Source organism: Streptococcus sp. 2018110, from assembly GCF_019754115.1.
GTDB classification, from domain to species: domain Bacteria; phylum Bacillota; class Bacilli; order Lactobacillales; family Streptococcaceae; genus Streptococcus; species Streptococcus hashimotonensis.
Map to the genome: position 1 here is coordinate 1 of NZ_JAIJZO010000017.1, position 49,580 is coordinate 49,580.

43 protein-coding genes, 1 tRNA gene and 1 pseudogene are annotated in these 49,580 nt (G+C 42.8%); 41 read left to right on the plus strand and 4 right to left on the minus strand.

Annotation, left to right across the window (positions count from 1 at the left end):
• From K5Q34_RS09310 to K5Q34_RS09375, 14 genes and pseudogenes are all read left to right on the plus strand, one after another.
• The coding region (locus K5Q34_RS09310) for a MucBP domain-containing protein (RefSeq protein ID WP_221864886.1) at positions 1-2,301 on the plus strand (2,301 nt) is incomplete at its 5' end.
• Between the two features lie 498 nt (positions 2,302-2,799).
• Positions 2,800-3,015 (plus strand): annotated as a pseudogene (locus K5Q34_RS09315) (IS110 family transposase); the annotation flags it as partial.
• A gap of 107 nt (positions 3,016-3,122) precedes the next feature.
• Positions 3,123-3,380 carry an AraC family transcriptional regulator gene (locus K5Q34_RS09320; protein ID WP_253214112.1) on the plus strand — a complete coding sequence of 86 codons (258 nt, stop codon included), beginning with the start codon at positions 3,123-3,125 and terminating at the stop codon, positions 3,378-3,380.
• A 90-nt stretch (positions 3,381-3,470) separates the two neighbouring features.
• The gene (locus K5Q34_RS09325) at positions 3,471-3,737 is read left to right on the plus strand and encodes an ACT domain-containing protein (RefSeq protein WP_024384707.1); all 267 of its coding nucleotides are present in this window, start codon (positions 3,471-3,473) and stop codon (positions 3,735-3,737) included.
• A gap of 11 nt (positions 3,738-3,748) precedes the next feature.
• Positions 3,749-5,086, plus strand: a complete 1,338-nt coding sequence (locus tag K5Q34_RS09330) for a PFL family protein (RefSeq protein WP_024384706.1) — start codon at positions 3,749-3,751, stop codon at positions 5,084-5,086.
• A gap of 72 nt (positions 5,087-5,158) precedes the next feature.
• Positions 5,159-5,854 (plus strand): histidine phosphatase family protein, encoded by a 696-nt coding sequence (locus K5Q34_RS09335; RefSeq protein WP_221864887.1) that lies wholly within the window; start codon positions 5,159-5,161, stop codon positions 5,852-5,854.
• 220 nt (positions 5,855-6,074) lie between these two features.
• Complete coding sequence (gene hrcA / locus K5Q34_RS09340) at positions 6,075-7,109, plus strand: heat-inducible transcriptional repressor HrcA (protein ID WP_044761805.1); 1,035 nt, start codon at positions 6,075-6,077, stop codon at positions 7,107-7,109.
• Positions 7,110-7,121: 12 nt separating this feature from the next.
• Entirely contained in the window at positions 7,122-7,634 is a 513-nt protein-coding gene (grpE, locus tag K5Q34_RS09345; RefSeq protein WP_221864888.1) for a nucleotide exchange factor GrpE, read from the plus strand.
• A 250-nt stretch (positions 7,635-7,884) separates the two neighbouring features.
• The gene (gene dnaK, locus K5Q34_RS09350) at positions 7,885-9,708 is read left to right on the plus strand and encodes a molecular chaperone DnaK (protein WP_002943084.1); all 1,824 of its coding nucleotides are present in this window, start codon (positions 7,885-7,887) and stop codon (positions 9,706-9,708) included.
• 1,187 nt (positions 9,709-10,895) lie between these two features.
• Complete coding sequence (dnaJ, locus tag K5Q34_RS09355) at positions 10,896-12,032, plus strand: molecular chaperone DnaJ (protein WP_208547185.1); 1,137 nt, start codon at positions 10,896-10,898, stop codon at positions 12,030-12,032.
• A 126-nt stretch (positions 12,033-12,158) separates the two neighbouring features.
• Positions 12,159-12,986, plus strand: a complete 828-nt coding sequence (locus K5Q34_RS09360) for a lipoate--protein ligase family protein (RefSeq protein ID WP_172115899.1) — start codon at positions 12,159-12,161, stop codon at positions 12,984-12,986.
• Between the two features lie 10 nt (positions 12,987-12,996).
• Positions 12,997-14,445: an amidase gene (locus K5Q34_RS09365; RefSeq protein ID WP_221864889.1), complete on the plus strand. Its 1,449-nt coding sequence runs from the start codon at positions 12,997-12,999 to the stop codon at positions 14,443-14,445.
• 123 nt (positions 14,446-14,568) lie between these two features.
• Complete coding sequence (locus tag K5Q34_RS09370; protein ID WP_172115897.1) at positions 14,569-15,444, plus strand: transporter substrate-binding domain-containing protein; 876 nt, start codon at positions 14,569-14,571, stop codon at positions 15,442-15,444.
• Between the two features lie 356 nt (positions 15,445-15,800).
• Entirely contained in the window at positions 15,801-16,472 is a 672-nt protein-coding gene (locus K5Q34_RS09375; protein WP_221864890.1) for an amino acid ABC transporter permease, read from the plus strand.
• Positions 16,473-16,602: 130 nt separating this feature from the next.
• Here the strand turns inward: K5Q34_RS09375 and K5Q34_RS09380 are convergent, their stop codons facing one another.
• The 4 genes from K5Q34_RS09380 to K5Q34_RS09395 form a co-directional block, all read right to left on the minus strand.
• Positions 16,603-16,815, minus strand: a complete 213-nt coding sequence (locus K5Q34_RS09380) for a helix-turn-helix transcriptional regulator (protein ID WP_024414391.1) — start codon at positions 16,813-16,815, stop codon at positions 16,603-16,605.
• A gap of 1 nt (position 16,816) precedes the next feature.
• A complete protein-coding gene (locus tag K5Q34_RS09385) occupies positions 16,817-17,341 on the minus strand; it encodes a hypothetical protein (RefSeq protein WP_221864891.1) in 525 nt (174 codons plus the stop codon).
• 133 nt (positions 17,342-17,474) lie between these two features.
• Positions 17,475-19,343, minus strand: a complete 1,869-nt coding sequence (locus tag K5Q34_RS09390; RefSeq protein WP_221864892.1) for a heavy metal translocating P-type ATPase — start codon at positions 19,341-19,343, stop codon at positions 17,475-17,477.
• A gap of 162 nt (positions 19,344-19,505) precedes the next feature.
• Positions 19,506-19,961: a Fur family transcriptional regulator gene (locus K5Q34_RS09395; protein ID WP_014636557.1), complete on the minus strand. Its 456-nt coding sequence runs from the start codon at positions 19,959-19,961 to the stop codon at positions 19,506-19,508.
• A 166-nt stretch (positions 19,962-20,127) separates the two neighbouring features.
• Between K5Q34_RS09395 and truA the strand changes: the two genes are divergently transcribed.
• From truA to rpmB, 27 genes are all read left to right on the plus strand, one after another.
• Positions 20,128-20,877 (plus strand): tRNA pseudouridine(38-40) synthase TruA, encoded by a 750-nt coding sequence (gene truA, locus K5Q34_RS09400; RefSeq protein WP_221864893.1) that lies wholly within the window; start codon positions 20,128-20,130, stop codon positions 20,875-20,877.
• Positions 20,867-21,628 (plus strand): bifunctional hydroxymethylpyrimidine kinase/phosphomethylpyrimidine kinase, encoded by a 762-nt coding sequence (locus K5Q34_RS09405; protein ID WP_221864894.1) that lies wholly within the window; start codon positions 20,867-20,869, stop codon positions 21,626-21,628. Before truA ends, K5Q34_RS09405 begins: the two co-directional genes overlap by 11 nt.
• Entirely contained in the window at positions 21,618-22,103 is a 486-nt protein-coding gene (locus tag K5Q34_RS09410) for an ECF transporter S component (RefSeq protein WP_105119338.1), read from the plus strand. The genes K5Q34_RS09405 and K5Q34_RS09410 overlap by 11 nt, the downstream gene beginning before the upstream one ends.
• Positions 22,084-22,647, plus strand: coding sequence for a TIGR01440 family protein (locus K5Q34_RS09415; protein WP_221864895.1), 564 nt, complete (start codon positions 22,084-22,086; stop codon positions 22,645-22,647). Before K5Q34_RS09410 ends, K5Q34_RS09415 begins: the two co-directional genes overlap by 20 nt.
• Before the next feature lie 106 nt (positions 22,648-22,753).
• Positions 22,754-23,182, plus strand: coding sequence for an Rrf2 family transcriptional regulator (locus K5Q34_RS09420; RefSeq protein ID WP_105135853.1), 429 nt, complete (start codon positions 22,754-22,756; stop codon positions 23,180-23,182).
• Between the two features lie 77 nt (positions 23,183-23,259).
• Positions 23,260-24,261, plus strand: a complete 1,002-nt coding sequence (locus K5Q34_RS09425) for an NADP-dependent oxidoreductase (protein WP_172115892.1) — start codon at positions 23,260-23,262, stop codon at positions 24,259-24,261.
• Between the two features lie 11 nt (positions 24,262-24,272).
• Positions 24,273-25,109, plus strand: a complete 837-nt coding sequence (locus tag K5Q34_RS09430) for an alpha/beta fold hydrolase (RefSeq protein ID WP_172115891.1) — start codon at positions 24,273-24,275, stop codon at positions 25,107-25,109.
• 135 nt (positions 25,110-25,244) lie between these two features.
• Positions 25,245-25,844, plus strand: coding sequence for a DUF1349 domain-containing protein (locus K5Q34_RS09435; protein WP_253214113.1), 600 nt, complete (start codon positions 25,245-25,247; stop codon positions 25,842-25,844).
• Positions 25,845-25,958: 114 nt separating this feature from the next.
• Positions 25,959-27,242 (plus strand): trigger factor, encoded by a 1,284-nt coding sequence (gene tig / locus K5Q34_RS09440; protein WP_024406467.1) that lies wholly within the window; start codon positions 25,959-25,961, stop codon positions 27,240-27,242.
• A 177-nt stretch (positions 27,243-27,419) separates the two neighbouring features.
• A complete protein-coding gene (locus tag K5Q34_RS09445) occupies positions 27,420-28,196 on the plus strand; it encodes a gamma-glutamyl-gamma-aminobutyrate hydrolase family protein (RefSeq protein ID WP_205014447.1) in 777 nt (258 codons plus the stop codon).
• An 18-nt stretch (positions 28,197-28,214) separates the two neighbouring features.
• Positions 28,215-29,612: an APC family permease gene (locus tag K5Q34_RS09450; protein WP_105115771.1), complete on the plus strand. Its 1,398-nt coding sequence runs from the start codon at positions 28,215-28,217 to the stop codon at positions 29,610-29,612.
• Positions 29,613-29,639: 27 nt separating this feature from the next.
• A complete protein-coding gene (locus K5Q34_RS09455) occupies positions 29,640-30,020 on the plus strand; it encodes a Rid family detoxifying hydrolase (RefSeq protein WP_221864897.1) in 381 nt (126 codons plus the stop codon).
• A 3-nt stretch (positions 30,021-30,023) separates the two neighbouring features.
• Positions 30,024-31,160: a PLP-dependent aspartate aminotransferase family protein gene (locus K5Q34_RS09460; RefSeq protein WP_221864898.1), complete on the plus strand. Its 1,137-nt coding sequence runs from the start codon at positions 30,024-30,026 to the stop codon at positions 31,158-31,160.
• Positions 31,161-31,224: 64 nt separating this feature from the next.
• Positions 31,225-32,622, plus strand: coding sequence for a dipeptidase PepV (pepV, locus tag K5Q34_RS09465; RefSeq protein ID WP_221864899.1), 1,398 nt, complete (start codon positions 31,225-31,227; stop codon positions 32,620-32,622).
• Between the two features lie 54 nt (positions 32,623-32,676).
• Positions 32,677-33,369 (plus strand): transcriptional regulator, encoded by a 693-nt coding sequence (locus tag K5Q34_RS09470; protein ID WP_253214909.1) that lies wholly within the window; start codon positions 32,677-32,679, stop codon positions 33,367-33,369.
• A gap of 285 nt (positions 33,370-33,654) precedes the next feature.
• Entirely contained in the window at positions 33,655-34,350 is a 696-nt protein-coding gene (locus K5Q34_RS09475) for a polyphosphate polymerase domain-containing protein (RefSeq protein WP_221864903.1), read from the plus strand.
• Between the two features lie 12 nt (positions 34,351-34,362).
• Positions 34,363-35,040 (plus strand): DUF4956 domain-containing protein, encoded by a 678-nt coding sequence (locus tag K5Q34_RS09480; protein WP_024384678.1) that lies wholly within the window; start codon positions 34,363-34,365, stop codon positions 35,038-35,040.
• Between the two features lie 5 nt (positions 35,041-35,045).
• Positions 35,046-36,488: a CotH kinase family protein gene (locus tag K5Q34_RS09485; protein WP_105183669.1), complete on the plus strand. Its 1,443-nt coding sequence runs from the start codon at positions 35,046-35,048 to the stop codon at positions 36,486-36,488.
• A gap of 8 nt (positions 36,489-36,496) precedes the next feature.
• Positions 36,497-38,641 (plus strand): hypothetical protein, encoded by a 2,145-nt coding sequence (locus K5Q34_RS09490; protein WP_221864900.1) that lies wholly within the window; start codon positions 36,497-36,499, stop codon positions 38,639-38,641.
• Positions 38,642-38,779: 138 nt separating this feature from the next.
• Positions 38,780-40,177, plus strand: coding sequence for a glycosyltransferase (locus K5Q34_RS09495; protein ID WP_253214114.1), 1,398 nt, complete (start codon positions 38,780-38,782; stop codon positions 40,175-40,177).
• Between the two features lie 109 nt (positions 40,178-40,286).
• Complete coding sequence (locus tag K5Q34_RS09500) at positions 40,287-41,207, plus strand: metal ABC transporter solute-binding protein, Zn/Mn family (protein WP_014637473.1); 921 nt, start codon at positions 40,287-40,289, stop codon at positions 41,205-41,207.
• Positions 41,208-41,240: 33 nt separating this feature from the next.
• Positions 41,241-44,396: a pneumococcal-type histidine triad protein gene (locus K5Q34_RS09505; RefSeq protein ID WP_221864901.1), complete on the plus strand. Its 3,156-nt coding sequence runs from the start codon at positions 41,241-41,243 to the stop codon at positions 44,394-44,396.
• Positions 44,397-44,522: 126 nt separating this feature from the next.
• Positions 44,523-45,104: a DNA-directed RNA polymerase subunit delta gene (gene rpoE / locus K5Q34_RS09510; protein ID WP_014637475.1), complete on the plus strand. Its 582-nt coding sequence runs from the start codon at positions 44,523-44,525 to the stop codon at positions 45,102-45,104.
• Positions 45,105-45,296: 192 nt separating this feature from the next.
• The gene (locus K5Q34_RS09515; RefSeq protein ID WP_136671017.1) at positions 45,297-46,901 is read left to right on the plus strand and encodes a CTP synthase; all 1,605 of its coding nucleotides are present in this window, start codon (positions 45,297-45,299) and stop codon (positions 46,899-46,901) included.
• A 281-nt stretch (positions 46,902-47,182) separates the two neighbouring features.
• A tRNA-Leu gene (locus tag K5Q34_RS09520) sits at positions 47,183-47,268 on the plus strand.
• Positions 47,269-47,502: 234 nt separating this feature from the next.
• Positions 47,503-48,384, plus strand: a complete 882-nt coding sequence (locus K5Q34_RS09525) for a class II fructose-bisphosphate aldolase (RefSeq protein ID WP_004195761.1) — start codon at positions 47,503-47,505, stop codon at positions 48,382-48,384.
• Between the two features lie 392 nt (positions 48,385-48,776).
• The gene (gene rpmB / locus K5Q34_RS09530; RefSeq protein WP_001140948.1) at positions 48,777-48,965 is read left to right on the plus strand and encodes a 50S ribosomal protein L28; all 189 of its coding nucleotides are present in this window, start codon (positions 48,777-48,779) and stop codon (positions 48,963-48,965) included.
• Positions 48,966-49,580 lie beyond the last annotated feature (615 nt).

A 49,580-nucleotide genomic window follows, 5' to 3' on the forward strand; every position in this document is an offset into this window, starting at 1 on the left:
GAACAAACTATCACATACGAGTACAAAGAAAAAGTTGAAACGCCAGTCGTTAAGACAGGTTCAGTCGTAGCTCGTTACGTTATCGAAGGTACAGAAACTGAAATCGCAGACGATAAGACAGTCAAGCCAACCGATACACCAGTCGATGAGCCATACGGTGATACTCCACCAGCTACTATCACAAAAGATGGTAAGACTTACGAACTTGTTCGTACACGTACAAATGAAGGTGATGCCCCAAGCAACGGTACAGTTGTAGAAGGTGAACAAACTATCACATACGAGTACAAAGAGAAAGTCGAAACACCAGTTGTTAAGACAGGTTCAGTCGTAGCTCGTTACGTTATCGAAGGTACAGAAACTGAAATCGCAGACGATAAGACAGTTAAACCAACCGATACCCCAGTCGATGAAGTCTATGGTGACACCCCACCAGCTACTATCACAAAAGATGGTAAGACTTACGAGCTTGTTCGTACACGTACAAACGAAGGTGACGCCCCAGAAAACGGTGTTGTTAAAGAAGGCGAACAAACCATCACATACGAGTACAAAGAAAAAGTTGAAACACCAGTTGTTAAGACAGGTTCAGTCGTAGCTCGTTACGTTATCGAAGGCACAGAAACTGAAATCGCAGACGATAAGACAGTTAAACCAACCGATACCCCAGTCGATGAAGTTTATGGTGACACACCTCCAACTACAATCGAAAAAGATGGTAAGACCTATGAACTTGTTCGTACACGTACAAATGAAGGTGACGCCCCAAGCAACGGTACAGTTGTAGAAGGCGAACAAACCATCACATACGAGTACAAAGAAAAAGAAGAAACACCAGTCGTTAAGACAGGTTCAGTAGTAGCTCGTTATGTTATCGAAGGTACAGAAACTGAAATCGCAGATGATAAGACAGTTAAACCAACCGATACCCCAGTCGATGAAGTTTATGGTGACACACCTCCAACTACAATTTCATTTGGTGGTAAGACTTATACACTTGTACGCACTCGTACAAATGAAGGTGATGCCCCAAGCAACGGTACAGTTGTAGAAGGTGAACAAACTATCACTTACGAGTACAAAGAAGTTGTTGATACACCAGATCCAGTTGAGAAGAAAACAGGTAGCGTCCTTGTTCGTCACATCACTGATAAAGGTGAGGTTCTTGCAGATACAACTGATGTCGTTCGTGACGGTGAGGTAGGTTCAACCTATGAAACAACAGTTGGTAACTTCGAAGGCTATACATTTGTTAAAGTTGATGAAACAGGTGCTACACCAACAGGTGAAGTTGAAGAAGGTGAGAAGACTGTAGTTTACATCTACACTAAAGTTGAAACACCAGTTGCTAAGACAGGTAGCGTCCTTGTTCGCCACATCACTGATAAAGGTGAGGTTCTTGCGGATACAACTGATGTCGTTCGTGACGGTGAAGTAGGTTCAACCTATGAAACAACAGTTGGTAACTTCGAAGGCTACACATTTGTTAAAGTTGATGAAACAGGCGCAACACCAACAGGTGAAGTTGAAGAAGGTGAGAAGACTGTAGTTTACATCTACACTAAAGTTGAAACGCCAGTCGTTAAGACAGGTTCAGTCGTAGCTCGTTACGTTATCGAAGGTACAGAGACTGAAATCGCAGACGATAAGACAGTTAAACCAACCGATACACCGATCGATGAAGTCTATGGTGACACCCCACCAGCTACTATCACAAAAGATGGTAAGACTTACGAACTTGTTCGTACACGTACAAACGAAGATGACGCCCCAGAAAACGGTGTTGTTAAAGAAGGCGAACAAACCATCACATACGAGTACAAAGAAAAAGTTGAAACACCAGTTGTTCCACCAGTTGTTGAAAAACAAGGTAAAGTAATTGTTCATTATGTTGATGAAAATGGTAATGTTATCAAGACACCAGTAGTTGATACTGAGAACGGTACAGTGGGCGGAGACTACGATACTTCAGACAATCGTCCAAAAGTGATTGTATTCAATGGAAAACGTTACATTCTTGTAGAATCTCGTATTCCAAATAATGCAAAAGGTAAAGTAGTTGAAGGTGAAACTCATGTAACTTACGTTTATAAGCAAGAAAATGAGGAGCCAACAACGCCTACAACACCGAACCAACCAACAACTCCGTCAACTACACCGGTGACTGAGACAACAAAAGTAACACCTAAGACAAGTGCAATCTTGCCAGAAACAGGTGAAAGCACATCTGCACTTGCATTGGTAGGTTTAGCTTTGTTGGGTACAGTTGCAGTGGCGTCCCGTCGTCGCAAAGAAAAATAATAGGCTTTAGTTAGTAGCCTAAAGAGAAAAATCAGAAGTTCAGTTGAACAGTTTCCTGTCAAGTGAATAATGAAATAGCAAAAGATTAGGCGACGGCCTTGTTCCTCATTTCAAGAGGGGCAAGGCCGTTGTTTCTATTTTTAAACCGTTGAAGAGTGAATAAATGGATGTTAGGTATCAATATCTGAAAATAGTTCCTTGAGGTTTTATGTTTTGTCAAATTATAGTACTTCAGTTTAAAGTGAGTGGGAAAGACTTCCATGATGCCCTGCCCTCACCCGCAGAATAATGAAAATGAACATAGAGTCCTCGCTAGGTATATAATCTTAGTGAGGACTTTGTGGTTGACGAGTTAATGATGTTATTCATCGAAAGAAAAAAGTGCCCCACTCTACTGACGAGCACCCCAAAATATTGTGATAGGCATGAGTATAAAAATAGGATTAGAACAGAACTCGGTAGATAAGCTCTCATATTTTTTAGATGGAGGGAATTGTCATGGATGTTCTCTATCAATCTTGTGCAGGTATTATCCACCAAGCCAATATTATCGTCTGTATGCTACACAGACCACTCACCTCAACTTGTCCAAAGTGTGAGATTGCTACATTTGACACAACAACTAAAGCTCTACGTGCTGGCCATGATTTTCTCAGTCAATTTCATGTGGAAGCTGTTGGTATGGAAAGCATAGCTGCCTATTGGCGACCTGTCTGACCTGCTCTATGTGATAATACTTGCTCAATCAATAGCTGGCCAACAGGAGCTTTGCAGGCTATGTCCAGCAGGAACTCTACTCGGCCATCCCAAGCGGCTTCTTCTTGGTAGAAGACATTGCCCACCGACTTGGTGTCAGCGTGCGGACCCTGCAACGCAACCTATCGGCTGAAAATACCAGCTTCAAACAGGAACTGCAAGCCGTTCAAAAGGCCATGACCTTCTCCTATCTCAAGATGAAATTACCAGCAGAGGAGATTTCCAGTCTGATTGGCTACAGCGAGGTCAACGCCTTCAGCCGTGCCTTCAAAAAATGGACAGGCATGACTGTGACCGACTGCAAGAAGCAACAAGGACTATAAACACGTATGTTGGAGGTAGAAACTAGATGATTTCTACCTTTTTCTGCATATTTATGATAAAATAAATGAAAATTTAGAAGAGGTGTTCAGATGAAAGCTATTGTTACAGTTGTCGGTAAGGACAAGTCAGGAATCGTGGCGGGTGTTGCGACTAAGATTGCGGAATTGGGTTTGAATATTGATGATATTTCTCAGACAGTTTTGGATGAGTATTTTACCATGATGGCGGTGGTGTCATCAGATGAGAAGCAAGATTTCACGCAACTTCGTTCAGAATTGGATGCCTTTGGTCAATCCTTGAACGTGAAAATCAACATTCAAAGTGCGGCGATTTTTGATGCTATGCACAACTTGTAAGGAGAGCAATCATGGACATTAGACAGGTTAGAGAAACCATTGAGATGATTGAGGAGCAGCACTTCGACATTCGGACCATTACCATGGGGATTTCCCTCTTGGACTGTATCGACTCGGACATTGATAAGGCTGCGGAGAAAGTTTATACTAAAATCGTGACCAAGGCCAAGAACTTGGTAGCGGTCGGTGATGAGATTGCGGCGGAGCTGGGAATTCCCATTGTCAACAAGCGGGTGTCGGTAACGCCTATTGCTTTGATTGGTGCGGCGACGGATGCCACGGATTATCTTCCCCTGGCTCATGCCTTGGACAAGGCGGCTCATGAGATCGGCATCGATTTTATCGGAGGTTTTTCAGCTCTGGTTCAAAAGGGCTACCAAAAAGGGGATGAAATCCTCATCAACTCTATACCGCAGGCATTGGCCCAAACGACAAAAGTCTGCTCGTCGGTCAACATCGGCTCGACCAAGACGGGTATCAACATGACGGCTGTGCGGGATATGGGGCGGATCATCAAGGAGACGGCGGAGGCTTCTGATATGGGGGCGGCCAAGCTGGTGGTCTTTGCCAATGCGGTTGAGGACAATCCTTTCATGGCGGGTGCCTTCCATGGTGTCGGCGAGGCGGATGTGGTTATCAATGTCGGCGTGTCTGGGCCTGGTGTGGTCAAGCGTGCTCTTGAAAAAGTGCGTGGCGAGAGCTTTGATGTGGTGGCAGAAACCGTCAAAAAGACGGCCTTCAAGATTACCCGTATCGGTCAGTTGGTCGGCAATATGGCCAGCGAACGCCTGGGTGTTAAGTTCGGTATCGTGGACCTGTCCCTTGCTCCGACGCCAGCTGTTGGGGACTCAGTGGCTCGGGTGTTGGAGGAAATGGGCTTAGAAACCGTAGGTACGCACGGAACGACTGCTGCCCTAGCTTTGCTCAATGACGCAGTCAAAAAGGGTGGGGTCATGGCCTGCAACCAAGTAGGTGGTTTGTCAGGTGCCTTTATCCCTGTGTCTGAAGACGAGGGCATGATTGCGGCGGTACAAAATGGCTCGCTTAACCTTGAAAAATTGGAAGCTATGACGGCTATCTGTTCAGTTGGTTTGGACATGATTGCCATTCCAGAAACAACGCCAGCTGAAACCATTGCAGCTATGATTGCGGATGAGGCGGCTATTGGAGTTATCAACCAGAAAACCACTGCGGTCCGTATTATTCCACTTGGAAAAGAAGGAGACATGATTGAATTTGGCGGCCTTCTGGGAACAGCCCCTGTTATGAAGGTCAATCAAGCTTCGTCTGTGGACTTTATCAACCGTGGTGGACAAATTCCAGCACCGATTCATAGTTTTAAGAACTAAAAACGTAAACCGATTGCGACAAGCAGTCGGTTTTTTGCTATACTAATAGTAAGAAAATACAAGGAGAATGCTATGGCAGACGTAAGATTATATATTTCTCGACATGGGAAAACCATGTTTAATACCATCGGGCGCGTGCAGGGTTGGTGTGATACACCGCTGACCAAGGCTGGTGAGGAAGGGATCCGTGAATTGGGCTTGGGGCTCAAGGATGCGGGTCTTGATTTTAAACTAGCCGTATCCAGTGACCTGGGGCGGACCGTTCAGACCATGACCATTGCCCAGTGTGAGTTGGGAATTTTAGGAAAAATCCCATATTACCAAGACAAGCGTATCCGTGAATGGTGCTTTGGTAGTTTCGAAGGTATGTATGATGCCGAGCTTTTCCAAGGTGTTCTGCCTCGTTTGAAAGGGACAGTTGATGCGACAGGCATGTCCTTTGCGGAAATCGCAGCAGGTATCCAAGAAGCAGATACAGCTGGCTGGGCGGAATCTTGGGAAGTCTTGAGCAATCGTATTTTGACAGGCTTTGAGGCTATCGCCCAAGACTTGGAAAAGCAGGGCGGCGGCAATGCTCTTGTGGTCAGCCACGGCATGACCATCGCAACCCTGGCCCATCTATTGGAGCCAGAGCGTGGTGCCAATGTCTTCCTGGACAACGGCTCAATCACCGTCCTCAAATACGAAAAAGGCAAGCTTTTAATTGAAGCAGTTGGGGATTTGTCCTACCGCAAACGTGGGGCAGAATTGATTGCTCAAGGGGAATAAGATATAAAATCAGGGATTTTTCTCTGATTTTTTTCTTGACATCCACCATTCTAGGTCTTCAGACTGATTTTTAGCACTCTAGGTAAAAGAGTGCTAATTTTTTGTTTTTTTCTCTTGACAATCCATTTTTTCAGCGTATAATGGGAGTATAAAGTTTAGCACTCGTCGTTATAGAGTGCTAAAAATATAAAAATCAACACTGTTCATGAAAGGAGCGGAGATGATTACCCAACGTCAAAATGATATTTTGAATCTGATTGTTGAATTGTTTACGCGCCATCATGAGCCGGTTGGTTCTAAGGCCTTGCAGGAGATGATTGCTTCTAGTTCGGCTACCATTCGCAATGATATGGCTAAGCTAGAGCAACTGGGCTTGCTAGAAAAAGCTCATACTTCAAGCGGTCGGATGCCCAGTCGGGCTGGTTTTCAATACTTTGTCAACCACTCGCTCAACTTGGAACACATCAATGAAGAAGATGTTTATCAGGTAGTCAAGGCCTTCGATTTTGAAGCCTTCAAGCTGGAAGACATCTTGGAGCGAGCCAGTACAGTCCTAGCGGATTTGACAGGCTACACTTCGGTCATCTTAGATGTGGAGCCGACCAGTCAGCAGTTGACTTCCTTTGACATTGTGCAGCTCAGTAGCCACGATGCCTTGGCAGTCTTGACCTTGGATCAGTCCAAACCTGTTACCGTCCAGTTTGCCATTCCCAAGAACTTTTTGACCAGGGACTTGGAAGTGCTCAAACGCCTGGTGGATGAACGCTTCGTTGACCAGACGGTCTTGGCAATCCACTACAAGTTGCGGACGGAGATTCCCCAGGTGGTGCAGCGTTACTTTACCACGACGGACAATGTCTTGGATCTGATGGACTATATTTTTTCCAATCTCTTCCAAGAATCAGTCTTTATCAGTGGAAAGGTTGCTTCGCTGACCTATGGCAATCTCGCCACCTATCAGCTCTTGGATAGCCCACAGCTATTAGCCCCAGAGTTGCGGCAAGGCTTGGCGCCGAACCAGCAGACCAGCATTTCTGTGGCGGAACATAGGGATCCTGCCCTAGCGGATGTGACAGTCATTCATCATCGCTTTCCAATCCCCTATCGGGGCATGGCCCAGATGAGTTTGCTTGGTCCTGTTGACATGGACTATCGTAGGCAGATGAGCTTAATCAACATCATCAGTCGCGTCCTATTTATGAAATTAACCGATTACTACCGATACTTAAGTAGCAATCACTATGAAGTCAATTAGAAGGAGAATGCTTTGTCAGAAGAAATCAAAAACGAAGAAATCGTAGAAGAGGTTGAGACAACAGAAGAAGTTGTCGAAGCTCCTGAAAAATCAGAATTGGATTTGGCAAATGAGCGTGCCGAGGAATTTGAAAACAAGTACCTCCGTGCCCATGCTGAAATGCAAAATATCCAACGCCGTGCCAATGAGGAACGCCAGACCATTCAGCGTTACCGTTCGCAAGACTTGGCCAAGAAAATCTTGCCGAGCTTGGATGACTTGGAACGTGCCCTTCAAGTCGAAGGCCTGACAGAAGATGTCAAAAAAGGCTTGGAAATGGTACAGGAAAGTTTGATTCAAGCCCTCAAAGAAGAAGGGGTGGAAGAAGTCGCAACAGATGTCTTTGACCCAAATCTTCACATGGCTATTCAAACTGTTCCAGCCACAGACGACTGCCCAGCAGAACACATCGCACAAGTCTTCCAAAAAGGCTACAAGTTGCATGAACGCTTGCTGAGACCGGCTATGGTAGTCGTATCAGAATAACTTAGTCTTCCAGTTTATCTTTTATTACTTCGTTAACCCGCCTTGCCGTACTCCAGTACTGTCTTCGGCAGTAGTACGAATTTCATTCGTTTATTCCCCACCTTTAACAGTCTATTCAAAGACTGTTAAAGCTAATAATAAAAGTAAACTGAAATACTAAGGTCGCTCTGCTATTTTCCAAAAAAGAAAACCTGACCGAAATGTCGTTAAACTACTTGAAAAGAAAGTAAATTAAAAAGAGGTAAAACATATGTCTAAAATTATCGGTATTGACTTAGGTACAACAAACTCAGCAGTTGCAGTTCTTGAAGGAACTGAATCAAAAATCATCGCAAACCCAGAAGGAAACCGCACAACTCCGTCTGTTGTGTCTTTCAAAAATGGTGAAATCATCGTTGGTGATGCGGCAAAACGCCAAGCAGTAACCAACCCAGATACTATCATCTCTATCAAATCAAAAATGGGAACTTCTGAAAAAGTTTCAGCAAACGGCAAAGAATACACTCCACAAGAAATCTCAGCAATGATTCTTCAATACTTGAAAGGCTACGCTGAAGAATACCTTGGTGAAAAAGTAACCAAAGCGGTTATCACTGTTCCAGCTTACTTCAACGATGCCCAACGTCAAGCAACAAAAGATGCTGGTAAAATCGCAGGTCTGGAAGTAGAACGTATCGTCAACGAGCCAACTGCAGCAGCCCTTGCTTACGGTTTGGATAAGACTGACAAAGACGAGAAAATATTGGTATTCGACCTTGGTGGTGGTACTTTCGACGTATCTATCCTTGAACTCGGTGACGGTGTCTTTGACGTACTTGCAACAGCAGGTGACAATAAGCTCGGTGGTGACGATTTTGACCAAAAGATTATCGACCACATGGTAGCTGAATTTAAGAAAGAAAACGGCATCGACTTGTCAGCTGACAAAATGGCTCTTCAACGTTTGAAAGATGCGGCTGAAAAAGCGAAAAAAGACCTTTCAGGTGTAACATCAACTCAAATCAGCTTGCCGTTCATCACTGCAGGTGCAGCAGGTCCGCTTCACTTGGAAATGACATTGACACGTGCAAAATTTGACGAATTGACTTACGACCTTGTAGAACGTACAAAAGTTCCTGTTCGTCAAGCTCTTTCAGATGCAGGTCTCAGCTTGTCAGAAATTGACGAAGTCATCCTTGTCGGTGGATCAACTCGTATCCCAGCCGTTGTGGAAGCTGTAAAAGCTGAAACTGGTAAAGAGCCAAACAAATCTGTAAACCCTGACGAAGTTGTTGCTATGGGTGCGGCTATCCAAGGTGGTGTTATTACTGGTGATGTGAAAGACGTTGTTCTCCTCGACGTAACACCATTGTCACTTGGTATTGAAACAATGGGTGGTGTATTTACAAAACTCATCGACCGCAACACAACCATCCCAACTTCTAAGTCACAAGTCTTCTCAACTGCGGCAGACAACCAGCCAGCTGTTGATATCCACGTGCTTCAAGGTGAGCGTCCAATGGCAGCAGACAACAAGACTCTTGGTCGTTTCCAATTGACAGATATCCCTGCGGCACCTCGTGGTATCCCACAAATCGAAGTAACATTTGACATCGACAAGAACGGTATCGTTTCTGTAAAAGCTAAAGACCTTGGTACGCAAAAAGAGCAAACTATCGTTATCCAGTCTAACTCAGGTTTGACAGATGAAGAAATCGACCGCATGATGAAAGATGCAGAAGCAAACGCGGAAGCAGATAAGAAACGTAAGGAAGAAGTGGACCTCCGTAACGATGTTGACCAAGCAATCTTTGCGACTGAGAAAACCCTTAAAGAAACAGAAGGCAAAGGCTTCGACGCAGAACGTGACCAAGCTCAAGCAGCTCTTGATGAGTTGAAAGCAGCTCAAGAAGCTAACAACTTGGACGACATGAAAGCGAAACTTGAAAACCTCAACGAAAAAGCTCAAGCCCTTGCAGTGAAACTCTACGAGCAAGCCGCAGCAGCACAACAAGCAGCCGCAGGCCAAGAAGGTGCCCAAACAGCTAACAACGCAGGCGATGATGTGGTAGACGGCGAGTTTACTGAAAAGTAACACACCAAAACTGATGGCTACTAAAAGTAGCTCATCAGTTAACGGTTACCGCTATTGCGGCTAACCTAGGTGTCTTACTAGCTCGAAAACAAAGTATTATCGACTTTGTTTTCTCACGTCGTAAATGGTTCAGGAGACCTTTTTATCCCGAGCCACGAAATTCTTCACTAGGTTTTGTTAACTCTCCTCGATGAACTCTAGTTCAATCTTCGTCCAGTTGCCTAGCCTAGTCTTGAATTTCTTTGAGTATCTAGGGTTTGGAAAATCATTTTTTCCGAAGTTCTTAGCTCGAACTCAATTCTCATCTTCTCGAGAATAGAAATTCGGAAGCGAGGACACCAAAACTGATGGCTACTAAAAGTAGCTCATCAGTTAACGGTTACCGCTATTGCGGCTAACCTAGGTGTCTTACTAGCTCGAAAACAAAGTATTATCGACTTTGTTTTCTCACGTCGTAAATGGTTCAGGAGACCTTTTTATCCCGAGCCACGAAATTTTTCACTAGGCTTTGTTAACTCTCCTCGATGAACTCTAGTTCAATCTTCGTTCAGTTGCCTAGCCTAGTCTTGAATTTCTTTGAGTATCTAGGGTTTGGAAAATCATTTTTTCCGAAGTTCTTAGCTCGAACTCAATTCTCATCTTCTCGAGAATAGAAATCATTCGTTAATAAAATTTCCAATCACAGAGGTTGCACCCCAGCCTCTGTTTTTGGGTAAATACCCTTCTAACTTTTACAGAATTGAATACGCCTACGACTCTGTGAAAAAGTCAAAAAGTCTGGGGATAGACTTTTTGAGGAATACCTGTCGCTCGTTATTTTTGTGCGACAGGGCTGAAAGTGTTCCACCGGACACTTTCACTCCCTATTTTTCTTTGAGTCGCTTAACGGCTTAATATCTTCATAGAAAGGAAAGTGTTCGTAATCGAACACGGGCTACTTTCAACATTTCAAAGAAAGGAATACAAGTTCGGTAATTCGAACACGGGCTTCTTTCTGAGTTTCGTCTATTTTTTAACGAAAGGAATTGAACCCGCCCTAAAAGCTGTGTGAAAAGTCAAAAAGTCTGGGGATAGACTTTTTGAGAAACACCTGTCGCTTATTGTTTTTGTACGACAGGGCTGAAAGTGTCCACTGGACACTTTCACTCCCTATTTTCACTTTGTTTTTAACGGGCTTGGTATCTTATATGAACAATACTGAATTTTACGATCGTCTGGGCGTTTCTAAGAGCGCTTCTCAGGACGAGATTAAGAAGGCTTATCGGAAGCTTTCAAAGAAATACCATCCAGATATTAACAAGGATCCGGGTGCGGAGGATAAATACAAGGAGGTCCAAGAGGCTTATGAAACCTTGAGCGATCCGCAAAAACGGTCTGTCTATGACCAGTATGGTCCTGCTGGAGCAAACGGTGGCTTCGGCGGAGGAGCAGGAGGCTTTGGTGGTTTCGACGGAGCAGGTTTCGGTGGCTTTGAAGACATTTTCTCTAGCTTCTTTGGTGGAGGTGGTGCGACGCGCAATCCTAATGCACCTCGTCAAGGGGATGACTTGCAGTATGCGGTCAACTTGAAGTTTGAAGAAGCGATTTTTGGTGTGGAACGTGAAGTTTCCTATAACCGTGAGGCAACTTGTCGAACCTGTACAGGTTCAGGTGCCAAACCTGGAACAAGTCCAGTAACCTGTGGGCGTTGTCATGGTTCTGGAGTGATCAATGTGGACACCCAAACTCCACTTGGAACCATGCGCCGTCAAATGACCTGTGATGTCTGTCATGGTCGCGGAAAACAAATCAAAGACCCATGTACAACCTGTCATGGAACTGGTCATGAAAAACAAGCCCATACTGTGACGGTTAAGGTGCCAGCTGGTGTGGAAACTGGTCAACGTATTCGCTTGGCAGGTCAAGGTGAAGCTGGTTTCAATGGAGGTCCTTACGGAGATCTCTACGTTGTTATTCAGGTCCAACCTTCAGACAAGTTTGAACGTGAAGGGACCACTATTCACTATAAACTGAACCTCAACTTTGTCCAAGCAGCACTTGGAGATACAGTTCATGTGCCAACGGTTCACGGTGATGTGGATATGGTCATTCCTGAAGGTACCCAGACTGGTAAGACCTTCCGACTCAAAGGAAAAGGTGCCCCAAGTGTTCGTGGTGGAGCTATTGGTGATCAATATGTCACAGTAAATATCGTCACTCCGACAGGTTTGAATGACCGCCAAAAAGCAGCTCTTAAAGAATTCGCGGCAGCAGGAAATATTGATGTCAAACCCCATAAAAAAGGATTTTTTGACAAGGTAAAAGATGCCTTTGAGGATTTATAATTCTAAGATGAGACTGGAAACTCCAGTCTCCTTTCTTTTTCAGAAAAAACTCTGGGCATTTTCTCCGACGCATCACAGGCTCTGTGTTAAAATAAGATATAGTAATTTGAAAGAGAACGCTTACGAATGAAATCTTGGGTTGAGAATAAGACCATAAAAAAATACGAAGATCGGTCTGGCTTGACGGGTTTGAAACAGGGGCCACTGGTGTGGACCGAGGTCTTTTTGCGCGAGGTCAATCGTCAGTCCAATACAGGGATTTTACATTTTTGGCCCATGGACCAAACGGTCATTCTGGGGATGATGGACAGTCAGGTGGCCCAGTTGGACAAGGGCTTAGCCAGTATTGGTCAGGCAGGCTACAGTCCGATTATTCGGAGTTTGGGCGGTTTGGCCGTCGTTGCGGATGAAGGGATTTTGAATGTCACTCTGATTTTGCCCAATCCTTCTGGTCACAAGGTTGATTTGCGGGAGTCTTATCAGGTCATGGTGGATTTGATTGCTCAGGCGCTTTCGGATTTTCCCTTCGAGGTGGTCAGTGGTGAGGTGGCAACTTCCTACTGTCCTGGGACCTACGACCTTAGCATCAAGGGGCGGAAGTTTGCTGGATTGGCCCAGCGGATTTACCAAGAGGCCATTGCTATTTCTGCCTATATCAGTGTGTCAGGCAATCAAGTCAAACGAGGGCAAGTGGTGGCTGATTTTTATGCAGCAAGTTTTGCTCCGCAAGAAGTATCGGACAGATTTCCGCAAGTAAATCCGGATTCGATGGCCAATTTGTCAGACTTGGTCGGTCAGGATGTGACGGTGGAGGATATGAAAACACGAATTGTGCGTGTCTTGATTGAAAACGGAGCTTTTCTGACCACCTTTTATCCCTCGTCGGACAACATGGCTGATTTTATGGGGCTCGGAAAGACCATCAAGCAGTCTATGGAAAAATATGGAATCTAGGAGAAAATCTATGAAATGGAAAGATGCGACAGCTATGGCCCAGGCTGTCAATCAAAAACAGGTTTCTGTCAAGGAGTTGGTGCAAGAATCCATTGACAGGATTGAAAAGCTCAATCCCGCCCTCAATGCGGTTGTCAGCAAGCAATATGAAGAAGCCCTGAAAGAAGCGGAAAAAGAAGACTACCTGGGCAAGCCATTTGCTGGAGTTCCTTTCTTGCTGAAGGATTTGGGGCAAAATGAAAAGGGGCAGCCATCTTCTGCAGGTTCTCGCCTGCTTGCTGGTCGACCAGCAGGCCATACCGATACCTATGTCCAACGCTTGAAGGACTTGGGCTTCATCATTGTCGGTCGGACCAACACGCCAGAATTCGGCTTCAAAAATATCTCAGATGCCAGCCTGCATGGTCCTGTCAATCTTCCCTTGGACCCCAGTCGCAATGCTGGTGGATCGAGCGGTGGTGCAGCCGCAGCACTGGCTTCAGGCATGGTCTCTATTGCTGCTGCATCAGATGGCGGTGGCTCAATTCGCATCCCAGCCTCCTTCAATGGCTTGATCGGGCTCAAAACCAGTCGTGGTCGGATTCCAGTTGGACCTAAGTCTTATCGTGGCTGGCAGGGGGCATCTGTCAATTTTGCCCTGACCAAGTCTGTTCGCGATACCCAACGCCTCCTCTATCACTTACAGACCTATCAAGTCGAGGCTCCCTTTCCTCTGGCTCTTCTGCCTGAGCAGGCTCTTTTTTCATTCAGGAACAAGCCCCTGAAAATTGCCTACAGTCTAGACTCTCCGATTGGTAGTTCGGTTTCCACGGATGCCCAACAGGCTGTCTTGTCCCTCCTGCCTCAGCTGGAAGCACTGGGGCACCAGATTACTGAGCTATCAAGTCCTATTCTGGACGGTATCGAAGTCATGCAGGCCTATTATCTGATGAACAGCGTCGAGACGGCCCAGATGTTTGAAGAGATGGAGGCAGGGTTGGGTCGGTCCATGACACCTGATGACATGGAAGTCATGACCTGGGCCATTTACCAGAGTGGACAGACCGTTCCAGCCAAACTCTACTCCAAGGTCTTGCAGGATTGGGACCGCTACAGTGCCAGCATGGCGGACTTCCACCAGCATTACGACCTCCTTCTGACGCCGACCGTGGCAGATGTGGCTCCCAAGCTAGACCAGTTCACTCACTCGCAAGAGATGCTGGACCGCTTGTTGCATATTCAGGAGTTGACAATGGCAGAGCAGCAGAGTTTGATTTGGGAGATGTTTGCAGAAAGCCTAGCCCTAACTCCCTTTACGCAGCAGGCCAATATTTGTGGTCAGCCAGCCATTTCTCTGCCGACTTATGTACGGGCTGACGGCTTGCCAATCGGCATCCAATTGACAGCAGCCAAGGGACGAGAGGATTTACTCTTGCAGTTGGCAGACCAAATGGAGGCAGCAGGTTTACTCAACTTGTAAGGGAATTCATTTTTTCAGTTCAATTATTTGCCAAAACGTTTTCAAAATGTTAACCTATAAAAGCTGGTGGGTTAACACCTAAAAAGTAAAAAGGAAGCTATGGCTTCCAAAGGAGATTGTTTTATGTTGAAAAAAGTTTTGGCCTCAGCTCTCTTGGTTTCTACTTTGACCTTGGCAGCATGTTCTAGCTCAAGTTCTAATACTAGCAGTTCTTCTGCTGAACAGACTCAATGGGAAAAAGTACAAGAAGCAGGTGTCTTGAAGGTTGCAACACCAGGGACCCTTTTCCCAACTTCTTACTACAACGATGCTAAAGAATTGGTCGGTTATGAAATTGACATGATCAATGAAATTGGTAAACGTTTGAAATTGGAAATCGAATACCAAGAAATCGGTGTGGCAGAAGCCTTTACAGCTGTGGACAGTGGAAAAGTCGATATTTCTGTTAACAACTTTGACATGACGGAAGCACGTAAGGAAAAGTATAACTTCTCTATCCCTTACAAGTATTCAGTTGGCGGCTACATCGTTCGTGAAGATGGTTCATCAGGAATCGAAGCAGCTGACTTGAGCGACTGGACTGGTAAAAAAGCTGGTGGTGGTGCTGGTACTCAGTACATGAAGTTGGCTGAGAAGCAAGGTGCAGAGCCAGTTATCTATGATAACGTAACCAACGATGTCTATTTGCGTGATGTATCAACAGGTCGTACAGACTTCATTCCAAACGACTACTTCACACAGGTTATGGCTATCAAATGGGCTAAGGCTAATTTCCCAGATATCAAAGTGAAGATGGGTGCGGCTCAATATAACCCAACTGAACAAGGGATTGTTATGAGCAAGGCTGATACAAGCTTGAAAGAAAAAATTGACGAAGCGCTTGAAGCAATGAAAGCAGATGGTACCTTGAAAGCTATTTCTGAGAAATACTATGCTGGACAAGACCTATCAGTACCAGTTGAAAATGCTGATAAATTGCCAGTTATCGAAGTTGAATAAGAATTAGTAACAAATTATAGTCTTTTAGTTTACTTTTAGTACTCGCTCCAAAGGTTCGGGGAACCTTTGAAGGCTGGAGATTGGGCGAAGCAATTTCGCCTCAATAGCCGCAGACATAACTCAATGCTTTCTTGTTTCTTGGCATTGACTTGAAACAGTCCCCCAGACTGTTTCAATCAGGCAAGGCGAGTTCAAACAGTCCAGTGGAGTGTTTGAAGTTGGAAATAAGGAAACGGAGTTTCCTCTTACGTCGAAGTAATAAAAGAAAAACTAAATGACGATAAATGCATCTTGTATAGACTTTGTCAGTCCCAGGCTGGCAAGGTCTATCTGGTTTTTAGGAAAGAGGAGAAGATATGGAAATCAACTGGCAGGCAGTTTTTAATGCAGAGATTGCGAGGGAAGCCGTTCCGCAGATTTTGGAAGGCTTGCCCTATACTCTTTCTCTGTCTTTAATTGGTTTTGCCTTGGGGACTTTTTGTGGTTTCTTTGTTGCCTTACTTAGGATGTCCAAATTAGCGCCCTTTCGTTGGCTGGCTATGGCCCATATTTCTCTCATGCGTGGTATTCCCCTCATGGTTCTTCTTTTCTTTATCTATTTTGGTCTGCCCTTTATGGGCTTGCAGTTAGATGCCATAACAGCCTCTATCATCGCCTTTACCTCCATGTCCAGTGCCTACATTTCTGAAATTATTCGTGCATCTCTTTCAGCCATTGATAAGGGACAATGGGAGGCGGCGCGTTCCCTGGGTTTGCGGACCAATGTGATTTACCGAAAGATCATCATTCCCCAAGCCTTTCGCATTGCCCTTCCACCCCTTAGCAACGTCCTCTTAGACATGGTCAAAAGTACCTCTCTGACAGCCATGATTACTGTACCAGAGATTTTCAATAAGGCAAAAATAGTCGGCGGAGCCAAGTCGGACTACATGACCGTTTACATCTGTGTAGCCCTTATTTATTGGGTTATCTGTACCCTTTATGCATTTGGTCAATTACAACTAGAAAAACACTTAGCGACTTATTAAAAAGAGGTTGGATTAGCCTTTTGATTAAAATTTTAACAATCAAAAATAGCTTAGAATTAACGTCTCGAATGGCGTGGTTCTAAGCTATTTTTTATATTAAAGCCTTTTTGCTTCATCTCTTTTTATGTATCTACCCCTCACTCACATATTCTAAAATATCTCCTGGTTGGCAGTCTAGGATTCGGCAGATGCTCATCAGGGTATTAAATCGAATGCCTTTTGCCTTGCCTGTCTTGAGAATGGACAGGTTGGCTTCGGTAATGCCGACTTGCTCCGCCAAGTCCTTGGAAGTCATTTGTCGATCTTTGAGGACCTTGTCTAGGTTTACGCGAATCATTTCCATATCAGATAAACTCGCTGTTCTCGGTTTCAAGTTGTTGCCCCTTTTGTACTAAGGTCCAGACAAAATAAGTTGCGAAGAGGAAGAGGGCATTGAGGATAAAGTCTGACCAGCGAAGATTGAGGAAGGTGTTTGGATTAGTAGCATGTGTCAGGAAAAACAAAGTGGTTAGGCAAAATTGACCAGCAGTCAAAATTAGTAAACTGACCAAGAGTTTCTGATACAGTTCCAAACTAGCTGAAGCGAAATAATCTTCTTCCAAAAGCAATTTACATAACTTTTGAAGCAAGTGGGCAATGTGACTGAGTGCCGCCAAGACAATTAAGATCAATCCAGTCGTTAATAGAATGAGCCAGATGTTAATCTGGTCAATGGGTTTGTTAAAGGTGTATTCCCAAGAGTCTATCACAAAGGAGTGGCCTCCAAGACCTACCAAGGTAATGAAGGCATAGAGAGCAATCATGAAATAGAAGAAATAGCGAACACAAGCAGCCACAATGCCAGTTATTTTGAGTAGATTGGTTTTCATAGCAAACCTCCGATTATTATTGTTTTATGATAATATTATCTTTGAAATTATTATAAAACAATAATTTTTGGAATGCAAGCGTTTTTTTAAAAAAGAATAATAAGAAAACCGCCAAGCAACTGGCGGTCTGATGCTATTTAAAATACAAGAGTCTCAACCCATTCAAAATCACCAAAATCGTTGATCCTTCGTGACCCACCACACCGAGCGGTAGGTTGATAGACTGGAAGAGGTTAGAGATGATGAGAAGGGCGATGACAGACAGGGCAAAGATGATGTTCTGCTTGATGATGCTTCGCATTTTCTTAGAGAGACGAATGGAGTAAGGAATCCGTGTCAGGTCCTCCATGAGCACGATGTCGGCTGACTCCATAGCGATGTCCGTCCCACTTCCCATGGCATAGCTGACATTGGCTTGAGCAAGAGCAGGAGCATCGTTGATACCGTCGCCTACCATTCCGACAGACGCAAACTCGGTTTGCAGTTTTTGGATAACAGCAGCCTTGTCCGTAGGCAGGCAGTTGGCAATCACACGGTCAATACCGACCTGACTCGCCACATAACGAGCAGTCTTTTCTTGGTCGCCCGTTAAGAGAATTGGCGTCACGCCCATCTCTTTCAACTGGGCAATCAGCTGCTTGCTCTCAGGTTTCAGGCTATCTTCCACCATGAAGATCGCCGCCAGCACATCATTTTGGCTGACATAGACCAGGGTTTTCCCAGTGCTCTCTGCCTCATCGATCTGTGCCAGCAGGTCAGCAGACAGGGGACTTACCAAGCTATCCACTACAAATCCCACCTTACCGATTTTCCAGCTGTCGCCCTCATAGCCTGCCACCAAGCCTTTTCCGGTCACGTCTTCTAGGCTTTGGAGGGCAATAGCAGAGTTGTCAGCTGTATAAGTCATGAGAGCCTGGGCGATCGGGTGGCTCGATTGTTTTTCAACTGCCTGAACAACCTGCTTGATGAGTTTTTCATCGCCAAGATAGGTCGCTCCTACAACCTCAGGTTTACCAATGGTTAGGGTACCCGTCTTGTCAAAGACGATTGCCTCTAGATTGGCGATCTTATCCGCAATATCACCGCCCTTGATAATCATGCCCTTGCGTGCCGCACGACTGATTGCAGAAAGTGTCGCCGGTGAAGAAGAAGCCACAAGTGCACATGGAGAAGCAATGGTCAAGAGAATCATGCCACGGTAGAAGGCGGTTAACCAGTCCCAACCCAGAGCAAAATGAGCAAAGAGGATAAAGAGCGGCACAACCACCAAAACAACCTTGACATAGGTATCTTCCATATTTTCAATGAAAGTCGCTGTTTTTGATTTGGATTCTTGGGCATTTTCAACCATTTGGACGATTTTATCGAAGAGGGCATCGCCTTTTTCAGCTGTAACTTGAACGGTAACCGTTGAACCTTGGTTGATAGTACCGCCAATAACAGCAGCACCAGCTGCTTTTTCCGCAGGAAGTGGCTCACCTGTAATCATGGATTCGTCAAAGATGGATTGTGGGTTGATGAGGGTTGCATCCAGTGGGACCGTATCGCCCTTGCGAACTTGTAGGAGGTCGCCGATGCGGATGGCTGCGGTGTCTAAGACAGTGATGTCACCATTTTCCTCGATTTTGCGAGCCGTTGGAGGCGTCATGTTCATCAGAGCTGCGATGGCATTTTTGCTTTTTTCCATGGCTAATTCTTCCAAAGTAGAAGAAAGGGAGAAGATGAAGATGAGCAGGGCTCCTTCCATCCAGTAGCCGATGAGGCCAGATCCGATAGCAGCCAAAATCATGAGGAGGTCAACAGACAGGTGCTTATCGAAAATGAGCTCAGAAATGCCTTCCTTGGCAGACTGGTAGCCCCCGATGACAAAGGCTGAAATGAAGAAGATAGGAGCCCATCCCTGTCCAGTCTGAAGCAGAAGGATACCCATTAGAATGAGCGCCAAGCAGAGAGCGGTTGTGATGATGTGGCTGTATTGTTTGAGGTTGGTTACGAGTGTCATAGTTTTCTGTTTCCTTATTTAGAGTTATTATCATTTAACCAAGTTAATTATAACAATTATAAAAAGAAAGTCAAGTTATTTAAAATAATTCTAAATAAGATTGTTCTGATAATTCAAAGGGAAATAAAAAAAGCGACAGAAAGCCGCTTTGATATTCGTCTTTTAGCCCTGGCAATCAGGACAAATGCCGTAGATGGATAGCACCTCTTTTGTAATTTTGTAACCAGTTTGGGTATGAGCTTCCTTCTTCAAGCTCGGGATTTCTACATCCATGAAATCAGTAATTTTTCCACAGACTTCACAAATAACATTGAGGTGCTCGTGCCCCATAAAGTCGTAATAAGTAGTATTATCATTGGTCCGTTTCAATTCAGTCACGAACCCTTCTTCCAATAGAAGTTTGAGGTTGTTGTAAACAGTCGCCAGGCTCATGTTGGGGTAGTTAGGGAGTAAATCTTGATAAATCATCTCAGCACTAGGATGGTCATCGCTTTCGATAATGTAGGCAACGACTGCTTTTCTAGTTTCGGTAATGCGTACACCCTTTTCTTTTAGATGTTGGATGACGTGTTCAAAAGCAGTTTGGTTTTCTGCATTGAGGTGAGAATGGAGTTCCATAGTTTCCTCCTTTCGTTATTATTTTATAAAAATTCTAAGATACAATATTCAGTTTCATTATAGTGTATTTGGGAGGTTGTGTCAATTTTGAGACAGGAAATCTGTCATAGGACAGTTTGATGTCTCATGACTTGTTTACATACTTTTCCTGTGCTACAATCAAAACATGACAAGATATAAGGCAATTATTTCCTACGACGGACATGATTTTTCTGGCTTTCAGCGCCAGCCCCATGCCCGTACAGTTCAGGAAGAAATCGAAAAAACGTTAGTAAGATTGAATAGTGGCCAGCCAGTGACCGTTCATGGTGCAGGTCGGACAGATGCAGGTGTACACGCCTACGGTCAGGTTATACACTTTGACTTGGCTGGCAGTCGAGATACTGAGAAGCTCCGCTTTGCCCTGGATACCCAAACACCTGAAGATATTGATGTGGTCCAGGTGGTCCAGGTGGCGGATGATTTTCATTGCCGCTACGCCAAGCACAGCAAGACCTATGAATTTCTGGTGGACATTGGCCGACCCAAGAATCCCATGATGCGCCACTATGCGACCTTCTATCCCTATGATTTGGATTTGGGCTTGATAGAAGAAGCTATTCAGGACCTAGTGGGGACCCATGACTTTACAGGGTTTACGGCATCAGGGACTTCAGTCGAGGACAAGGTGCGGACCATCACGGCTGCGACAATGGAGTATGACCAGCGGCGGCAGTTCTTGATTTTTACCTTTTCAGGCAATGGCTTTTTGTACAAGCAGGTGCGAAATATGGTGGGGACCCTCTTGAAAATTGGTAATGGTCGCATGCCTGTGGGTCAGATTAAGCGGATTTTGGCAGAAAAAGATCGTGGTTTGGCAGGTCCAACTGCGGCAGGTAACGGCCTCTATCTAAAGGAGATTATCTATGAAGACTAAGTATATTTTGGCGCTTTCGGGCAATGATATTTTCAGCGGTGGCGGCCTCCATGCAGACCTGACCACTTACACAGTCCATGGCCTGCATGGCTTTGTGGCGGTTACCTGCTTGACAGCTATGACGGAAAAAGGTTTTGAGGTTATTCCGACAGATGCAGCGGTGTTTGCCCAGCAGTTGGCTAGTTTGAAGGACGTGCCTTTTTCAGCTATCAAGATTGGCTTGCTTCCGACGGTGGAAATAGCAGAGCAGGCCTTGGAATTTATCAAGTCTCATCAGGACATTCCAGTGGTTTTGGATCCGGTCTTGGTCTGTAAGGAAACGCATGATACCGAGGTCAGCCAGATGAGGGATGAACTCTTGAAATTCCTTCCCTATATCAGCATCATCACGCCAAATCTGGCAGAAGCTCAGCTATTGCTCCAAAAAGACATCAAAACGGTGGAAGAGATGGAGCAGGCGGCGGTGGCGCTTTATGATTTGGGTGCCAAGTCGGTGGTCATCAAGGGGGGCAACCGCTTGGGAGGTTCACAGGCTGTCGATGTTTACTATGACGGGCAGGAAGTGGTCGTGCTCAAGTCGCCTCTGCTTTCAGAAAACAATGTGGGGGCAGGCTGTACCTTTGCGTCCAGCATTGCCGGTCAGCTTTTACTAGGTCAGGACTCTTTGGCGGCAGTCCGACTGTCCAAGGACTTTGTCCATGCAGCCATCTTAAAATCAGATCAATATGGGGTAATTCAGTATGAGAAATAAAAAGACGCAAGAACTTGTATTGCTGGCCATTCTAACAGCTTTGACCTTGGTTCTAGCATTTATCCATGTACCAACTCCAAATGGCTTTACATCCTTGCTGGATGTTGGAGTTTTCTTTACCGCCTTTTACTTGGGCAAGAAAGAAGGAGCCATTGTCGGCGGATTGTCAGGGCTTCTGATTGATTTCTTGTTGGGCTATCCCCAGTGGGCTTTCTTTAGCTTGCTTTTTCACGGAGCTCAGGGCTATTTTGCAGGATGGAAAGGGAAAAGTCGTTATCTTGGGCTTGCTCTAGCGAGTATTAGCATGGTTGGAGGATATTATCTAGCTTCTCGACTTTATTTTAATGACCTGAAAGCCATTGAAAGTGTTCTAAGCAATACCTTGCAAAACACAGTTGGTTTGGTACTAGGTTATATCTTGGCTCAGGCAATAGAAAGAATTGGTGCAGTAAATCATGTCATTAAAGGAAATTAAAGACCAAACTAAGCAAGTTGTCGAAGAGATTTTAGAACTCAGCAATCTTCAAAAGGGTCAGATTTTTGTACTGGGTTTGTCTTCTAGTGAGGTCATTGGAGGGCATATTGGCAAAAATTCCAGTCTAGAGGTTGGCGAAGCCGTTGTCGAAACCATTCTGGATATTTTGACTCCCAAGGGCATTTACCTAGCTGTCCAAGGTTGTGAGCACCTCAATCGTGCCTTGGTAGTGGAGCGGGAATTGGCTATCCAGAAAGATTTGGAAATAGTCAATGTCCTCCCCACCCTTCATGCAGGAGGCTCTGGACAGTTGGCAGCCTTCAAATATATGAACGATCCAGTCGAAGTGGAATTTATCACCGCTCAGGCGGGTGTGGACATAGGCGATACGGCGATTGGTATGCACATCAAGCACGTCCAAGTGCCGATTAGACCGAGCTTGCGTGAGATCGGCCAAGCCCATGTCACCGCCCTTGCCAGCCGACCCAAGCTCATCGGCGGAGCCCGTGCGGCCTATCAGGAAGATCAGATACGGAAAAATTAGTCACAGCCAATCGGTTGTGATTTTTTTGAATAAAATCCTTGCCAAGTGGATTTCTTTATGCTAAACTTGTTCTTGTGGTTGATACAAGTTCAAAAGGAGGGTTTCCATGGATACCAAATTTTCAGTAGCTCTGCATATCTTGGCCATGATTAGCGAGAGCAGTGACGTCATGACGTCGCAGGCCTTGGCAACCAGCGTCGGTACCAATGCCAGCTATATCCGCAAGGTCATCGCCCTCTTGAAGAATGCAGGCATCATCCAGTCCCAGCAAGGCAAGGCTGGCTATGAGTTGAGCAAGGATCCGGCGGACATCAGTCTTCTGGACATCTACTATGCCACCCAGGAAGTCACGCATATCCAGCTCTTTCAACAGCACCAGCACGCCAATCAAGCCTGCCCAGTTGGTCGGCACATTGCAGGAGCTGTCCAGCCAATCTTTGCGACCATTGAGCAGGATTTGCAGGATAGATTATCCCAAGAGAGCTTGGCCCAGGTCATTGCTAACTTGTATCAAGAGTCAAAAAAATCCAACTGACTTTCACGAGTCAGTTTCTATTTCACACAACTTGGACTTGTATCTGATACAAGTTGTTAAATAAAAAGGAGTAAACCATGAAAGCAGCACAACACACATCTTATAACAAAAACAATATCGTACTTAACCTAACTGACATTGCTAAACCGAACATCAAACCAGACCAGGTCCTTGTCAAAGTAACCGCAGCAGGTGTCAATCCTCTAGATAACATGATTTCTCGTGGAGATGTCAAGATGATTGTCCCTTACAAATTGCCACAAACAGCGGGCAATGAAGTCGTTGGTTTGGTCGAAGAAGTCGGCTCAAGCGTGACCAATTTTGCAGTTGGCGAGCGTGTCTTTAGCCGTCTTCCCCTCGACACTATCGGTGCTTTTGCCGAGTATGCAGCGGTGGAGGCTACAGCCCTTGCCAAAGTTCCTGCCTATCTGACAGATGTGGAAGCGGCGGCCGTTCCCCTGACTGCCCTGACCATTATGCAGGCACTGGACCTCATGGGTGCAGAGGCTGGCAAGACCATTTTCATCTCAGGCGGGACAGGCGGTGTCGGCGGGATGGCCATTCCCATTGCCAAAGCCAAGGGTTTGACGGTCATTACCAACGGTGATGGGGCAAATGCAGAGCGGGTATTGGCTTTGGGTGCCGACCAGTTTATCGACTACAAGACAGAAGATTACACCAAAACCCTCTCCCAAATCGATTATGTACTGGACACACTTGGCGGTGCAGAAACCGAAAAACAAATGTCTATCATGAAAAAAGGTGGTCACCTTGTTTCCCTCCGTGCCATGCCAAATGGTGAATTTGCCAAACGCATGACCCTACCAAAATGGAAACAATTCCTGTTTGGCTTGGTTGGTCGCAAGTTTGACAAGATGGCGGCAAGCTACGGCGTGCACTACCATTTCATCTTCGTAGAAAGCAATGGTCAACAGTTACAAGAAGTAGCAGACATTTTCAGCAAGTTAGAAATTAAACCGTCTATCGACGCTGTTTACCCATTTGAAGAAGTCAACGCAGCCTTGGACAAGGTCGCCAACGGTCGCTCACGTGGAAAAACTGTCCTTAGTTTTAAATAGTAGGAGTACTTATGTCTTATATCACAACTAAAAATCAATACATTACTGTCGCTGGCAATCAGATTGCCTACCGTGAACTAGGTAAGGGCAAGTCTAAGCTGCCCTTGGTCATGTTGGTCCACTTGGCCGCAACTTTGGACAACTGGGATCCCAAATTGCTAGACTTACTGGCTGAAAAAGAGCACATCATCGTCCTTGATTTGCCTGGCGTCGGAGCCAGTCAAGGCAAGGTAGCTCCTTCGATTCCAGGAATGGCAGAGCAGGCTCATGCTATTATCAAGGCCTTGGGGCATACGAAAATTAACCTGCTCGGTCTTTCTATGGGTGGTTTTATCGCCCAAGAAATCGTTCGTCTTGATAGCCAAATGGTTAACCGCTTGATTCTTGCAGGAACAGGTCCTCGCGGCGGTGTTGAAGTCGATAAGGTGACAGGAAAAACCTTCCGCTATATGCTGAAGGCAGGTCTGAAGCGTGTGGATCCTAAACGCTACATCTTCTACAACCACGATAAAGCAGGACTCCTGGAAGCTGAAAAAGTTTTGGGTCGTATGGGAGAAAGAAAAGCTGAGTATGCAGACAAGGACATGAATATCCCAGGATTTTTAACACAGCTGAAGGCTATCAAACGTTGGGGGAGAGATCCTCAAGAAGATATGGCTTTTATCACGCAACCAACGCTGATCGTCAACGGTGACAAGGATATGCAAGTTCCGACTGAGAACTCTTATATCATGCATGAGAAAATCAAAAACAGCCAACTGATTATCTATCCAAATGCGGGTCACGGATCTATCTTCCAAAATGCAGAGGTATTTTCAACAGCCTTGATAGACTTTTTGGAGGAATAGTACCCGCTAATCTTGACGATACAAGGCCTGCAAAGTCCCCAAAATCACCTCAGCCTGCTCTTAAAAGAGTTGATTGAGTCACTTGTCTTCTTTTTCTTTTGCCTGTATAATAGTCTAAAAATGAAAGGAAATCAAATGAACACGAAGAATTTTTACTGGGTTCGGGAACCCCAAAACTACCAGATCTCAGATAAGGAAATCAGAATCACAACCCAAGCCCATACAGACTTGTGGCAGAAAACCTATTACCATTTTGTTAATGACAATGCTCCCTTGCTCTTGATGGACACGGAGGAAGAGTATTTCTCCTTTACAGTAAAGACAGATTTTTCCAATAGTCATACCCGCTTTGACCAGTGTGGTGTAGTGGTCTATCAGGATTCGGAAAACTGGATTAAGGGCTCGATTGAGTATGAAAATGAAGACTTTCAGCACCTGGGCAGTGTCGTGACCAATCACGGCTTTTCAGACTGGGCAACTCAGGAAATACCAGCTTCTGTCAAGTCAATCTATTACCGTTTGAGCCGACGGGGCAGTGATTTTTGCATTGAAAACTCTAAAGACGGTATCCATTTTGAGCAGATGCGGATTTGCCACTTACATGAAGGCGGTGGAAAAATCCATTTTGGAATCTATGCCTGCTCGCCAGAAAATTCTTCGTTTGAAGCGGTCTTTTCGGAAATGACCTTGACTGACTGCAAGTGGCTGGCCCACGACGGACAACAACCAGATTAGAAGATTAGCTTCCAGCTCTGCCATTTCCCGAAAGTCCATTATAAAATCGTTGAAATCCTTGTCATTTGTGGTATAATGAAGAGTATGCAATAAAATTTTAAGGAGAATGACAGAATGTCTGTATCATTTGAAGCAAAAGAAACAAACCGCGGCGTTTTGACTTTCACAATCGGTCAAGATGCAATCAAACCAGAATTGGACCGCGTTTTCAACAAAGTTAAGAAAGATATCAATCTTCCAGGTTTCCGTAAAGGTCACTTGCCACGTGCCGTTTTCAACCAAAAATTCGGTGAAGAAGCACTTTACCAAGATGTAGTAAATGCACTCTTGCCAGCAGCTTATGAAGCAGCTGTAGCTGAAGCTGGTCTTGAAGTCGTTGCACAACCAAAAATCGACGTTGTATCTATGGAAAAAGGCCAAGACTGGACAATTACTGCTGAAGTTGTGACAAAACCTGAAGTAAAATTGGGTGACTACAAAAACTTGGCAGTTTCAGTAGAAGCAACTAAAGAAGTATCTGACGAAGAAGTAGATGCAAAAATCGAACGTGAGCGCAACAACTTGGCTGAATTGGTCATCAAAGAAGGTCCAGCAGCTGAAGGCGACACAGTTGTTATCGACTTTGTAGGTTCTATCGACGGCGTTGAATTTGACGGCGGTAAAGGTGAGAACTTCTCACTTGGACTTGGTTCAGGTCAATTCATCCCAGGTTTCGAAGCACAATTGGTAGGCCACGCAGCTGGTGAAGAAGTAAACGTTGAAGTGACTTTCCCAGAAGACTATCAAGCAGCTGACCTTGCTGGTAAACCAGCCCTCTTCGTGACAAAAATCCACGAAGTAAAAGCAAAAGAAGTTCCAGCTTTGGATGACGAGTTGGCAAAAGACATCGACGAAGAAGTGGAAACACTTGATGAGTTGAAAGCTAAGTACCGTAAAGAATTGGAAGCAGCAAAAGAAGTTGCCTTTGACGATGCAGTTGAATCAGCAGCTCTTGAATTGGCAGTAGAAAACGCTGAAATCGTTGAATTGCCAGAAGAAATGATCCACGAAGAAGTTCACCGTGCAATCAACGAATTCTTGGGTGGTATGCAACAACAAGGTATCTCACCAGATATGTACTTCCAAATCACTGGTACAACTCGTGAAGACCTTCATAAACAATACGAAGCAGATGCTGAAAAACGTACTAAGACAAACTTGGTTGTTGAAGCAGTAGCTAAAGCAGAAGGTTTCGAAGCAACTGAAGAAGAAATCAACAAAGAAATCGAAGACTTGGCAGCAACTTACAAGATGGAAGTGGCGCAAGTTCGTAGCTTGCTTTCACCAGAAATGCTTAAACACGACATCGCTGTGAAGAAAGCTGTAGAAGTGATCACAAGCACTGCAACTGTAAAATAATTATTTGGAAAACTCGACTCTGGTCGGGTTTTTTGTTTAATCATCTTTTTAATGCGATATGATACTTTTTTATAAAAAAATATATTTTTTTATAAAAAAGTATTGTAATCGTTTTCTTTTTGTATTATAATTTGATTATAAAAAAATATAATATTTTATAAAACAAGGAGGATGGCTATGGAATCAAAGTGTTCTAAGCCGATTATTGGGATTTCAGCGAGTATTATCGTTGATTCAGGAGGGATGTTTCCTGGTTATCATAGAGCGTATGTAAATGAAGATTATGTAAACTCTGTTATACGCAGCGGAGGGATTCCGCTCATTATTCCGATTAGTCAAGATGAGACAGTCATTGATGGCTATATTGGTAGTATTGATGGATTAATTCTTTCAGGGGGGCACGATGTCAATCCTTTGAATTATGATGAAGAACCAGATCAGAAATTAGGGGATATTTTCCCATTGCGCGATTGGTTCGATAGTCAACTTTTACAAAAAGCTAAAGAAAAGAGAATTCCAATCTTAGGGATTTGTCGTGGATGTCAAATCATCAATGTGTCACACGGTGGTAGCCTTTGGCAAGATTTATCCTATGCGGAAGGTGTGACAATCAAGCATTGGCAAGCCCATCATCCAGACTTAGCAACTCACTCCATCGAGATCGAAGAAGATTCTGTACTTTATCACGTGCTGGGAGAGAAAAAAGTGATGGTGAACTCTTTCCATCATCAAGTGATTCGTAAGGTGGGAGATGGTTTCAGAGTTGTAGCGAGGGCAAGAGATGGTGTGATTGAAGCGATTGAAAGTACTGACTATCCTTTTATGATTGGTGTACAGTGGCATCCTGAAATGTTACACCATTGCGATGCGGGTATGTGTCGTCTCTTTAAAGCCTTGGTTGAAGCAGCGCAAGGTATGTCAAGTGAAGAGATTTTATATGAAATGGCCGTTTGAGAGTAGGAGGAAAAGGTCATGAAAAAGAAATTAGGTTTTTATTCCATCGTATTGCTGACTATTAATTCCGTTATCGGGACGGGAATTTTCCTATCACCAGGTACGGTAGTTGCTTCTACGGGGCAACAAGCCTTGCTGGTCTATTTACTGGCAGCAGTATTTGCTTCAGTACTTGCGATTACTTTTGCAGCAGCGGCTAAGTACGTTTCTAAAGGTGGTGCAGCCTATGCCTATGCCAAGGCAGCATTCGGAGATAATGTTGGTTTTTATGTCGGAATTACTCGCTATATTGCAGCAAGTATTGCCTGGGGTGTTATGGGGACTGCGGTAGTAAAAACTGTCCTTGGTATATTTGGGTTGGATAATACAAATATGACCTATATCACTCTCGGATTTATCTGTTTGATGGCGGTACTCTTACTTGTAAATATATTCGGTACAAGAATTTTTGAAGTCATCAATAACCTTTCTACTATCGGAAAAGTTGGCGCTTTGGTGACGACAATCGTTGTTGGCTTGGCTATTGTCTTATTTGGCAATGTTAACCAATTCGGTACGATTAGTTCCATTATGAACAGTGCAGGCGAACCTTTAGGTTCCAATCTAGACATGGGTGCTTACTGTATGGCGATTATTGCAGCTTTCTATGCCTTTACTGGTTTTGAAAGTGTAGCGAGTGGTTCTGAGGATATGGAAGCGCCAGAGAAAAACTTACCACGAGCGATCCCGTTGGCAATTGCTATTGTTGCAGCTATTTATATTGGTATTGTTGGGGTTGCTATGATGATTAACCCAGAAGCGATTGTTTCTACTACGGAAGTTGTAGCCTTGGCAGAAGTATTTGACAATAATATTATTCGTAGTATGATTGTAATAGGTGCTTTAGTTTCTATGTTTGGTATCAATGTGGCCGCTTCCTTCCATACGCCTCGTATTTTGGAAGCGATGGCCTTGCAGGGACAAATTCCAAGTGCCTTTACAAAACGTACTGAAAATGGCTTCCCACTGACTTCATTCCTTATCACGATTGGGATTGCTATTTTATTACCGATGGCCTTCGGTTTCAATATGAGCAGTATCATTGTCCTTAGCTCAATTTCACGTTTTATTCAATTTATCATCGTACCATTGGCAGTTATCATTTTCTATTTGGGCAAAGAACGGGGAGAAGCATTGCAAGATGTTAAGAAAAATCCAGTTGTTGATGTCTTCATTCCAGGTCTTGCACTAGCCTTTACATTATTATTGCTTTATAAATTTAGCTGGGCTCAACAATTTACCATCACCTTGGAAAATGGTGAGGTCGTAGCCAATGTATTTGCAATCACAGCTATGGTTATCGGCTATGTTATCTTGCCGATTGTGCTGATGATTTGGAAAAATAGTCAAACAAAAGTTGCTACAGCGACTAACTAAAAGGGGAATCAAAGAGGGGAATCGAATATGGTAGAACGTATTTCAAGTGAAAAAATTCCAGCTGCGGTAGGAAGTTATTCTGCGGCTAGTAAGGTAGGAAATTTGATTTTTACATCAGGACAACTACCAATTAATGTTGAAACAGGCAAAATTGATCAGCCAGAATCAATCGAATGGCAAGTTGCACAGTCGTTGCGGAATGTGCAAGCTATTTTAGAAGATAATGGATCTTCCATGAAAAATATTATCAAGACAACAGTCTATTTAGACAATATAGAGGATTTTGCAAGTTTCAATGCTGTCTATCAAACTTTCTTTGATAGGGACTACCCTGCTAGAACGGCTTTTGAAGTAGGCCGCTTGCCTTTTGGAGCACTTGTAGAGATTGAAGCAATTGCGGAGGTATAGGGAATGAAAGACAATACAAGGTTGTTACATGGTTATCCAGTGTTAGATGAATATACAGGGGCGGCCTCGATTCCTATCTATCAAACCTCAACTTTTCATAATTCAGAATTGTATTGTGACCAGCAAAAGTATTTATACACACGCTTTTCGAACCCGACAACGGATGCGTTAGAAAGTGGCTTAGCTTGCTTAGAACAAGCCACCTTTGCGATAGCATTTGCATCGGGTATGGCCGCAATATCAAATGTTTTGATGTTATTGGAAGCTGGGGACCATGTCATCTTTCCTATTGAGGTGTATGGTGGAACGTGTCAATTTGCTACGAAGATCTTGCCACAATATGGCATTTCAACAAGTTTCGTAGATATGGCTGATTTGGACCAGGTTCGTAAGGTGATAACGGACCAGACCAAGATGCTCTATATAGAAACTCCTTCAAATCCTTTATTAAAGGTAGTAGATATTCGTGCCTTGGTTGAAGTGGCTAAAGAAAATGGCTTGATTTCCGTTATTGACAATACCTTCATGACAGCCTTGTATCAGAGGCCGTTGGAGCTAGGTGTGGACATTGTTGTTGAAAGTGTAACGAAATTTATCAATGGCCATAGCGATGTTGTTGCTGGACTGATTGCAACGAACAACGAAGAATATTATCATAAGCTGAAACTATTCCAAAAAAATTTTGGAGGAATTGTTGGTGTCGAGGATGCCTGGTTGATTTTGCGTGGTATGAAAACAATGGGGCTTCGGATGAAGCAATCTGTACACAATGCGCAGACAATTGCAGACTATTTAGTTTCTCATCCAAAAGTAAAAAAAGTTCATTATCCAGGTCTGGTCAATCATCCAAATCATTCTGTACAGATGCGACAGGCTGCAAATGGCGGTGCGGTACTTTCCTTTGAATTTTACTCAAAAGAGGATATGTTAGCCTTTACTAAGATGATTAAGATACCGATTTTAGCAGTTAGTCTAGGTGGTGTAGAGTCCATTTTATCGCATCCAGCAACCATGTCCCATGCTTGTTTGAGTGAAGAAGAAAGAGCTGAACAAGGGATTAGTGTTAGTCTTCTACGCCTATCTTGCGGTATTGAAGATGTCGAAGATTTACTGGCAGATTTTGAACAAGCACTTGCTTAAGGTATAAAGGACCAGTATAGGGAGTTTCCCATCTGGTTCTTTTATTTTTAGATAAGAGGTTAGTATGAATTGGTTAAATGAAATAAAGAAGTATGAAGAGGAGTTGTTGCAAGATATTTGTGACTTGGTGAGTATTAACTCTGTTCGAGACGATAGTCTAGCGAGCGAGGAGTGTCCGGTCGGACCAGGCCCCAAACGTGCCCTATATGCGGTCGAAACATTATTGAATGAGACAGGGCTGAAAACAGAGATAATCGATAATCTGGTTGTTCAAGCAGACTGGGGAAACTCCGATGAAGTTATTGGGATTATGGGGCATGTTGATGTTGTTGCCGTTGGGGAAGGGTGGTTGTCAGATCCCTTTGTACCGACTTTGCGAGATGGAAGATTGTATGGTCGAGGAGTATTGGACGACAAGGGGCCGTTGGTCTGCGCCATCTTTGCAATAAAAATACTGCAACGGTTAGGAATACATCCAAAGAAGACCGTTCGTTTTATCATTGGAAGTGATGAAGAAAGCGAATGGAAATGTATAAAGGCTTATCAAAAATACCGTAGTTTTCCCAAGGTTGGTTGGGTTCCTGATGCCTATTTCCCTGTTATACATGGTGAAAAGGGGACTAGTATTTTGCAAATCACGACCGGTAGTGTGAATCGTCCTGATTTTTATCTGAAAGAATTTCATGCCGGTGTGCAGGTGAATATGGTTCCTGACAAGGCGGTTGCAGTACTTGAAGCAGAGGAGCCTGAAAAAATATCCCAAGCATTTTATCGTTTTATAAATGACTATTCTGGAATTGCTGGTGAAGTATGCAGACAGGAGAAGAATGTTACCCTGACATTATTTGGGCAATCCGCTCATGGTAGCAAACCATTTTTAGGGGAGAATGCAGCAACCCACCTGGCTCGTTTTTTGGATACTTATTCACGAGTTTCTACAAATCAACAAGATTTTCTATCATTATTGGCTGACTGCCATGAAGATTCATTTGGGGAAAGTTTAGGAATTGCTTATCAGGATCCAGAGATGGGTAAATTGACAGTCAATGTTGGTCAGGTATCTTACACCAAAGAAGCTGGAGGGCTGATTTCGTGTGATTGCCGTTATCCAAAAGGGATTGAATTCTCTAGGATTCAGACTTTGGTGGCATCAAAACTGGGAGAATGTTTCCAAGTGGCTGGATATGAGAAGTTGAGCCCGCATTTTGTTTCTCCATCATCTGAGCTGGTTCAATGTCTGCAAGAAGTTTATCGAGACCAAACAGGCGGACAAGAAGCTCCGCTGGTTATTGGAGGAGCTACCTATGCTCGTCTGATGGAAGAAGGAGTTGCATTCGGTGCGCTATTTCCAGATAGGGAAGATACCATGCATCAGGCGAATGAATACATGGAAGTGGAAGATTTACTGCGGATTGTGGCCATTTATTCGGAAACAATCTATAATTTGGCGTGTTCGTGTTAAAAATTTGCGATTTTCAGTCTGGTGTGATACAAGTAATGTATAAGGAGTCTGGATATGAGTATGAATTCAAAATTAAACCACTATATTCCCTTGGTTGATTTTTTGGCTCAAATTTTGGGGAAGAAGACCGAAATTGTGCTACAAGACTTTTCGCAGGGGCTAGATCACTCGTTGATTTATATAAAAAATAATTTATCCGGCCGTGATATTGGTGCTCCGGCAACGGATTTTGTGTTGGATGTACTCCAGTCGAAGGTTTATAAGGAAAAGGATTATTTGGTAAATTATCGTACAAAAACTTTGGGTGGGAAGGAATTGTACTCCTCTAGTTTTTTTATAAAAGATGATGCTGGTGAGTTGCTCGGTATGATTTGTGTCAATGCTGATAAATCGAAGATGCTAACCTTGAAGCGCTTGTTCGAGTCGGCCTTGGAAGATGTCAATGAAGAACTGGCTAATGAGCAAGTAGAACATGAAGAACCAAATATCGTTGAAAATTTCTATACAACTGCTGGTAGTATGATTGAGGCTGCGATTGAACAAGAAACACATGGGAAAGATGTTGAGCGATTCAAACTATCAAGAACAGAAAAAATAGCAGTTGTACGTTCCTTGTATCAAAAAGGTTTCTTTGATTTCAAAGATGCTATTCCACAGGTGGCTACAGCTTTTAAAATGTCAGAAGTAAGTATTTATAAATACATTCAAATTATAAAAAATGAAGCAAATGGCTTCGTTGATAATTAAAACGATGGTCATCTAGGATGATAGGCTATATTGAAATAACTTGTTTGTAAAACTCGATTTTGATCGGGTTTTTTGTTTTGAGGAAGTGAGTGCTAGGAGAGGGAGGGATGTTGAAGCAGAGGTAACGTAACATAGACAAAATACACATCCCTGTAGTTTATATGTTTTTTTGAGTAGAAGGGTTGTCAAGAAAATAGCAAAGAACTATACTATAATCATAAAACAACTATACAATTGTATTTTTTATTATAGAAAATGGCAAAAGGAATGGAGTGACATGGCTTGATTAATGAAGTGTTGCGGAAGGAGAAGAAGTATCTACTTCCGTTAGAAATGTATTATTATTTGAGCGGAAAGTTAGAAAAAATACTAAAAGTGGATAGCTATGGAAAAGAAGATGGCTACTGCGTACGTTCCCTCTATTTTGATTCTTTAGAGGATGTTGATTGGCAGGAAAAAGAAGATGGTCTTGAAAATCGTCGGAAGATTCGTTTAAGGAATTATGGAAATGGTTCGCAAAATGCCAAATTAGAGTTGAAGCAGAAGCAGGGAGATAATCAGCGGAAACGTTCCCTTTTGATGACAAAAAGTGATGCGATGTCATTGGTTGAAGGGAACACATCAGTGTTATTGGCCTATCCAGATAAATTGGCGACGGAACTTTATTGCCGTATGAACCAGTACTGTTATAAACCTAAGACGATTATTGAATACCGTCGGAAAGCTTTTATTTCTCCTGAAAACGATATTCGAATCACGTTTGATTTTCAAGTACGCGGGACAGAAGCATCCTACGACATCTTTAATAACCATCTGCTGCAATACAGTTTGTTGGATCCTCATCTGGTTATTTTAGAAGTAAAGTACAATGGATTTCTATTGTCGCATATCAAAGATTTGTTGGCAGAGGTGGATGGCAGTGAATTGAGTGCTAGTAAATATTGTATGGGAAGAATGATCAGTAAACATTATAGATTTTAAGAGGGAAGATAGATGAAAGATTTATTACGAAATATTTTAGAACAACATGGAACATTGACAATCCAAGATATGATTATGCATATTGTGGTGGCAGCTATTTTAGGAGGAGTTATCTATGTTTCTTATGCCTATACGCATGCTGGAACGACCTATAGTAAAAAGTTTAACATATCGCTCATGACACTGACGGTACTGACTGCGACTGTTATGACTGTTATTGGGAATAACGTGGCACTGTCCTTGGGGATGGTTGGTGCGCTTTCGGTGGTTCGTTTTAGGACAGCAGTGAAGGATTCTCGCGATACAACCTATATTTTTTGGACGATTGTAGTTGGAATCTGTTGTGGTGTTGGAGATTATATAGTGGCAATGATTGGAAGTAGTGTGATTTTCTTGCTGCTTCTCATCTGGGGAAGGGTTAAAAATGAAAATCGGATGTTATTAATTGTACGAGCTAATCGAGAGTTAGAAGTTCCTTTGGAAGGACTCTTCTTCCAGTATTTTAACGGACATGTTGTTCAACGTGTAAAAAATACAAAAGCAGATATGTTGGAGCTGATTTTTGAGGTCAATCGGCGTGTTTACGACAAATACTATTCAGCAGATAATAGCTTAGTTGAACAAGTCTATCAGTTGGGTGAGGTAGACTATTTTAATGTCGTGACTCAAAGTGATGATATCAATGGATAATATCTATGAAACAAAAAATACTGTATTACTTAGTTTTTATCGGGTTGCTGCTTGGTATTTTTAGTCTACGGATGCTAGACCTGAAACAGCATAAAGAACGATTTTACCATCATAAAGTTTCTCTATCTGCCCAACCAGTGAGTCCAGTTGAGCACTTGGCCAGCCACCTACCGATTATTGAAATTGATACTCTGGATGGGAAGGTAATTCCTCTAGAAAGAGGAGAAAATGAAGGTGGAACAAGACAACAATCTGTACGAGGAACTGTTCGGCTGTACGATAAATTAGATGAAGTAAACCGTGTCGGGGATGGGGCGCGTGTTGAAACGTTGGCGGAAATAGCTTATCGTGGCAATTCCTCTCGGCATTTTGATAAGAAATCAATTAAACTACGTTTTGTCGATAAAAAAGGAGAGGATGTAGAGCACACGGTTGCAGGAATGCCAAAGGAGTCCGAGTGGGTCTTGCATGGTCCATTTTTGGATAGGAGTCTGCTGAGAAATTATATATCCTATAACCTAGCTGGCGAATTGATGGAGTATGCTCCCAATGTCCGTTATAGTGAAGTGATGATTAACGGAGAGTACCAAGGCTTGTATTTAATTGTTGAGAGTATAGAACAGGGAGTGCATAGAATCCCTATTGAAAAAAGTGACAAACGCTCCTTGAAAACATCATATATTGCTGTTTGGGACCGACCGCACAAGGCAAAAAATCCAGTCGATAACTATGTTGGCTATACCTATCAAGCAGATCAGTCATCGCTAGATATTCGCTATCCAAATGTCCGAAAAATAACAGATGCTCAAAAAGACTTTATCCAGCAGGATATTAGTAAGATTGAGAGAATCCTATACTCCTACGATTTAAAACAGTACGGGCACTACGTAGATAAGAATGCTTTTGCGACCTATTTCGTTATCAATGAATTCTTCCGTAATACGGATGCAGGAATATTCTCCACCTATCTCTACAAGGATTTGCGAGATAAAATGAAGATTGCTGTATGGGATTTTAACAACGCATTTGATAACCACAGCGATGTAGAATACGATCGAGCAGGTTTCTCGATGCTGGAGGTTCCGTGGTTTAGCATGATGATCAAGGATAGGGAGTTTATCGATTTAGTCGTTCATAAGTACCATCAACTACGCAAAAATCTGCTCAGTACCAAACGTCTTCACGATCATATTGATAAGACAGTTCAATTTTTAGGGCCAGCCATTCAAAGAAATAATGATAAATGGGGCTACGTCTTTCAGTTGCAAAAAATGGATGAACATAACTATCTCCAGCCCTATGAACGCAATCAAGCAAGTTACGAAGAAGCTGTGCATGTTGTAAAAGCCTTTATTGAAGATCGTGGGAAGTGGTTGGATGAGCATATTGAAACCTTGTATCAATACTGTGCTCCATCCAAAAATACAAATACGCTAGTCGATTATTAGGAGGGGCTATGAAAAAGTATTTGATAGTTGTCAGTATACTGGTTTGCATATTGACGGTTGGTTATTATTTGTATTATTTTGATGGGAGTTTGTATATCCCTAAGGTGTACTCGGAAGAGACTATTAACTATACTTTCCAGGTTCGCAATCAGGAATTGGTACGGAAAACAAAGGGGGGAGAGCATCCATTTATTGTCAAAGGGGTAACAATAGATAGTGGCATAGCTGGCTACCATCAAAATGATTTTGCTATTGGAGAGAAACGTTACCTGTCATGGATGAAGAGCATCTCAGACATGGGAGCCAATACCATTCGTGTAAAAACGATTATGGATGTTGATTTTTATGTTGCCTTGGATAAGCACAATCGTCAGTCAGATAAGCCGCTTTATCTTTTGCAAGGGGTTCGAGTGGATGATGTTCGAGATAATACAGCTATTGATGCCTACCATCCCCAATATAGAGGACGACTATTGGAGGATGTAAAAGATGCCGTTGATGTCATTCATGGTCGAAGAAAAGTCTGGAATACCGACTTGGGGAGTCATTACTATCGGAAAGATGTTTCCAAATGGGTGCTTGGTTTTATCGTTGGTGACCAATGGAATGGTTCGACAGTCGCTTATACCAATCATCAAGTGAAGCAGACTTCTTATAAGGGAGAGTATATCAGTACAGGTCAGACTGCCACGACTTTTGAGGCGATGTTAGCTGAAGTGTTGGATGAAATGGTTGTTTATGAGACTAAAAAATATGGCTGGCAACACTTGGTGAGTTTTGCCAGTTCGACCCTAACGGACCCATTTATCTATCGAAAACCCTTCGCAGCGCAAGCTTCAAAATATGCTCAATTAAACGTTGAAAATCTATTGGTAAGCGATCGCCTAAGAACAGGCGTATTTGCTTCCTATCAATTGTTGGACTATCACCCCAAAGCACTTGATTACCTTGGGGAAAATCCAAGTCTTTCGATAGAAGATGTTACAAAAATAAAAAAAGAAAACTACCCAGAAAATTATGTCGGTCTCTTAACGCGCTATCATCAAGTTCCTGTCTTGATTTCTGGCTATGGTTATTCGACTTCTAGAGCCATTACAGCCCTGAATCAGGGAGATATAGAAGGACCCCTAACAGAAACACAGCAGGGAGAAATGTTGATTAGGGATTTTCGAGCATTTTTAAAGACAGGCGCTGTAGGAGGAATCATTGAGTCCTGGCAAGATGATTGGGGTGCTCGTACTTGGAATACAGCATTTACAACAGACCGGCACAGCCGTTTCCAATGGGGAGATGCTCAATCAAATAATCAAGGCTTCGGCTTGATGGCGTTTGAAAATCGAGTAAAGAATCACAGTCTTGATGGCTCGCTTGAGGAGTGGAAAAAGCAAGCTATTACTGAAAATAAAGGGAATAAATTACTTGTTGATGGGGATGAAAGTTATTTATATTTAGCTATTCAAAAGACTGCCGTAAAGACCGATGGTGCAAATCGGTGGCTGATTCCTATTGATATTACACCGAAGACCGGCAGTATGGAATGGAAGGATGAAAGAGTACACTTCTTAGGGAGAGCAGATTTTCTCCTAGCTATAGATGGGGAAAGCAACAGCCGTTTATTGGTTCAGGAGAGATATGATGCGGTTCGAGCTAACTATCTCAAACAAACAAGCGGAAGTGACCCATTTGTTGATATTCCTAAAAAAGATTCATCGCACTTTACAACGGTATCGCTTGTATTGAAACACAATCGGATTTTTGAAGACTTGGAAAAAGCCGAACGAGAAGATAAATGGAATCCGCTTTATGAAACGGGACGGCTACGTTCTGGAAACAGTCAGAGGGGAGCAAAAGAGTTTGATTCGCAGGCGGATATTTACTTTGGAGAGAAGGTTATAGAAATTCGGATTCCGTGGCAATTGTTGAATTTTTCAAATCCCTCACAAGGAAGGATACACGATGACTATTATCAACATTATGGTGTTTCGGAGATAGCGATTGATTCTATCCAGCTTGGTTTAGGTGAGTGGAAAAAAGGGGAGTATATTCGGATGGAAAACTATCGCTTGGAAAAATGGAATAGACCTACCGTAGAAGGAGTTCTAAAAACTTCATACACCATGCTAAAAGACTATTGGAAAGAGGAAGAAAAATGATACACAATGTCTTGTACTTTTATATTATTATTTGCATTGCTATTTTAATCTTTAATATGGCTTATATTATCAAACGTAGACTTTTTTATAAGAAACCACAAATGGTCGAGCGTAAGCGCTGATTAGAAGGGGACATGGATGACTTGGTTAAGCATTTTTTTAACAATTTCACGCTTCTTATTTTTGACTTACTTGGTGTTGTACGCAAGCTTTTTGTTGCTTTCTGTAGTGACAGGAGGTATTCATCTCCATGAGCGCTATAGAAAGCGACGGAGGAAGCTAGAGGAATGTGAGGGCAATTATCCACCAATATCTATATTGGTCCCAGCTTACAACGAGGAAGTTACCATTATTTCCACCATAGAATCCTTATTGAAATTGGACTATCCTGTCTATGAAGTCATTGTATTAGATGACGGTTCTAAAGATCAAACAGCACAACTGGTTCGCGAGTGTTTTCAGATGAAGGACAGTCAACGAAAAATTGACTACAAGCTTTCTTGTCGTCCTTATCACAGAATCTCAGAACAAGAGTTTGGTTCTGTTTGTCTGACATTGATTGAAAAAGAAAATGGAGGCAAAGGAGATGTTCTTAACCTCGGTATCAACGCAGCCAAGTACGAATATTTTTTGTGTATCGACGCAGATTCGATGTTACAAAGAAACTCTCTGAAAAACCTCGTCCGTCCCATGCAGAAATGGGAGAATGTCATATCTGTTGGTGGAGTCGTCCAAGTTTCACAAGGGGTACGAATAACTGACGGAGAGGTCAGCAATTACCAGTTGCCGTGGTCGGTGCTCCCATGTTTACAAGCTATCGAATATGACTGTTCTTTTTTAGGGAGTAGAATTTTATTGGACTATTTGCAATCCAATCTCATCATATCAGGTGCCTTTGGGTTATTTTACAAGGAGTATGTCATAGCAGTTGGGGGTTATGATAGGCAGACACTGGGAGAAGATATGGAGCTAGTCATGAAATTGCACTATTTCTGTAGAAATAACAATATTCCTTATCGAATCTGCTATGAAACCAGTGCCATTTGTTGGAGTCAAGCACCGAGCTCTATCGGTGATTTATGCAAACAACGCCGTCGCTGGTTCTTGGGGCTCTATCAATGTCTAAAAAAATACCGAAAAATGTTATCACGAGTTCGTTTTGGGGCGGTGGGATATTTTTCCTATGCTTACTATATGCTATTTGAATTTTTAGCTCCGTTTATAGAGACTTTCGGTTGTTTCGTGATTCTACTTTCATTGATCTATCATCAACTAAACATCTCATTTTTCATATCGCTCTTTTTCCTCTATAGTGCTTTTTGCTCACTAATCACCTTTGCATCATTTTTGCAACGCGTCTACTCGCAAGATTTATTTATTGGCCCTATGGATTTGTGTAAAGCCTTCCTGGCAACATTGTTCAGATACTTTTTCTTGCATTGGGTATTGAATATTGTCCGTCTGACAAGTTTTATTGGATATAAAAAGAGAAAGCGTGAATGGGGAGAGATCAAACGAGTGAAACAATTCGTTTAAGTAAGGGTAAGACTGGCTTATAAAAAGAAAGTCTTATCTTTTTTTAAAAAAATACTTGACTGGTTAATATTCTTGTGATATAGTTAACTGGTTAACAAAGGAGGTAGTTATGTTAAAGAAAGTGATAAGGGGCTGTTTTGTTGCCTTATTCGGTTTTGTTTTAGCAGCTTGCTCGGCTCAGAAGGAAGCGAGTCAAGTGCAGCCAGGAATGAAAATAGTCACCTCATTTTACCCAATTTATTCACTGGTTAAGGAAGTGTCTGGGAGCAAAAATGATGTTCGAATGATTGGCTCAAGACAGGGCATACACTCTTATGAACCATCAGCTGCGGACATAAAGGCCATATACGATGCAGATGTTTTTATCTATCATTCGCGAATTTTGGAATCCTGGGCAGGACGTTTGGAACCTAATTTGCAAGGTTCATCTGTCAAGGTTTTGGAGGCTTCGACTAATTTACCGCTGACAAAGGTTCCAGGCTTAGAAGACATGGAAGCTGGTCAAGGGATTGATGAAGCTAGTTTATATGACCCCCACACATGGCTGGATCCAGTTTTGGTTGGTCAGGAAGCTGTTGCGATCGGTGAACTTTTAGCAGAAAGTGATCCTAAGAATGCAGATTATTATCGTCAAAATGCCGCAACCTTGGAGGAAAAGGCGCAAAAGTTGGCAGACAAGTATAGCCCAATCTTTTCAAAAGCCACATCAAAAACATTTGTCACTCAACACACAGCCTTCTCTTACACTGCGCAACGCTTCGGGTTGAAGCAGTTGGGAATCGCAGGAGTTTCAGAGGAGGAACCAAGCCCTAGACAATTGGCGGAAATTAAAGAATTTGTTGACACCTACAATGTGCAAACAATTTTTACAGAAAAAGGTGCCTCGGATAAGCTTGCCAAGGCATTGGCGAGTTCGACAGGTGTGGACTTAAAAGTGTTGGATCCTCTTGAAGCAGATCCAGAAAATAATTTAACCTATCTAGAAAATCTAGAGCAAGTCTTAGAAACATTAGCTCAAGAGTTAAAATAAAAGGCCGAATTCTATCGACCGAAAGGAGAAAAAATGAAGAAAAAAGCAGTTGTTGGCTCCGTAGCCGCCCTTGTTTTAGGGATGAGTCTCTGTAGCTATCAGCTTGGACGTTTCCAAGCGATGGAAGAGCAAAAAAATCGTGTGTCCTATATTGAAGATAGTCAAAGTGTACAAACTACCGTTGCTGAACAATTAACACCTGATCAAGTTTCTGCCAAGGAAAATATTGACGCTGAGCAGATAGTCGTTAAAATTACTGATCAAGGCTATGTGACATCACACGGGGACCATTTCCACTACTATAATGGTAAAGTCCCTTTTGATGCGATTTTTAGTGAAGAGTTGGTCATGAAGGACCCGAGCTATGTTTTACAAGACAGTCACATCATCAATGAAGTCCAGGATGGTTATGTCATAAAAGTCGATGGGAAATACTATCTCTATTTAAAAGACCCTAGCAAACGTAAAAATGTTCGTAGCAAAGAAGAAGTGGAGCGGCAAAAAGGAATCTCTTCTGCTGACAGTAAGAATCAGGCAGCAGGAAATAGTAAAGACGGCCGCTACAGAACAGACGATGGCTATGTCTTTAATCCGACAGATGTTATTGAAGACACGGGAGATGGTTTTATCGTTCCACACGGCGACCATTTCCACTTTATTCCTAAAAAAGATTTATCAGCTGCCGAATTGAAGGCTGCACAAGATTACTGGAATCAAAAAGGAAGTGTGAGCTCGGCTAGTGGTAGTCAATATGGCGATAGAAACAATAGAGCACAACAGACAACAATTAGTGCGGGGCAAGGTCAGGATTTGGCTAGCTTATTGGCTCAATTGGATGCAACGCCGCTATCTCAACGCCATGTAGAAGCAGATGGATTGGTATTTGACCCAAGAACGATTACGAAGAAAACCGCAGCAGGTGTCATCGTTCCACACGGCGACCATTACCACTTTATCCCATACAGCCAGATGTCTCCTCTAGAAGAGAAGATTTCTCGAATGATTGGTGTAAATGGAGCAGGTGTTTCTTCTGGTGCACAAGCAAGTCACTCCCAACACACACCGACACAACCAAATCGTCCAGTAACACCAATCGGCACGGTTACAACGCAACCGGTATCGCCTACACAACCAGTATTACCAACACAACCGAAGCAGTCAACAGGGAAAGTAGTTTCCTATATGGGACGTCAAATTCCTGCTTATGGAAAAGGGTTAGATGGTAAGGCATATTTTACAAGTGATGGATACATCTTTAGCAAATCCTCTATTACCTCAGTTGATGATCAAGGGTTGATAGCTAGTCATGGAGATCATTTCCATTATGTTGGTTTTGGCGAACTCGAAGATTTTGAAATCAAGCAAGTAGAGGAGTGGGTTAATGAGAAGGCAGGCAAACAAGTGCCACCGAAAACATCTGAACAAGTAGGAAACGATGCTAAACCCACAACACCAAGTCAAGGGAACGATTCAAAACCTGTAAAACCAATTCAAGAAGAAAACCGCCCTGCATTTGAATACAAACAAGTAACGGCTAAACGTAAGTTTGCTGGAAAAGTTGTTTATGAAATGGAAGTAGGTGGAAAAACGTATACGTATGGTCGTGACGAACTAGATTTGATGAAAATCTCTTTTGCTGAGTTGACCTTGGCAGAAAAAGATAAGCAGTATATCTTTGATATTGCACCGCTTGCAGAAGGAGATCTTACGCCAGCAATGTTGGTCGATATGGATCAGATTCCGATGAAGGGAGCGAATGCGACCTATGATACTGGACAATCCTTTATTATTCCACACATTGATCACATCCATGTCCTACCTTACACATGGTTGAGTAAGGAACAAATTGCAACGATCCGCTATATCATGCAACATCCTGAAATTCGTCCATCTGCTTGGACTACAAGTGGACATGGTGATGGAGAAGCAACGGATCTTGTTCCCCCAATTCTAAATGCAACACCTAAAGCAAACCGCTTAGGCTTGAAAAATTGGCAAATCATTCACACCGCAGAAGAAGTCATGGATGCACGTGCAAAAGGGAAATTTGCAACAAATGATGGCTATATCTTCTCGGCGGAAGATGTACTAGAGCCAGCAAGTTTTGTCTTTAGTCAAGCATTCAGTCTACCAAGAGCGACAGGTGGTTCTCTGCGTTCAATTTCCAAGAAAGATTTATCTAAAGAAGAATTGGAAGCTGTACAAACTCTTCTTGATAAAAGAGACGCTGAAGAATTGGCGAAAAATGTCACACCAATTGAGAAACGTGCAGGTTTGAAAAATTGGCAAATTGTTCACTCGGCAGAAGAATTGGCAGAAGCTAAGGCAGCAGGAAAATATACAACAAAAGATGGCTATATTTTTGACCCAGCAGACCTATTAGATCCAAAAGTGAAAATAGGTACGGATAACTATCGCATCCCACGTGTGATTACAGATGGTTACCGTCGGATTAACAAGAGTGATTTGAATTACTTAAGCGAGCTGATCCCAGCAGAGGCTATGGTAGCTCAACGTGAGAAATCTAATTCTAGTTCACCGTCAACACCTGCACCAACTGAAACAGGAACAAGTGCAGGCGAGACAACAACGCCAGAACAGCCACAAGTTGCCAAAGAAACAGCAGAGGAAATTTACAACCGAGTTGAAGCGAAGAAAGTCGTTCCTTTCGAAGCACTGACCTACAATGCTGGCTATGCGACCGAAGTACGCAACGGGACTCTAGTGATTCCGCATCAAGATCACTATCACTATGTATCCTTTAAATGGTTTGACCAAGGTAGTGCAAGAAGTCCTGAAGGGTATAGTTTAGAAGATTTCCTAGCAACGGTTAAGTACTACATGACTAATCCACAAGAACGCCCTGTTTCAGACGATGGCTGGGGAGTATTTACACCAAGTACACCATCTGAATCAACAGAAGAAACAGAGACGGTAGAAAGTGATGAAGAAATTATTTCTGAAGAAACTGAGGAAATTGACGAGTTTACAGAAGAATTAAAACGAAGAGCAGAAGAGTTTGGCATGGACTTCAAAACCTTTGAACAAAGTCTGGTCACACTCTCAGACCGTTACAAAGTTTCTTTTGAAGCTTTCGAATATGATGCAACAAGCAAAATTGTTCGACTTGTAGATAAGGATGGGGTCAAACGGACCGTTTCCCTTCCAAGTTTAGAAGAACAAGTATAGTAAACAAAATACCTGTAGCGCTGAGCTCTGCAGGTATTTTTTTACAGAAAAACGATAAAGATTATCTTTGACTATTTGCCTTTTTTAGCGTAAAATAGAAAGGAAAGACAAAAAAGGAGAACAGCCTTGGAACTTAACGTATTTGCAGGACAAGAAAAAAGCGAACTTTCCATGATTGAAGTAGCACGTGCTATTTTGGAAGAACGTGGACGTGACAACGAAATGTATTTCAACGACTTGGTCAATGAAATTCAAAACTACCTTGAAAAATCAAACAGCGAGATTCGCGCAGCCCTCCCAACCTTCTATTCTGATTTGAATGTGGATGGAAGCTTCATTCCACTTGGCGAAAACAAATGGGGCTTACGTTCTTGGTACGCAATCGATGAGATTGACGAAGAAGTGATCACTCTTGAAGAAGATGATGAAGATGCACCAAAACGCAAGAAGAAACGTGTCAATGCCTTCATGGACGGTGATGAGGATGCGATTGACTACGGACATGACGATCCAGAAGATGAGGACAACTATCCGGGTAGTGCATCATCAGAATACGATGATGAAAATCCAGATGACGAAAAAGATGAAGTTGAGTCCTATGATTCAGAAATCAACGAAATTATCCCAGATGACGAATTGGATGAAGAGGATGTTGATTTAGGTGAAGATGACGACGAGTATTCAGATGAAGAGGTCGTCGACGAATAAGAATTATATCCCCATAGGTTCTTAAAAATAATTTGACAAGACTACCAAATTACGATAAGATATTATCGGGCACCTCTTTTGAGGTCGGAGCTCCCTAGCGATAGGGAGCTATTTTTGTTTTTTCTTCAAGTTAACAGGAAGTATCCCCACAAATCGCTTCCTATTAGCCTGAATCGTAGAAAAGGAGTTTGCATGACAAAGTATATTTTTGTAACAGGTGGTGTTGTTTCCTCTATCGGCAAAGGGATTGTAGCAGCCAGTCTAGGTCGTTTATTGAAGAACCGAGGTCTCAAGGTAACAATCCAAAAATTTGATCCATACATCAACATTGACCCGGGAACAATGAGTCCGTATCAACACGGTGAAGTTTTTGTGACGGATGACGGTGCAGAAACCGACTTGGACCTTGGGCACTATGAGCGTTTCATCGACATTAACCTGAACAAATATTCAAATGTTACAACAGGTAAAATTTATAGCGAAGTCCTCCGTAAAGAGCGTAAAGGGGAATACTTAGGGGCGACAGTTCAAGTTATTCCACACATTACAGATGCTTTGAAAGACAAAATCAAGCGTGCAGCTCGTACTACAGATGCAGATGTCATCATCACGGAAGTGGGTGGTACAGTAGGTGATATTGAAAGCTTGCCATTCCTTGAAGCGCTTCGTCAGATGAAGGCAGATGTCGGTTCAGACAATGTTATGTATATCCATACAACACTCTTGCCTTATCTCAAAGCAGCAGGCGAAATGAAAACTAAACCAACACAACATTCTGTAAAAGAGTTGCGTGGTCTAGGTATTCAGCCAAACATGTTGGTAATTCGGACAGAGCAGCCTGCTGGACAAGGAATTAAAAATAAACTGGCACAATTCTGTGATGTTGCTCCAGAAGCAGTTATTGAGTCCTTGGATGTCGAACATCTTTACCAAATCCCATTAAATATGCAAGCGCAGAACATGGATCAAATTGTTTGCGATCACTTGAAGCTCGACGTACCTCCAGCAGATATGACAGAGTGGACAGCTATGGTAAACAAGGTTCTTAATCTCCAGAAAAAAGTAAAAATCGCTTTAGTTGGTAAGTATGTAGAATTACAAGATGCCTATATTTCTGTAGTTGAAGCTCTAAAACACTCAGGATATGCAAATGATGCTGCTATCGAATTGGATTGGGTCAATGCAAATGATTTGACAGCAGAAAACGTAGCTGAACGTCTAGGACAAGCACAAGGAATTATCGTTCCTGGCGGCTTTGGACAACGTGGTACAGAAGGGAAAATACAAGCCATTCGTTATGCTCGTGAGAATGACGTGCCAATGCTAGGGGTCTGCTTGGGAATGCAGCTGACCTGTGTAGAATTTGCTCGTCACGTTCTCGGTTTAGAAGGTGCTAACAGCTTTGAATTAGACCCAGAAACCAAATATCCAATTATTGACATCATGCGTGATCAAATTGGAGTGGAAGATCTAGGAGGAACTCTTCGTTTAGGTCTTTATCCAAGCAAGCTCAAACGTGGCTCCAAGGCTGCAGCTGCTTATGATAATCAAGAAGTTGTACAACGTCGCCATCGTCATCGTTATGAGTTTAACAATGAATTCCGTGAACAATTTGAAAAAGCAGGTTTTGTTTTCTCAGGCGTGTCACCAGACAACCGTTTGGTAGAAATTGTTGAAATTCCGGAAAATAAATTCTTCGTTGCCTGCCAATATCATCCAGAACTACAATCTCGTCCTAATCGCCCTGAAGGTTTGTATACAGCCTTTGTTTCAGCAGCTATAGAGAATGAAAAATAAGTATAACCATTATAGAAGAAGATTGGATTATTCAATCTTCTTTTATATTTTTTTATATAACGAAACGAAAAAGATGTCAGTATTTATAGAAGAAAATGCGAAATATCACCCCCATATGGCATCATTGTCTAGATGGTTTTAAGCATTATACAATAGTAGAGTATTGCAAAAGAATCGGCTAAATCAATACGTTTTGGCAAAAAAAGTAAAAATAAAAAAATAAAATTCAAAAAAAGTGTTGACAAGGATAGTTCCTAATGATATACTAGTTCTTGTGTTAAGCGGGGATGGCGGAATTGGCAGACGCGCAGGACTAAGGATCCTGTGACCGCTTTAGGTCGTGTGGGTTCAAGTCCCACTCTCCGCATAGTGGACTAGCTAAGGCTAGTCCTTTTGCTTTGTCTAGATAAGTGCAGAGCACGATATATGCTAGTTCATAAATTACAAGAATGATACGAAACAGGCATTATTATGGCTTTCATGAAAAGATATGTGAAAGTTTTCTCAAAACTAGACGGTTTCAACTAGCATTTTCAAAATAAAAATGGTAGAATAGAAGAGTATGAGGTGCAACCTCAAAAAATATTAGGAGGCTATCGAAATGCCATTAGTTTCAGCAGAAAAATTTGTCCAAGCAGCGCGTGACAACGGTTATGCAGTTGGTGGATTTAACACAAACAACCTTGAGTGGACTCAAGCTATCTTGCGTGCAGCAGAAGCAAAACAAGCTCCAGTTCTTATCCAAACTTCTATGGGTGCAGCTAAGTACATGGGTGGTTACAAAGTAGCTCGCAACTTGATCGCTAACTTGATCGAGTCAATGAACATCACAGTTCCAGTTGCTATTCACCTTGACCACGGTCACTACGAAGATGCACTTGAGTGTATCGAAGTTGGTTACACTTCTATCATGTTTGACGGTTCACACCTTCCAGTAGAAGAAAACCTTGCAAAAGCAAAAGAAGTTGTAGAATTGGCACACGCTAAAGGTATCTCAGTTGAAGCTGAAGTTGGTACTATCGGTGGTGAAGAAGATGGTATCGTAGGTACTGGTGAATTGGCTCCAATTGAAGACGCAGTCGCAATGGTTGCAACTGGTATTGACTTCTTGGCAGCAGGTATCGGTAACATCCACGGTCCATACCCAGCAAACTGGGAAGGTCTTGACCTTGACCACTTGCGTAAATTGACTGAAGCTGTACCAGGTTTCCCAATCGTATTGCACGGTGGTTCAGGTATTCCAGATGCACAAATCCAAGAAGCAATCAAATTGGGTGTTGCTAAAGTTAACGTAAACACTGAGTGCCAAATCGCATTTGCAAACGCAACTCGTAAGTTTGCAGCGGCTTATGAAGCAAACGAAGCAGAATACGATAAGAAAAAACTCTTTGACCCACGTAAATTCTTGGCAGACGGCGTGAAAGCTATCCAAGCATCTGTTGAAGAGCGTATCGACGTATTCGGTTCAGCGAACAAAGCTTAATATAACTGCGAAGAAATCTCAGATTTCAAGCAAACAAAGCATAAGTTTCTTAGATTAAACCAAAAAGGATTTTCTTTCGAGAATCCTTTTTATTATAATAGTTGATTAAGTTTGATCTAGTTCTTCGCTATGAAGAAATCTACGATAGAAGTGAGCAGAGAACAATTAAAATATAAACCGCTCCAAAGTTTTCATGACTGTAATAGCTTAGAGAACAAAGAATTATGGATGGGGCGCAAACTGTAGTATTAAAATATTTACCTATGAGTATAGATACTTTAAAAAAAGAAAGTGAAAATAATTCTTGCCAAGTCCAATCTTTTCTGTTAGAATAGTATGGTATGTGGTGCTAGCACATCCGATATATTTGATCAAATGAGGAGGAAGATACAATGGCTAAAGTATGTTATTTCACTGGTCGTAAGACTGTATCAGGTAACAACCGTTCACACGCTATGAACCAAACTAAACGCGCAGTTAAACCAAACCTTCAAAAAGTAACTGTTTTGATTGATGGTAAACCTAAAAAAGTTTGGGCTTCAGCACGTGCATTAAAATCAGGCAAAGTTGAACGCGTATAATGACAAAGTCGTTAGAAAAATCTAGCGACTTTTGTTTTTGGAAAAAATAGCCTAGATATAAAGTCGATGAGGAGCAAATTCGGTCACTACATAATAAACAGGAAAGAATATCAACTATATAGCCCTTCACATTGTTGTTGAAAAGTTAATAAAGAAGGAACGTTGTCAAAAATAAACTGTGTATTGATGTGGGAGATTTTTCCAAGATCGAACATTTAAACTTGGATTGATATTAGGGATTGTACGAGAGAGCATGTCCGTACGGATACTATAAGAAGGGAATCACGAACTGGAAGAATAGAGAGTGTTTAAAAAATCCAAAAAAATATCAAAAAACCGGTTGACAATGTGTATAAGTCGTGATAGAATAATTGAGTTGTCTCTTGAGGGGCTAGTCAGTAGCGGAATGAAAAAAAGTTTCGAAAAAGTGTTGACAAGTTCAGTAGAAGATGATAGAATAACTGAGTTGTCTCTTGAGGAACTGGTCGACAGCGAAACGAAAAAAAGTTTCAAAAAAGTGTTGACAAAGTTTCTAAGAAATGATAAACTAAGATAGTTGTCGCGAGAGCGCGATAACGAACAAGACCTTTGAAAATTAAAGAAGACGAACCAAAC

Bases quoted from the DNA above. Each gene is read 5' to 3' on its own strand.
- K5Q34_RS09325 (WP_024384707.1), top strand. From the start codon at position 3,471: ATGAAAGCTATTGTTACAGTTGTCGGTAAGGACAAGTCAGGAATCGTG.
- K5Q34_RS09330 (WP_024384706.1), top strand. From the start codon at position 3,749: ATGGACATTAGACAGGTTAGAGAAACCATTGAGATGATTGAGGAGCAG.
- K5Q34_RS09335 (WP_221864887.1), top strand. From the start codon at position 5,159: ATGGCAGACGTAAGATTATATATTTCTCGACATGGGAAAACCATGTTT.
- hrcA (WP_044761805.1), top strand. From the start codon at position 6,075: ATGATTACCCAACGTCAAAATGATATTTTGAATCTGATTGTTGAATTG.
- dnaK (WP_002943084.1), top strand. From the start codon at position 7,885: ATGTCTAAAATTATCGGTATTGACTTAGGTACAACAAACTCAGCAGTT.
- dnaJ (WP_208547185.1), top strand. From the start codon at position 10,896: ATGAACAATACTGAATTTTACGATCGTCTGGGCGTTTCTAAGAGCGCT.
- K5Q34_RS09360 (WP_172115899.1), top strand. From the start codon at position 12,159: ATGAAATCTTGGGTTGAGAATAAGACCATAAAAAAATACGAAGATCGG.
- K5Q34_RS09365 (WP_221864889.1), top strand. From the start codon at position 12,997: ATGAAATGGAAAGATGCGACAGCTATGGCCCAGGCTGTCAATCAAAAA.
- K5Q34_RS09370 (WP_172115897.1), top strand. From the start codon at position 14,569: ATGTTGAAAAAAGTTTTGGCCTCAGCTCTCTTGGTTTCTACTTTGACC.
- K5Q34_RS09375 (WP_221864890.1), top strand. From the start codon at position 15,801: ATGGAAATCAACTGGCAGGCAGTTTTTAATGCAGAGATTGCGAGGGAA.
- K5Q34_RS09380 (WP_024414391.1), bottom strand. From the start codon at position 16,815: ATGGAAATGATTCGCGTAAACCTAGACAAGGTCCTCAAAGATCGACAA.
- K5Q34_RS09385 (WP_221864891.1), bottom strand. From the start codon at position 17,341: ATGAAAACCAATCTACTCAAAATAACTGGCATTGTGGCTGCTTGTGTT.
- K5Q34_RS09390 (WP_221864892.1), bottom strand. From the start codon at position 19,343: ATGACACTCGTAACCAACCTCAAACAATACAGCCACATCATCACAACC.
- K5Q34_RS09395 (WP_014636557.1), bottom strand. From the start codon at position 19,961: ATGGAACTCCATTCTCACCTCAATGCAGAAAACCAAACTGCTTTTGAA.
- truA (WP_221864893.1), top strand. From the start codon at position 20,128: ATGACAAGATATAAGGCAATTATTTCCTACGACGGACATGATTTTTCT.
- K5Q34_RS09405 (WP_221864894.1), top strand. From the start codon at position 20,867: ATGAAGACTAAGTATATTTTGGCGCTTTCGGGCAATGATATTTTCAGC.
- K5Q34_RS09410 (WP_105119338.1), top strand. From the start codon at position 21,618: ATGAGAAATAAAAAGACGCAAGAACTTGTATTGCTGGCCATTCTAACA.
- K5Q34_RS09415 (WP_221864895.1), top strand. From the start codon at position 22,084: ATGTCATTAAAGGAAATTAAAGACCAAACTAAGCAAGTTGTCGAAGAG.
- K5Q34_RS09420 (WP_105135853.1), top strand. From the start codon at position 22,754: ATGGATACCAAATTTTCAGTAGCTCTGCATATCTTGGCCATGATTAGC.
- K5Q34_RS09425 (WP_172115892.1), top strand. From the start codon at position 23,260: ATGAAAGCAGCACAACACACATCTTATAACAAAAACAATATCGTACTT.
- K5Q34_RS09430 (WP_172115891.1), top strand. From the start codon at position 24,273: ATGTCTTATATCACAACTAAAAATCAATACATTACTGTCGCTGGCAAT.
- K5Q34_RS09435 (WP_253214113.1), top strand. From the start codon at position 25,245: ATGAACACGAAGAATTTTTACTGGGTTCGGGAACCCCAAAACTACCAG.
- tig (WP_024406467.1), top strand. From the start codon at position 25,959: ATGTCTGTATCATTTGAAGCAAAAGAAACAAACCGCGGCGTTTTGACT.
- K5Q34_RS09445 (WP_205014447.1), top strand. From the start codon at position 27,420: ATGGAATCAAAGTGTTCTAAGCCGATTATTGGGATTTCAGCGAGTATT.
- K5Q34_RS09450 (WP_105115771.1), top strand. From the start codon at position 28,215: ATGAAAAAGAAATTAGGTTTTTATTCCATCGTATTGCTGACTATTAAT.
- K5Q34_RS09455 (WP_221864897.1), top strand. From the start codon at position 29,640: ATGGTAGAACGTATTTCAAGTGAAAAAATTCCAGCTGCGGTAGGAAGT.
- K5Q34_RS09460 (WP_221864898.1), top strand. From the start codon at position 30,024: ATGAAAGACAATACAAGGTTGTTACATGGTTATCCAGTGTTAGATGAA.
- pepV (WP_221864899.1), top strand. From the start codon at position 31,225: ATGAATTGGTTAAATGAAATAAAGAAGTATGAAGAGGAGTTGTTGCAA.
- K5Q34_RS09470 (WP_253214909.1), top strand. From the start codon at position 32,677: ATGAGTATGAATTCAAAATTAAACCACTATATTCCCTTGGTTGATTTT.
- K5Q34_RS09480 (WP_024384678.1), top strand. From the start codon at position 34,363: ATGAAAGATTTATTACGAAATATTTTAGAACAACATGGAACATTGACA.
- K5Q34_RS09485 (WP_105183669.1), top strand. From the start codon at position 35,046: ATGAAACAAAAAATACTGTATTACTTAGTTTTTATCGGGTTGCTGCTT.
- K5Q34_RS09490 (WP_221864900.1), top strand. From the start codon at position 36,497: ATGAAAAAGTATTTGATAGTTGTCAGTATACTGGTTTGCATATTGACG.
- K5Q34_RS09495 (WP_253214114.1), top strand. From the start codon at position 38,780: ATGACTTGGTTAAGCATTTTTTTAACAATTTCACGCTTCTTATTTTTG.
- K5Q34_RS09500 (WP_014637473.1), top strand. From the start codon at position 40,287: ATGTTAAAGAAAGTGATAAGGGGCTGTTTTGTTGCCTTATTCGGTTTT.
- K5Q34_RS09505 (WP_221864901.1), top strand. From the start codon at position 41,241: ATGAAGAAAAAAGCAGTTGTTGGCTCCGTAGCCGCCCTTGTTTTAGGG.
- K5Q34_RS09515 (WP_136671017.1), top strand. From the start codon at position 45,297: ATGACAAAGTATATTTTTGTAACAGGTGGTGTTGTTTCCTCTATCGGC.
- K5Q34_RS09525 (WP_004195761.1), top strand. From the start codon at position 47,503: ATGCCATTAGTTTCAGCAGAAAAATTTGTCCAAGCAGCGCGTGACAAC.
- rpmB (WP_001140948.1), top strand. From the start codon at position 48,777: ATGGCTAAAGTATGTTATTTCACTGGTCGTAAGACTGTATCAGGTAAC.